The organism is Pseudomonas sp. P1_F1_2 (assembly GCF_056405815.1).
The window spans coordinates 57672-110721 of sequence record NZ_JBFUBK010000004.1; the positions used below are offsets into that span (position 1 = coordinate 57672).

The 53050-nt window shown below is 58.5% G+C and carries 38 protein-coding genes (1 of these 38 running past the window's edge); 7 read left to right on the plus strand and 31 right to left on the minus strand.

All coding sequences use genetic code 11. The annotated features are described in order from the left end of the window. From AC1D2P_RS02130 to AC1D2P_RS02155, 6 genes are all read right to left on the minus strand, one after another. On the minus strand, positions 1-252 hold the start of the coding sequence (locus tag AC1D2P_RS02130; protein ID WP_109786806.1) for a hypothetical protein. 1866 nt of this gene lie to the left of the window's left edge; 252 of the gene's 2118 nt are visible here — the first part of the coding sequence; the start codon lies at positions 250-252; the stop codon falls past the left edge of the window. Continuing rightward, positions 239-1435: a DUF3142 domain-containing protein gene (locus AC1D2P_RS02135; RefSeq protein ID WP_109786843.1), complete on the minus strand. Its 1197-nt coding sequence runs from the start codon at positions 1433-1435 to the stop codon at positions 239-241. Before AC1D2P_RS02135 ends, AC1D2P_RS02130 begins: the two co-directional genes overlap by 14 nt. 168 nt (positions 1436-1603) lie before the next feature. After that, on the minus strand, positions 1604-2431 hold the full coding sequence (locus tag AC1D2P_RS02140) for a class I SAM-dependent methyltransferase (protein ID WP_046030847.1): 828 nt from the start codon (positions 2429-2431) through the stop codon (positions 1604-1606). After that, the gene (locus AC1D2P_RS02145) at positions 2425-3582 is read right to left on the minus strand and encodes an acyltransferase family protein (RefSeq protein WP_109786807.1); all 1158 of its coding nucleotides are present in this window, start codon (positions 3580-3582) and stop codon (positions 2425-2427) included. Before AC1D2P_RS02145 ends, AC1D2P_RS02140 begins: the two co-directional genes overlap by 7 nt. A gap of 64 nt (positions 3583-3646) precedes the next feature. Next, entirely contained in the window at positions 3647-4942 is a 1296-nt protein-coding gene (locus AC1D2P_RS02150; protein WP_109786808.1) for a glycosyltransferase, read from the minus strand. Then, positions 4936-6501 carry a glycosyltransferase gene (locus AC1D2P_RS02155; protein ID WP_109786809.1) on the minus strand — a complete coding sequence of 522 codons (1566 nt, stop codon included), beginning with the start codon at positions 6499-6501 and terminating at the stop codon, positions 4936-4938. Before AC1D2P_RS02155 ends, AC1D2P_RS02150 begins: the two co-directional genes overlap by 7 nt. Before the next feature lie 627 nt (positions 6502-7128). Between AC1D2P_RS02155 and AC1D2P_RS02160 the strand changes: the two genes are divergently transcribed. Next, on the plus strand, positions 7129-8496 hold the full coding sequence (locus AC1D2P_RS02160) for a glycosyltransferase family 4 protein (protein WP_109786812.1): 1368 nt from the start codon (positions 7129-7131) through the stop codon (positions 8494-8496). 55 nt (positions 8497-8551) lie between these two features. On the opposite strand, the gene AC1D2P_RS02165 is transcribed toward AC1D2P_RS02160, so the two are convergent. The 4 genes from AC1D2P_RS02165 to AC1D2P_RS02180 all read right to left on the minus strand — a co-directional run bounded on the left by AC1D2P_RS02165 (position 8552) and on the right by AC1D2P_RS02180 (position 23248). After that, entirely contained in the window at positions 8552-10582 is a 2031-nt protein-coding gene (locus AC1D2P_RS02165; protein WP_109786813.1) for a 2Fe-2S iron-sulfur cluster-binding protein, read from the minus strand. Between the two features lie 63 nt (positions 10583-10645). Continuing rightward, positions 10646-11272, minus strand: coding sequence for a glutathione S-transferase family protein (locus AC1D2P_RS02170; RefSeq protein WP_046030876.1), 627 nt, complete (start codon positions 11270-11272; stop codon positions 10646-10648). Between the two features lie 131 nt (positions 11273-11403). Next, on the minus strand, positions 11404-12306 hold the full coding sequence (locus tag AC1D2P_RS02175; protein ID WP_109786814.1) for a LysR family transcriptional regulator: 903 nt from the start codon (positions 12304-12306) through the stop codon (positions 11404-11406). Positions 12307-12478: 172 nt separating this feature from the next. After that, positions 12479-23248 carry a peroxidase family protein gene (locus AC1D2P_RS02180; RefSeq protein WP_109786815.1) on the minus strand — a complete coding sequence of 3590 codons (10770 nt, stop codon included), beginning with the start codon at positions 23246-23248 and terminating at the stop codon, positions 12479-12481. A gap of 678 nt (positions 23249-23926) precedes the next feature. Between AC1D2P_RS02180 and AC1D2P_RS02185 the strand changes: the two genes are divergently transcribed. Genes AC1D2P_RS02185 through AC1D2P_RS02195 form a run of 3 tightly spaced genes read left to right on the plus strand, consistent with a single transcriptional unit; the run spans position 23927 to position 28340 of the window. Then, on the plus strand, positions 23927-25663 hold the full coding sequence (locus tag AC1D2P_RS02185) for a type I secretion system permease/ATPase (RefSeq protein ID WP_046030880.1): 1737 nt from the start codon (positions 23927-23929) through the stop codon (positions 25661-25663). Between the two features lie 6 nt (positions 25664-25669). Next, a complete protein-coding gene (locus tag AC1D2P_RS02190) occupies positions 25670-27010 on the plus strand; it encodes an HlyD family type I secretion periplasmic adaptor subunit (protein ID WP_109786817.1) in 1341 nt (446 codons plus the stop codon). 1 nt (position 27011) lies between these two features. Continuing rightward, on the plus strand, positions 27012-28340 hold the full coding sequence (locus AC1D2P_RS02195; protein ID WP_109786818.1) for a TolC family outer membrane protein: 1329 nt from the start codon (positions 27012-27014) through the stop codon (positions 28338-28340). Between the two features lie 102 nt (positions 28341-28442). Here AC1D2P_RS02195 and glmS read toward each other — a convergent pair whose 3' ends face one another. From glmS to rpmH, 21 genes are all read right to left on the minus strand, one after another. Next, on the minus strand, positions 28443-30275 hold the full coding sequence (glmS, locus tag AC1D2P_RS02200) for a glutamine--fructose-6-phosphate transaminase (isomerizing) (RefSeq protein ID WP_109786857.1): 1833 nt from the start codon (positions 30273-30275) through the stop codon (positions 28443-28445). A 2-nt stretch (positions 30276-30277) separates the two neighbouring features. Beyond that, positions 30278-31054 (minus strand): DeoR/GlpR family DNA-binding transcription regulator, encoded by a 777-nt coding sequence (locus AC1D2P_RS02205; protein ID WP_109786858.1) that lies wholly within the window; start codon positions 31052-31054, stop codon positions 30278-30280. Positions 31055-31270: 216 nt separating this feature from the next. Then, on the minus strand, positions 31271-32638 hold the full coding sequence (gene glmU, locus AC1D2P_RS02210; RefSeq protein WP_109786859.1) for a bifunctional UDP-N-acetylglucosamine diphosphorylase/glucosamine-1-phosphate N-acetyltransferase GlmU: 1368 nt from the start codon (positions 32636-32638) through the stop codon (positions 31271-31273). A 116-nt stretch (positions 32639-32754) separates the two neighbouring features. Further along, positions 32755-33180 (minus strand): F0F1 ATP synthase subunit epsilon, encoded by a 426-nt coding sequence (locus AC1D2P_RS02215; protein WP_109786860.1) that lies wholly within the window; start codon positions 33178-33180, stop codon positions 32755-32757. Between the two features lie 45 nt (positions 33181-33225). Then, positions 33226-34605 (minus strand): F0F1 ATP synthase subunit beta, encoded by a 1380-nt coding sequence (gene atpD, locus AC1D2P_RS02220; protein ID WP_007948086.1) that lies wholly within the window; start codon positions 34603-34605, stop codon positions 33226-33228. A 27-nt stretch (positions 34606-34632) separates the two neighbouring features. Next, positions 34633-35493 (minus strand): F0F1 ATP synthase subunit gamma, encoded by an 861-nt coding sequence (gene atpG, locus AC1D2P_RS02225; protein WP_046030892.1) that lies wholly within the window; start codon positions 35491-35493, stop codon positions 34633-34635. A 50-nt stretch (positions 35494-35543) separates the two neighbouring features. Continuing rightward, positions 35544-37088 (minus strand): F0F1 ATP synthase subunit alpha, encoded by a 1545-nt coding sequence (atpA, locus tag AC1D2P_RS02230; RefSeq protein ID WP_109786861.1) that lies wholly within the window; start codon positions 37086-37088, stop codon positions 35544-35546. A 21-nt stretch (positions 37089-37109) separates the two neighbouring features. Beyond that, complete coding sequence (locus AC1D2P_RS02235; protein ID WP_109786862.1) at positions 37110-37646, minus strand: F0F1 ATP synthase subunit delta; 537 nt, start codon at positions 37644-37646, stop codon at positions 37110-37112. Between the two features lie 12 nt (positions 37647-37658). Next, on the minus strand, positions 37659-38129 hold the full coding sequence (locus AC1D2P_RS02240; RefSeq protein WP_046030898.1) for a F0F1 ATP synthase subunit B: 471 nt from the start codon (positions 38127-38129) through the stop codon (positions 37659-37661). Between the two features lie 56 nt (positions 38130-38185). Beyond that, positions 38186-38443 (minus strand): F0F1 ATP synthase subunit C, encoded by a 258-nt coding sequence (gene atpE, locus AC1D2P_RS02245; protein ID WP_002555987.1) that lies wholly within the window; start codon positions 38441-38443, stop codon positions 38186-38188. A 133-nt stretch (positions 38444-38576) separates the two neighbouring features. Further along, positions 38577-39446, minus strand: coding sequence for a F0F1 ATP synthase subunit A (atpB, locus tag AC1D2P_RS02250; protein WP_046030903.1), 870 nt, complete (start codon positions 39444-39446; stop codon positions 38577-38579). 16 nt (positions 39447-39462) lie between these two features. Beyond that, the gene (locus AC1D2P_RS02255) at positions 39463-39870 is read right to left on the minus strand and encodes a F0F1 ATP synthase subunit I (protein ID WP_095110158.1); all 408 of its coding nucleotides are present in this window, start codon (positions 39868-39870) and stop codon (positions 39463-39465) included. A 148-nt stretch (positions 39871-40018) separates the two neighbouring features. After that, positions 40019-40891 carry a ParB/RepB/Spo0J family partition protein gene (locus tag AC1D2P_RS02260; RefSeq protein ID WP_008027541.1) on the minus strand — a complete coding sequence of 291 codons (873 nt, stop codon included), beginning with the start codon at positions 40889-40891 and terminating at the stop codon, positions 40019-40021. Between the two features lie 9 nt (positions 40892-40900). Then, positions 40901-41698 (minus strand): ParA family protein, encoded by a 798-nt coding sequence (locus tag AC1D2P_RS02265; protein ID WP_109786863.1) that lies wholly within the window; start codon positions 41696-41698, stop codon positions 40901-40903. 18 nt (positions 41699-41716) lie between these two features. Next, positions 41717-42361, minus strand: coding sequence for a 16S rRNA (guanine(527)-N(7))-methyltransferase RsmG (gene rsmG / locus AC1D2P_RS02270; protein WP_046030911.1), 645 nt, complete (start codon positions 42359-42361; stop codon positions 41717-41719). Continuing rightward, complete coding sequence (gene mnmG / locus AC1D2P_RS02275; RefSeq protein ID WP_109786864.1) at positions 42358-44256, minus strand: tRNA uridine-5-carboxymethylaminomethyl(34) synthesis enzyme MnmG; 1899 nt, start codon at positions 44254-44256, stop codon at positions 42358-42360. Before mnmG ends, rsmG begins: the two co-directional genes overlap by 4 nt. A gap of 551 nt (positions 44257-44807) precedes the next feature. Continuing rightward, on the minus strand, positions 44808-46178 hold the full coding sequence (gene mnmE / locus AC1D2P_RS02280; RefSeq protein ID WP_109786865.1) for a tRNA uridine-5-carboxymethylaminomethyl(34) synthesis GTPase MnmE: 1371 nt from the start codon (positions 46176-46178) through the stop codon (positions 44808-44810). A gap of 79 nt (positions 46179-46257) precedes the next feature. Next, entirely contained in the window at positions 46258-47943 is a 1686-nt protein-coding gene (yidC, locus tag AC1D2P_RS02285) for a membrane protein insertase YidC (RefSeq protein WP_109786866.1), read from the minus strand. A gap of 2 nt (positions 47944-47945) precedes the next feature. Beyond that, positions 47946-48191: a membrane protein insertion efficiency factor YidD gene (gene yidD, locus AC1D2P_RS02290; RefSeq protein ID WP_077430980.1), complete on the minus strand. Its 246-nt coding sequence runs from the start codon at positions 48189-48191 to the stop codon at positions 47946-47948. Further along, positions 48184-48585, minus strand: coding sequence for a ribonuclease P protein component (rnpA, locus tag AC1D2P_RS02295; protein ID WP_027926203.1), 402 nt, complete (start codon positions 48583-48585; stop codon positions 48184-48186). Before rnpA ends, yidD begins: the two co-directional genes overlap by 8 nt. A gap of 16 nt (positions 48586-48601) precedes the next feature. Further along, the gene (gene rpmH, locus AC1D2P_RS02300) at positions 48602-48736 is read right to left on the minus strand and encodes a 50S ribosomal protein L34 (RefSeq protein ID WP_003213577.1); all 135 of its coding nucleotides are present in this window, start codon (positions 48734-48736) and stop codon (positions 48602-48604) included. Positions 48737-49303: 567 nt separating this feature from the next. Here rpmH and dnaA point away from each other — a divergent pair. The 3 genes from dnaA to recF form a co-directional block, all read left to right on the plus strand. After that, a complete protein-coding gene (gene dnaA / locus AC1D2P_RS02305) occupies positions 49304-50824 on the plus strand; it encodes a chromosomal replication initiator protein DnaA (RefSeq protein ID WP_046030917.1) in 1521 nt (506 codons plus the stop codon). A gap of 39 nt (positions 50825-50863) precedes the next feature. After that, positions 50864-51967, plus strand: coding sequence for a DNA polymerase III subunit beta (gene dnaN / locus AC1D2P_RS02310; protein ID WP_017341709.1), 1104 nt, complete (start codon positions 50864-50866; stop codon positions 51965-51967). A 20-nt stretch (positions 51968-51987) separates the two neighbouring features. After that, the coding region (gene recF / locus AC1D2P_RS02315) for a DNA replication/repair protein RecF (RefSeq protein ID WP_477811295.1) at positions 51988-53050 on the plus strand (1063 nt) is incomplete at its 3' end.

Below are 53050 nucleotides of genomic sequence, written 5' to 3' on the forward strand. Positions count from 1 at the left end.
CGAATCGCGCTGTTCTGCGTAGTCGGCCGCTTCCATGGGGTAGGGCGATTGCGCGACGTTCTTCAGCCCTGCAATAGCGTGCCCGAGACGATTGATCTCAAACTGAAAGTTACCTTCCGGCAGCTCCGCCAGCGACTGGCTTCGGTTGTCCAGCAAACGCATCGGGAAGTCCGGCCCGCAGGCCAGCGCCGTACCCAGCGGCAAGCTCAAGCTCAGGCAGAGCAGATGGCGGGGCCAGTTACGGGTAAACATTCGAACCTCCTTGATCAATTTTTGTGCAGCGCGCCCAACCGATGGCTCGCTGCCCACCGGCCGCTATCCGGCCGTCGCGCAGGCGGGTGAAGGTAAGCAGATCCGCGCTCTGATGCAACGCATAACCGGCCAGCGCATCGGCCCCCTCACACCCTTGAACGGCCAGGGTCACGCGTTCGGGCCAGGCGCTGTCGAGGTTGCCTTGGTTGCTGACGCTGATGTCATAGAGGGCGTCTTGCGCACTAAGTTTCACACTCAAGCGACTGTCGAGCGTGTCCCCGCGTGCCACAGCGCCAAGCGTCGTCAGGCTCCAGGCCCGACGGTCGCCCGCCAACGGCAGGCGAAACCAGATCAGGCCAGCCAGATGCGCGGGCGGATCGGCGCGCAAATCCGTGGCGAGTGTGCGCAGTTGCAGCGGATCAGCCAGCAGTTCCCGACGCTCGCCTCCCTGCTCCAAAGGAACCTCGCTTTCCACCACGGGTGCGCCACTGGCGCCGGGCAACAGCGCCACGCCATAGGCCGGCAGCGCCAGATAAAAAGGCTTGATGGTGATGCGACTCCAGCCCCTGGCCCACTTTCGTGCCTGGTCCGGATCGAACAGCCCAAGCCGTGGATCGCTCACGGCGTGCACTTGTAACACGCTGCTGTCGACGGCCGATAAAAGCGCCGGCAGCTCAGCGCTGTCCAGCCAGGCCGGTAACGCCGTGATGCTCAGGGGTAATGTCGCGGGTAAAACCGCACGAAGATGCGTCAGAAATTCTCGATAGGCCGGGAGCCGGGCCACGCCCGCATCGTGGTCAATCTCCACACCGGACAGCGTCAGCCCCTGGCCTTGCCAGTCGCCAAGCACTTGCTGGATTTGCGCCGTGACTTCGTCCTGATCCAGCGCCTTCAATTGACCGTCAAGGCGAATCACCGCAATCAGCGGCCGACCATCGCGCTTGAGCAGGTCCGGATCGATTCGCGCCCGACGCCAGCCGGCTTGAGGAAACGCCTGCAAGGCCAACACCCGAAGGGTCGAAAAATCCGCGCGACTGTCCTGCAGGGCGGCGTCATGGGCCGGCGTCCATTGCCGTTGCCAGACGTAGAGTTGTTGATCGAGCGGTGGCGCGTCTTGATGCTCGCAACCGTTGAGTAGCACCAACGCCGCCAGCAAGGCGATCAATCGAGTGAAAAACAATATGAGAAACCTTTGAGCCAAAGCGAACCTTTGTAGCAGCTGCCGAAGGCTGCGTTCGGCTGCGTAGCAGTCGTAAATCCTGAGTGTACGGTCTATCTGAAAAACCGAAGCGCCTGATTTTACGACTGCTTTGCAGCCGAACGCAGCCTCCGGCAGCTGCTACAGGGGCCTTTATGCTATCGGCTTACGGGCAATGATCACCTGACTTTTCGCCACGACTGCATCCAGTGCCTGCTTGATCTGTGCGCCGCGAGGCGAATTCAGAACGGCTTGCCAAGTGTCGGCCCAGTGGTTGAGCAGCGGATGGTCGGCATTGCTGAAATCGACCTTGGCCTCCCAGAACAGCAGCATCCACATCGACCAGTAAAAACCGTACTGGCTGTGGCTGAGCACTTCCAGGCCAGAATCGCTGACCATCGTCTTGAACTGTTCTTCGCTGATGATGCGAATGTGGTTGGGCTTCTGGAAATACTCCGGTGCGGCGATGTCCTTCTGCAGGTCTTCGGAGCTGGGGTGTGGAACGCTCAGCAAATACAGCGCGCCCGGCTTGCCGACACGCACCAGCTCAGCAAGGAACTGCGCCGGGTCGTCCACATGCTCGATGACCTCGGTGGACACCACGCGCGTGGCCGTCGCGTCGGCAATCGGCAGCGGGTTGCAGTCGGTGACGTGGCATTCGACATCCCGCGCCGGGGTGTCGCCGAGGCGCTGGCGGGTGGCTTCGACCTTGGCCGCGTCGATGTCGGCGATGATGATTTTCGCCCCGCGCATGCCGCAGAAATGCACGTTGCCACCGTCACCACAGCCCACGTCCAGCAACGTGTCTTCAGCGGTTACCGGGAAGCCGGTGAACAGCTCGCCGGTTTGCTGATTGAACCAGCCGCTGAGCATCGCGTCGTGCAGGCCGAGCATGTAAGGGTCGACCTTCTCGATCTTGTCCGCCACCGGCTGCGCGGGAGCGGGTGTGGCCGCCGTGAGTTTCTTCAAAAGGCTCAGCATGAGGTAGCTCCAGAGGATGGGACGGCGGTTCGGGCGGTGCCCAGGCGTTTGACCAGCGAGGCACCACGGTTGCGCATGGGCATTTCGATGTAGCGATAGTTGAGTTCGCTCAGCAGCACGATCAGGCCGCCAGCCATCAGCAACATCAGAATCGGATGGCCAGCCGGACTGGGCAGCCCGGCAGCCTGTAGACGAAAAATGAACTCACGAACCAGCAAGTAGGCCGGGATATGGATCAGGTAAATCCCGTAGGAACGGCTGCCGACCCACGTCATCAGGTTCTTGAACACGCTGCGCGGCAACAGGTAATCGCGGTTGTAAGAGGCGATCCAGACCAGCACCGCACACAACACTGCAATCGCGCCGATCCGATAATGGGTGAAGGTGAAGCGATCAGTGGCCATGAAGCTGAGCAGCAGCGACACCGCGATCAGTGCGGCAACACCCGCCCATGGACGACGCAAGAATGTTGGCTCCCAGCGCAGGTAGGAAGGTTGCGCACTCCACATCGCCAACAGCACGCCAAGGGCCAGTGCATCGGTGCGAACCACCATCAGAATCGGTGTGCGCAGGGTGAACAATTGCACCGCGACCAGCGCCAGCAAGGCCCACACCAGGTGCTTGCGGCAGACCAGAATCAACAGCGGAAACAGCAAGTAGAACTGCTCTTCCAGCGACAGGCTCCAATACACAAAACTGGTGCCATATTCATAGTGAAAGAAGCTGTCGGCGAAGCGAAAGTTGGCGTATTGCGCCACGCCCGCAAGCGTCGCCTGCAGGTTGGCGTGCAGCGTTCCAAACGCCCCGGAACGATTTAAAAAGAGACAGGCCAGCAGCATCAACGCCAGCCACAACCAGGCTGACGGCAGCAATCGAAAGGCGCGGCGCAGCCAGAAATTACGCGTCTGCTGCCAGTATTCCTGACGCGTGCTGCAACCTTGCAACGCCGGGATCAAACTGCGGGCGATAACAAACCCCGAGATCGCGAAAAACAGATCGACGCCCCACCAGGGTTGACCCAATGCGGTGAGGGTTTGCAGCAACGGCACCGAGGCGGTGAACAGGCTGTCTTGCAGGTGATGAAACAGCACGCCGAGCACCGCAATGCCGCGCAACAACTCGATGTCCATGATTCGCTTGTCATTGCTCATGCCGTCCTCCAGGACGTTGCATCGCTATCAATCGGCTTGCGTACGATGATCACCTCGGCGCGAATCATGCCCCGGGGGTTTCCACGGCACGGTTCTCCAACAAGCGCTCAAAAAATACGTTAAGCCATTGCTCGGCAGCGGTCTGGCTGCAAAACTTTTTGAGACTGGCCACTGCGTGCACGGACATCTGTTCATAGCGGTCGGGGCTACCCTTGGCCACGTCATAACTTAGTTGGTAAGCCCTGCACAACGACGCCCAATTGGTTATGTAACGCAAGGTCCGAAATGCCCTGCGCGGGTCATGAGGCCAAGCCGTAAGTTCAGCGGTAGTGTCAATCAGGAATGCATTATCAGCATCGAGATAATCGATCATCGCCGTGGTCCGTGGCGCCACCGCCGGTTTGCCACAAGACATGAACTCCATCAGCGGCAGGCACTGGCCTTCGCCGTAGGACGTGTTGACCACATAACTCGTGGCTTGCACCAACTTTTCATAGTCCGCGTCAGCCAGATAGCCGTAAATCAGTACGATCCGGCAGCGGTAAGACTGGTTTTTGTACAAGTGGTGAAGGATGTCATCCAACGCTTCTTCGGCATCGTGGTGCGTCAGTTTGAGCACCAGTGTCGCGTCGTCCACCTCACGAAACGTCACGCAAAAGGCACTGAGCATGTCTTCCCAATTCTTGCGCCCGTCACCGGGGTTGAAAACCGAGGTGTAAATCACGCCGTTAAGGACCAGTTCTTGTTCACTCGGCGGGGCCTTGAAATTAATACCCACACCTTCGCGCAATGCCACGGGTCCGAAGGCCCGCAAGTCGAGTTTACGGCTGTCTACCAGCAACCCCTTGAGCTTCAACCGCACCTGACTGGCCAAGGGCTGGCGTTGCAAGTGGGCGCCGCGCGCGGAAAACCGGTCCCACACCGGGGCAGGTACCGCAATGATCGGATAGTCGGCGCCCATCACCTCGCGCACCGCATCCACGGTGTAGCTGGAGTGTGTGATCGCCGCACCGCAGGCGCGCAACACAGTGCGCCAGTCATTGAGCGGGTTACTGTCAAAGGGTTCGTTGGGGATGGTGCTGAATTCCCACGCGAACACCGGTAGTGTCGGGCAGGTGAAATTGACCGGCGTGCGATGAGGCGGCGAGAACGACAGGAACACGCACCCTTCGCCACGGGACAAACATTCCAGGTACAAGGCATCGACTTCGGTCTGCGGATCTCTGACTTCCACCACTCGCCCCAGCCGCTCCAGCACGGGTCGATACTCCTTGAGCACGAAGTAATAGCTGTACTCAGAGCGGCCAAGGTTCTGGGCAATGGTGTGCTGGTTGGTTTCCGAATGAATGATGATCAGCATGAGGCGTTATCCGTCACGGTTGCTGTCGGCAAGGCCTGCGGCGCCAGCCCGAAAAAATCCGCCATGCGTTGCTGAACCGGAGCGAAAGCGCAGTATTCGTGCATGCGCTTGATAGCGGCGAGGGACATGCGCCGATACTCCAGCGGTTGTTCCTTGGCCAGGCGGTAGCTGTTTTCGTAAGCGGTTTTCAGCGAACCCCAATCCGGCCGGTGACGCAGGGTACGGTAGATGATGCGGGAGTCTTGCGGCCATATAGTCAGCTCTTCGCTGGACTTGACCACAAACGCCACGCGTTCATCGATGTAGTCCTCCATGGCGGTGTGATCCGGTGCGATCACCGGTTTACCACAGGCCATGAACTCCATCAGCGGCAGGCACAACCCCTCGCAACGCGAGGCATTGACGTAGTAACTGGCGGCTTCATACAAGCGGGTGTATTGCGGGTCGTTCAGATAGCCGTGCATGACCACTACCCGACAGGCGAACGGCGAGAGTTGAGCGAGCAAGGTCATCAACTCGTCGTGGTAGGACGACAGATCGCTTTGGGTAATTTTCAGTACCAGCGTGGCGTCCGCCGTTTCGCGAAATGCCCAACAAAATGCGGTGATCAGTTGATGCCAGTTCTTGCGGCCATCACGCGGGTTGAACACGCTGACGTAAACGACACCGTCAACCTCGGTCTCGGCCAGCCCGGTGGTGTCCGGCCACGTTCGCGGCGCCGGCTCGGGCACTGCCATTGTGTGCGGGCCGGCGATGGCCGGCAACCAGCCGGCGAGTCGCGCATGTGCGGACTCTGACAGCAGGTCGTGAATACCTTCCCAATACCACTGGCTTAGAAAGTGGCTGCGACGCACCGGAGTCGGCAGCGCTTTGCCCATATCCCGACGCCAGAGGTGCAAGTAATGGCGGGCAATCACCAAGCGGCGCTTGAGTGTCAGCGGCGGTGGTTTCAACGCCTCCAACTCGGCCAGTTCCTCGGCGGTAGGCGGTACGGGAATCAGCGCATCGGCAGACAGCCCGAGGGTTCGGGTATCGAAGATGCAGCCCTTGATGTCCAGGGTCGAACCGGCGTTGATCGGTGCGCTGGTGTGGCGACTACGAATGCCGGCGAAGTTTTCCCACAATGGCGTTGGCAAAACCAGCACTGGAAAGTCTTCACCCATGGCCTGTCGAATCGCTCGGGCGGTATGGCTGGAGAGCGTGATCACCCGGCCCTGATGCGCCAGCATTTGCGTCCAGTCCTGGCGCGGGTCGTTGTCCCACTGCTCATCGGGAATCGAGTCGAACTCCCAGGCCACCACGCAGATTGTCGGACATTCCAGGTCGTTCGGGGTTTTCTGCGGCGGCATAAACGACAGGAACAGGCTGTCTTCGCCAGCGGCCAACAGTTGCCTGTAGAGGGGATCAACCTCGGCAGTGGAGGACACCACATGCACTCGCCCAAGACTTTCGAGCACAGGGCGATAGGCCTTGAGCACGAAGTAGTAACTGTATTCGGGACGACCAAGGCTCTGGCTGATGGAGCTATCGTTGACCGCTGAGTAAAGAATAAAGTTCATGGCATCTCACGATGAAGCCGCCATCCCGGCAGCCCCACTCTATGACGGTAAAGCCATGGATCGAGCCGGCGCTCGCCAGTCCTCGCCCATCGTCTTCTTACCCGTCTACGCTCTTGTTTTAATGGTCGGATTCGGGGAGTCTCGAAACAACTCATACCAACGCCGATTAATCGTGACGAGGGGCATTCTAAACACATCCATCGAGGATTCGTGAACCGCCCGGCGAGAATAAATCGAGCTAAGCGCACGAGAACTGACCGGTCACAGTTGGACCTGCTAAAATTGCCGATCAATTGCACAAATCGGCTACCAAACAAGCATCGCTGTCTCGCCTGTCTTTCGGCCCCGTCATCTAACCGGTCCGTCAGACATCTCTGTAAAACCTGTGAGGAATGGACGAAATGAAAGACCAAGGGGTCGCTATTTGAAAAAGCGTCTATTCGTTACGGGTCTCAGTGAGACCAACGGCCCCGAAGACCTGTGTTCGGAGAGGCCCGACCCGGTCATTCACCTGGCCAGCCAATCGTTTGATCCTGAAGTCTTCCGCGATCCGGCCCACACGCTCGACATTAACGTCCTTTGTTCAACCATTACCCTTCCCCCCTCAATTGCCCCGGAAAGCCCGTTATGACCCGTCTGCTGGTGGAGTGCACCCACGTATTCAAAAACCCCAAAGTCAATTCAGGCATTCAGCGGGTGGTGCGCAACGTCATCAATCAACTGCCGGAAAGTGCGGGCGGTGCCGAATGCATTCCTGTGGTGATGCTCAAGGGCAAACTCTATCGGGTACTGAAACTGGGTTCATTGAACACGCCGTTTTTCGAGAGCCTGATAACCTTCGGCGAGCGACTGGAACGACTGGCGCACCGTTTTTGGCAACTAAGCCAACGGCTTGAAAAGCGCTGTACATCGCGGTTTGCACGACGCGTGTTGTACGTGGCTTATCGACTGATAGCACTGGCCTGCTTCAGTGTGCCGCTGCGCCTGATCGACCAAGTCAATCAAACCCAACTGCCTAAACGTTGCACACCGCTGCAACACCAGCCAGGGGATCAACTGGTGCTGCTGGACTCGTCCTGGCACACCGATTTTTTCCCGTTTGCCGAACAGCTCAAACGTGAAGGCGTGGGCATCGTTTCGGTAATCTACGACCTGATTCCCGTGACACATCCACAGTTTTACGACACACGACTGGTGCAGGTGTTCAACGAGTGGTTCGACTGGATCACCAAAACCGCCGATGGCTATATGGCTATTTCCGCCACGGTACGCGATCAGGTGCGTGAGGAATTGCAGCGCCGCCTGGGCCCAGCCAAGGCCAGTGAATTGTGGTTCGACTATTTCCACCTCGGCTCCGAGCTGGACCTGAGCGAAGCCGCAGCTGCCGTCGAGCCGCGCCTGACGCGTATTTTCAATACGCAGGAACCGGTGTTTCTGATGGTCAGCACCATCGAACCGCGCAAAAACCACGACTACCTGCTGGACGCATTCGAGCTGGCTTGGGCCGCGGGTTCAAAAGCCCGGCTGTGTATCGCCGGTCGGATCGGCTGGAAATGCGACGCCCTGCTCGCCCGGGTACACAATCACCCACAGTTGAACCAACGCCTGTTCATGTTTAATGACCTGAGCGACACCAGCCTCGAACACGCTTACTCCAATGCCAGCTCTCTGGTGTTTCCATCCTGGATCGAAGGATTCGGCTTGCCTCTGGTGGAGGCCATGCAGCGCGGACTGCCGGCCATGGGTAGCGACATTCCGATCTTCCGCGAAATCGGCGGCGAGTTCATGGCGTATTTCGACCTGGCCGAGCCGCAAACGCTGGCCGACCTGGTCGCTCGCTTCGAAAGCAGCGGTCAGTTCCCGGCCACCCGCGACGTGGCGGATTGGCACTGGATCGGCTGGCGTGAAGCCAGTGCGCAATTGGCCGAACGCACCCTGCGCAATGTTGTAGACATGCCGCTAGTGCAGGTGAAACAACACGCGAATTACCCTTGATGCCCTAATTATTCGGGCACCGTCTGATTACTTATGTGGGGCCGGGGTCTAGAGGTTAAAGGTCCAGCACCACCGGCTGCGAACCCTGCGCCGGCACCGCACAACAAATCAGCACTTCTCCCGCATCGGGGATTTCTGCCGGCACCTGTGGATAAGTTACCTCACCGCTGATCAGGCGGGTTTTGCAGGTCCCACAGGAGCCGCCGCGGCAACTGAACTCCGGACGCAATCCACGGCTTTCCGCCAATTCCAGCAGGCTGCCGCTGTCGGGTTTCCAGCGCGCCTCTTTGGCCGAGCGCTCGAATACCACCGGCACTGATGTGGTGGCGACCGGAGGTTGTTCGATGACCACGGCATCCGGGTCGGGTATCCGGCGCAGTGTCGACGGGCCAAAGGTTTCGGCGTGAATCCTTGAATCACGAATGTCCATTTCCCGCAGGCTGTCGTACATCGCCTGGGTAAAACTGCCCGGGCCGCAGAGGACAAAATCCAGCTGATCGTAGTCTTCCACCTCAACGATGCTCGTGAGCAAATCGGCATCGATTCGCCCGGTCAGGTCGAAATCTTCACCCTCGCGGGCATCCGGCTCTGGCTGACTGAGCAGACGCAGCACTCGCACCGAGTCGCCGAGGCCGTCGAGCAAACGGCTCAGCTCCGGGCGAAACGGTTGATCGGCCAAGGTCCGCGAGCTTTGGAAGAACCACGTCGGGCGGATGCTTCGCGTACGCAGGCCTTGATAAACCACCTCGCGCACCATCGACAGCAGCGGCGTAATGCCCACGCCAGCGGCCAGCAACACCAGCGGCCGCCGCTCATGCGGCGCCACGGTGAAATGCCCTTGGGGGGCGCGGGCTTCCAGCATATCCCCGACCTTAATCTGATCATGCAGGTGTGATGACACCAACCCGTCACGTTTCACACTGATGCGGAAAAAATCATCCGACGGCGCACTCGACAAGCTATACGTGCGGATATGTACCTCACCGCCGATGTTGAACCGCAGCGGCAAATGCTGCCCGGCTTGAAACACCGGCAACCCGGCGCCATCGGCGGCCTGCAGGTAGATCGAGCGGATGTTTTGGCTTTCCGTCTCGATACGCACCACCTGCAGTGGGCGCCAGCGATCCCCCAAGGCCTGGGCTTGCAAACGCGCGTTGGCCTGCGCCCAGGTGCCGGTCAGCAGACTGGTGGGCGACACGCCGTCAAAGCGCCAGCGCAAGGCCAGCGCTGCAGGCCGACGTACTACGTGTTCGACTTCGAAGGTCCATAGTCGCTCGGCACCTTGGAAGGCATCGATCTGCGGTCCGTCGAGGATGATGTCGGTGCGCCCGCTGAGGTGCAGCAGGTCGCCTGTATTGAAATCGATGAACAACAGACCGGCGCGAGGATTGATCAGCAGATTGCCCAGCGTATTGAAATGCAGGTTGCCGGCGAAGTCCGGGATGGTCAGGCGATTACCGTCTACCTGTACGAAACCGGCCTGCCCGCCCCGGTGAGAAACATCCACCGAGCGCTGGCCATCGACGTCCACGTAGCTGGCGACAAAGAACGTGTCCGCGTCGACGATCATGGTTCTGGCCGCGTCATCCAGCTCATTCAAGTGCTGCGCAACGCGGCTTGAGGGATCCGCCAATGGCACCGAGCGAAACTGGCGCAACTGAATGTACTGCGGGCAGTTGCCGAAGGATTGTTCCACCGTCACCCCGAATCCGCTGGCCGTTACAGCGCCCACTCGACCATTGAGGCGGTTGCGACGCCGGGTGTGCAACTCGATACCGAGCAGCCCGATGGCGGCACCGTCTTGCAATTGAGCAGGGTCATCGGCGCCCGGCAAACGGTCGAACTGCAACAGTGCGGGGTCGGGGGAATGTGCAAAGCCTGGAGGCCCTTCAAGAATGCTCGCCCAGGGATTGCCCTCGGCATCGACGGCGCCGTACAGCATGAACGGCAGTTGCTGATAGAACGTGCGGTGCTGATCCGGCATTTGACTGCGAATCACCCGCCGACCGAACGCCTCCATTCGCTCGGCAACCCCAACATGAGCCTGCAACTGTTTTTCGCCGGCGTGCCAAGGTGAATGTTCCATAACGGTTTCTCCCCTGCGCCTATCGCGCACAGTGAACGGCCCGAGCGGGTCGGGCCGTGAGCATCAGGCGGTTTTTTGCAAACCGGCCACCGTGCGCGGCATGCCGACAAACCCCGGCAAGGCTTCAATACGCGCCAGCCAGGCGCGGATGTTGGCGTAGTCGTCCAGCGAGACATTGCCTTCCGGCGCATGGGCGATGTAACTGTAGGCGGCGACATCGGCGATGGTCGGCTCACTGCCGGCCAGGTAGGGCGTCGACGCCAACTCGTGGTCGATTACCTTGAGCACGGTGTGGGAATAAGCGATCACCTCTTGCGCGTTGTATGGCGCGCCAAACACCGTGATCAATCGTGCTCTGGCCACACCAAAGGCAATCGGCCCGGCGGCCGCCGACAGCCAGCGCTGAACCTTCGCCGCGCCGACCGGATCGGTGGGCAGCCAGCGACCATTGCCATATTTATGTGCCAGATAGACCAGGATGGCGTTCGAATCGGCCAGCACCACACCTTGATCATCGATGACCGGCACCTGACCAAAAGCGTTGAGCGCCAGGTAATCCGCTTGCTTGTGCGCGCCCTTGGCCAAATCGACAAAGATCAGCTCGGTCGGCAGGTGCAGCAAGGACAACATCAGCTCCACGCGATGAGCATGGCCGGAACGAGGGAAGTTGTAGAGTTTGATCGCTTGCATGGTCGACTCCGCTGGGTGGTGGTGCTGTTCAGGGAAAGATCAGCACCGATGGCCGCTATTTTCCACCTACAACCAAAACAACAGAATAACCAGCAAACGCAATCCATTATTTCAACCAACGCAACAATCCTTTAGCCGCTCAGCGCCGGATGTTCGCGCAGCGCCTTCACCGTAAAGTCCACAAAACTACGGACCCGCACCGGAGCCTTGCGTCCCCCTTGGTAGACCACATGAATGGGCAGTGCCGGCAGTTCGAAGTCGGTCAGCACGATTTCCAGCTCACCGGCCGCCACCTTGCCCGCCACTTGATAAGACAGGACCCGGGTGTATCCCAGGCCCAGGCAGGCCGCCGTGATCGCCGCTTGATTGGCGGTGACCACAAGGCGCGGTTCCGGACGAACGTTCAGCGGCTCGCCCGCGTCAAGAAATGGCCAGGTCCTGAGCTGCCCGATCGACGAGGTCGCAATGATGGGTGCGCCATTGAGCTCATCTGGGTGACGTGGCCTGCCACGGGCAGCCAAAAACGCCGGGGACGCGCAGATCACCCGCCGTACTTCGCCCACGCGAATCGCGTGTTGATTGCTGTCAGGCAGCTCACCGATACGCACCGCGACATCAATGCCCTCTTCGACCATGCTCACCACCCGGTCGAGCAGCAAGGCATTGATGCCGACTTCTGGAAATTGAGTGAGATAACCGACCATGACCGGTGTGACGAACAACTCACCAAACAACACCGGCGCCGTGATTGTCAGTTGACCACGCGGCTGGGCGTGACTGCCGGCTGCCGAATCCTCCGCTTCCTGCACCTCGGCCAGAATTCTCCGACAATCCTCCAGGTAACGCTGCCCGGCCTCGCTCAAGTGCACGCTGCGGGTGGTGCGTGTCAGCAACAAGGTGCCAATGCGCTTCTCCAGCGCCGCCACCGCTCGGGTGACGCTGGCCGCCGACAGGCCCAGACGTCGCGCCGCCGCCGAGAACCCCTGCTCTTGGGCAACCGCGGCGAAGACCTGCATTTCCTGGAATCGGTCCATCGGGCATGCCCTTTATCCGAATAAAAATCAGCTGACGAGACTTCGCTCATCGACAGCCTGTACTAGACATTTTCACCCGAACACGCGTCCAGTTTTTTTTCAAAAAAAAGGGAGGGCATCCATTGCCCTCCCTTCATTTTTCACGCTTGTTGCGGCATTACTGACCAGTTCCTCAAGTGGCCAGAATGAAGTCGTTAGCAGTGACGGTTGTTGCGTCGGCCACACCGACCAGGCGGATGGAGTCAGCTCCTGCGAAGCTGAGCAGGGTATCCGCACCGACGTCGGAGATGGTGACGCTGGCGGCAAAGTTCACCGCCGTGATGTTCAACGCGGTGATATCGAGCCGGTCCTGGCCTCCTCCATTCGGGTTGGCATCGAAGCCGGTAATCTGATCGGTCCCGAAGCCTGCTGCGAACATGAAGACATCGTTGCCACCGCTGGCAACCATCAAGTCGTTGCCAGCACCACCAGTGACCGTATCGTTACCATTGCCGCCATCGATAAAGTCATTGCCGATGCCGCCCAACAAGGTGTCGTTATCGCCACCACCGAGCAAGGTGTCGTTGCCATCGCCTCCCTGGAGCAGATCGATGCCGTTACCGCCATCCAGGCTGTCATTACCCAGCCCGCCGAGCAGCGTGTCGTTGCCTGTCCCGCCATTCAATGCATCGTCCCCGTCTCCGCCGTCGAGGCTGTCATCGCCCGTTCCGCCGTTCAGGGTATCGGTGCCAAGGCCACCCAACAGTTGGTCGTTACCGGCATCGCCATTGAGCGTGTCGTTACCGCCGTTGCCGATGAGGATGTCGTTGCCGCCACCACCACTGAGGTTGTCATTGCCTCCCCCTGAGGTGATGGTGTTGTTCAACCCGTTGCCGTTGCCGACGAAGTTACCGGCTCCGGTGTAGGTCAGGTTCTCGACGTTACCATCCAGGGTGTAGTTGCCCAGCGACGTTTGCACGCTATCCACACCGCCACCCGCCACCTCGACCACCACATCCCCGGCGGCATCGACGACGTACGTATCGTTGCCGGCTAACCCCACCATCCGGTCACCACCTGCACCGCCATTGAGGACGTCGTTACCGACCCCGCCAGTGAGGGTGTTGGCCAGCGCGTTACCGGTACCGGTGAAGTTAGCGACACCGGTATAGGTCAGGTTCTCGACGTTGGCACCGAGCAGGTAGGTCGTCAGGCTGGTTTGCACCAGATCGGTACCGCCATTCAGCGCCTCGATTACGGTGTCACCGACGTTGTCGACCACAAAGGTGTCGTTGCCGGAGCCGCCGTTCATGACATCCGCGCCGAGCCCACCGTTGAGGGTGTCGGTTCCGTCCTCGCCATTGAGGATGTCGTCATCGTTTCCGCCGTTGAGCGTGTCGTTGCCGGTGCCGCCAAACAACTGGTCATTACCGGCCAGGCCATTCAACGTATCGTTGCCGCCCAGACCAAACAGCACATCGTTACCCGCGCCACCGGTGAGGGTGTTCGCCCCAGGGGTGCCTTGCAGCACCACGCCAGCCGGTACCGTAACCGCTGCGGTTGCCGCAGAGGTCACCGTTTCCAATGCGCCGAAGCCATCGGTGTAGGTCACGATCACCCGCAGTTGCAGGTTGCCCTGCGCCACGCCAGGGGTGAAGGTCGCAGCGGTCGCGCCGTTGATGTTAGTGAAGGAAGCACCGACACCTTGCTGCCATTGGAAGCTGAAGGTGCCCAGCCCATCCGCATCGGCAATCCCGCCAGTCAGCGCGGTCAACACCTGTCCTTGATCCGGTGTCGTATCGCTGATCAGCAACGCGCCTGTCGGTGCATCGTTGACGTTAGCCACCGGGTCCGAAGGATCGGACGCAATGCTTTCGTGCACACCGAAGTTATCCACGTAACTGACCACCACGCGCACCTGATCGTCGACCTGATCCTGAGTCAGCGTGAACGTGCTACCGGTGGCTCCGACGATGTCGACGAAGCTGACCCCGTTGGTCGCCTGCCACTGGTAGGTGAACTGCGGATTGCTGAGGCCATCGGCATCGACGATGGTCGACGCGTCAGCGGTCAACACCTGGTTCTGCACCAGAAGCCCGTTAACGGTCGGCCCTGTGGTCGGTGCGCTGTTCGCCGACGAGTCGACGATTTCCAGCGTGCCCTTGGCATCCTGATACACCGCCCGAACGCGGATGTTCAGGCCCGCCACATCATCCGCCACCCGGTAGGTGGTGCCGATCGCCCGCGATACTTCGCCGGCGGCGACAAAGGTGATGTCTTCATAGACGCCCGAGCCAGGAAGGTTTTCAACCTGCCAGTAGTAGGCAACCGCACCGTTAACCGCACCGGTCGGATTGCCAACACTCGTGTTGTCCGCGTCGTGTACCGCCAGATTGCTCACGCGCAGCAGCTGACCGGCGACAGGCGTATCGTCACGCACACCGGTGAGATCATCGAGGATCGCCAGGTGACCTGATGGGTCGCTGTTGACGGCAGTGCCAACGCCGGACGCCTGCGAAACATCAGAGAACTGCAGACGCTCGATGCCCGTCAGCCGATCGACGCCATCTCGCCCCACCACCGAGTCGGTCACAATGACAGTGTCGCCATCGACAACGACGCTGTAGTCCGTCGAAACACCGGAGAACACAGCGGTGTCGAAGCTGTTATCGCCGGCCAGGATCTCCCGCACGATGACCAGTTGGCCTGGGTTGTAAGTACCGTTCAACATGAACGGCACCATGGGCTCCATGCTGTTGAACGAGGCGATTTCCGGGCCAGTGCCATCAGCGTTCTGCCGCACGCTGATGCGTACGTTCAGCCACTTGTCACCGTCGAGGATGTCGTCACCACCGCGACCTTCGAGGAGGTCGCTGCCGCTGCCACCGAGGATGATGTTGCCACCGTCGTAGAACGTCGCTCCGGCTGCCAGCAGATCGGACAGGCCGTTGATCAGGCTGATGTTGGTCAGCACGCTGCCGGTTGCACCCGCGGTAGGCAGCGAAGTTGCATCTTCGTTATCACCACGCAGGAAGTCGCCGTGCGAGGAACCCGACAGACCTTCCATGATGTCGAAACGCACGAGCGCCGAGGCACCCGAACCCGGTACTGGCGGTACATCGAAAAAGCGGTCGCTGTAATCGATGGTCACGCCTTGTGCCAGATCCTTGAAGGTCGCCCAGTCATAGCCGGAGCCGCCGATATAGCGGTCACCCATGCCGAGACTGCCGACCATGATGTCGTCGCCGCCTTCGCCGTTGAACTTATCGTTCTCGTTACCGCCGATGAAGACATCGTGGCCGATCACCGGGTCGTTGCCGAGCGGGTCGAAGTTGTCGCCAGGCGCACCGTCAGATGTGCCCTTCTCGATCCAGTCGTCGCCTTCGTTACCCATGTCCTGTTCGTTGGCTTTGCTGCCCAGGATGAAGTCATTGCCCTGGCCACCAATGGCTTCGGAGGCGTCCTCACCGGTCACGATGAAGTCGTTGCCGAAGCCGCCAATGATCAGGTTGATGCCGTTGCCTCCGTGCAGCACGTCGTTGCCGTCGCCACCCTGGATATTATCGTCGCCGCCAACGTCCGTGATGATGTCGTCGCCGGCGCCACCCCGCAGTTGGTCGTTGCCGTTGCCACCCTCGATGCGATCGTTGCCGGCATCACCCCAGACCGTGTCATCGCCACCCCCCGAGACGAGAATGTCTGCGCCGTTGGTGCCGCCCATCACGACGTGCTCATCACCCGAGTACCGGATGTAGTTGGCGTCAGGACCCGCCGTCAGCGGATTGTCGCGGAACACCACCTGCTGGTTGTTGTCGCTGAGCGGATCGGCGTTGCCCAGGCCATCGTTGTACTGCTTGGACTGGTCTACTTCCAGATAGAACGCAGGATCCGAGAACACCAGGCCTGGCAAGTGCGTGGCCGAGGTGTTGGCCATGATCAGCTTGGCGAACGAGTTGCTTTCAAGTTCCGCATTCATCGACAGGCCAGAGGTGCGTTCCAGGTAATAGAAGCGGTCGCCGTCCTGCAGTTTCTCCAGCTGGTTCTCGAACACGAAGTTGAAGGTCGTGCCGAGCATGCCGCCGAATGGGGTTTTCTCTTCGGCCAGGCCACCGATCCAGAGGTCGATGGCATCGACGCCCGTGATCGTCACACCCTTCAGATCATCAGCAGTGCCCAGCACGCCATCCTTGCCGGCCAGCGTTATGTTGGCCCAGGTACCGCTGCCGTTGAGGAAGTCCAGGCGGTCAGCCGGCGCACCCGCACCACCGAACACCAGCGCCATGGCTGCAGCTCGTTTGTCTAGCAGCGTGAGCGCCGACGTGATCGTGTCATGCGTGCCATAGGCTGCGATGAAGTTGATCAACGACTCCGGATGTTTGAGGTGCTGCACCAGATCGACCCAGCTGTTGTACGGCTTGAGTTGGGTATCACCGGTTTGGCTGTAGATGTCGCGGCGGATCGCGTTGAGCGAGGGAATCCCCACATCGCGGCCACGGGCGATGTTGATCGCCGGCAGGTCGAGCGGCAAACCGAGCAGGTTATTGCGCAGCGCCTCGGTGACGAACTCGTCGATTTCGTTACCGGCCTGGCGAGTCACCCCGCGGATGATCGCGCTGGTCGCATCCTCAGGCGTCACACCACTGGCGGCATACGCCAACGGGTTGAGGAACGCCGCGATCAAGCCCAGTTGCTGATTGGGATCAGCACTGTTCGGATCGCCCACCACGTTGAAATTGACGTCGAAGCGATCGACGGTCTCGGTCAGCATCGAGTGCCCAAACCGGTACACGGTGTGGGCGAACTCGGCGACGATCGAAGCATCGAGGTCGACGTCATAGACTTGGGTCGGTGCAAAGAACAGGTCGACCCGAGGCTGGATGGTCCGCGCAAATTCCTCGAACACCAAGTGTTGATACTGCATCTCGGTGCCGAACTTGGCCGCCTGGAACAAGCGCTCGCCATTCCACACCAGCGCATCGATCTCAGCCTGGTTGACTGGCAATGCACTCACCGGAGTGAGCAGCCACTCGTTGAGGAAGGCCACGTCATTGGAATCGAGCACCGTATCCTTGGTCTGCGCGACCAGCCGATTGTGCTCGGCGTGGAAGATCGCATGCACCGCGGTCAGGCCGATGTTTTCGTTGACCCGGCCGTCGCCAGCGATGTAGTGAGCGTCGAGCAGTTCGTTGTCATAGGTCAGGTTGTTGCCGCCTGGGCCAGTTGGCTGCGAATTGCCGACATCAGTGTCAGTATCCGCCTGCAGAACCCCGCCGACGATTACCGGCACGGCATTGTTGTTGATGTCGACGAGGAACTGGTGACCGGTACGCACTGCGTTGGTCAGGCTGATCGGGGCATTCGGATTGCCTTCGACCAGGACGTCATCCGCCGTGCCGCCAATACCATCAAGCCCTTTCATCACGACCATCGGGAAGCCGTTCGGCCCCTTGATGAAATTGCCATAGGCGTCGGTCGCCAATAGCGGGGCGTTATCGACGTCGGCATCGGTCAGGTGGATACCCAGGATGTCGTTGGCTTGCGCCTTGACCACTTTCCAGGTCGCCATGCCACCGATTTCGGTGTCATCTCCGCCGCCATACTTGCCATCCACCCCCAGGTCAATGTTAGTGATCAGCCTACCGGTCGCTATGGGGCCGTCGTCGGTCATTACATAACCGCGCAGGAACACCTGATGCGAGGGGTGCGAGCTGTAGGTCTGGTTTTGGTCCACGAATGGCGTCGTGGTGTTGGTTTGCTCATGGATGTCGTCTGCCGTGCCGAGAACGCCATCCGCCCCTGGCAGGTTGGTCGCGCGGCTCAACACCATGAAGTTAGTGTTGCCGCCTGGCACATACAGCGGATCATCCGGTTTCAACGGGATGAAGACCGTGCCCGAACCGCCCTTGGTCACGAGATCGAGACCATGATCGAAGAACTGCCCGAAGAAGGTCATCCAGGCGTTGAACGGCGCAGACAGCCCCGCATCCGCCGCGGTGTTCTCGAACAGGTACACATCATGGTCGTCGCCCGTACCGAACTGACCATCCAGGCCAGGGCTGGCGACTATCCGTACGCCATCCTTGAGCACATCGTCATTACCAGCCAGGCCGAAGTTGAGCACTCCGTCCACACCCGGGTCGTAAGCCGTGGCATAGGCCGCCGGGTTGTTCGCCGTCTGGTCAACGATCAGATTACTGATGGTACGAGGCTGCGAGTCAATCACAAGGCCGCCGTTGCTCGCATACGTCGTTCCCAATTCCGCTGGATTGAAGACCGGATCGGTCAAGCGCGGAAAGATGTTATCGGCAGCACCAAACTCGGTGTGGTTGTTGCCGTTGAGGTTCATCAGGTTGTTGTTCGACCCATCGACCGAACGCAGGCCCAACGGCGCGCGGATGTTCGGGATCAGCGAGAGGATGTCCTGCCCGTTCGCGTCTGCCTCGGCAATCTTGATCTGATCAAGGATGAAGTTGAGGTCGGAGCGAACCATGTGCAGGCCTTCGCCACCCGCCGTGGCATCGACGACAGGCACCTGCGCCGTTGGCACAACCGGCGCACCGGGAGCCACCACAGTAGTCGGCGCCGAGAACACTATTTCGGTCGTGCCATGACCATCCTGGTAGATCGCCTTGACCCGCAACGACAACCCGACGAGGTCAGGAGAGACCTTGAACGCGGTGCCGTCGGCACTCTGGAACGCCAGGTCGCCGGCCGGCAACAGGATGATGTCCTCGAATACACCGCTGCCTGGACTGGCTTCGAACTGCCAGTAGTAGGACACCGAGGTGTTGTTGAGAGTACCCAGCGGATTACCCGGCGCGATGTTGTTGCCATCGCGCACCAGGGCCGAGCTGACCGTCAGCGTGTCGCCCACCGTGATCGCTCCGCCGTTTCCATCCGTGACGGTCGGACTGCCCGTCGGCTGTAGATTCAGCCCAGGCACCAGCACTCGCTGGCTATCGGAGAACTGCAGGCGTTCGATATGCAACAGCGTATCGGTGCCGTCGCGACCGGCGACGGTATCGGTCACCGTCCAGACATCATCCGCCAGATTGGCCGTGCCGCGCGTGTCTTGAACCACCGTATATTCGGACTGAACCCCGGAGTAAATGGCAGTGTCGAAGGCCGCCCCGCCCGTCGAGGTACCGGGCAGGATTTCCCGCACGGCCTTGAGCTGACCCGGGTTATAGGTGCCATCCAGCATGAACGGGATCATATCGACCATGCTGTCGAAGGTGGCAATCTCTGGGCCGGTATGGTTGACGTCGCCGGGAGCATAAACGGCAATTCTGACGTTGATCCATTTGTCGCCGTCGATCAGATCATCGCCACCGCGGCCCTCGATCAAGTCACTGCCATTGCCACCGAGGATGATGTTGCCGGTGGCAAAGCCTGTGGTTGGCAAACCGGCATCGGCCAGGAACTGGTCCAGTCCTCGGATCAACGCCACATTGGTCAGCGCACTGCCCGTGGCGCCGCCGTGGTTGACGATGGTGACCGCATCCACATCATCGCCTTTGAGCACATCGCCAAATTGCGAACCGGACAAGCCTTCGACCTCGGCAAAACGGTCGAGAATCGAGGCCGGCGAGGCGCCGACCGGGTTGAACACCCCGGCGTTCTGGTTTGGCGCGTTGCCATGTGGCTGCGCCAGCGCGGCCAGGCTCAGGTCAACGGTCACGCCGACCTTGTCATTTTTGTAGGTCACCCAGTCGAAGCCGGACATGCCGTCCATCTTGTCCTGGGCATCGCTGCCGACAAAGATGTCATCGCCACCCTCGCCGATCATTTCGTCGAAGCCACCGCCACCGACAAAGATGTCGTTGCCGATCACATCGTCAGTGAGCAACGGCGCGAAGTTATCGCCAGGCGCACCGTCCTGGGCGCCCTTCTCGATCCAGTCATCCCCTTCGTTGCCGGTAGGTGGCAGGTTGGTCTTGGCGCCGAGGATGAAGTCGTCACCCCGACCGCCGAAGGTCGTGGTGATGTCTTCGGTGGTAACGATAAAGTCCTGCCCATCGCCCCCCAGGATCAGGTTGCCTGCAGCCAGCATGCTACCGGCCACGATCACGTCGTTACCGGCATTACCTTCCAGACGGTTGTCGCCGAACGAGTCGGTGATGATGTCATCGCCCGCGCCGCCGAGTACCGCATCGTTGCCGGCGCCACCTTCGAGGCGGTCGTTGCCTCCATCGCCGTAAAGGGTGTCATCGCCGTCACCGGAGATGATGATGTCATTGCTGGCCGTGCCGCCCAGGACGACATGGTCTTCACCGGTGTATTGCAGATAGTTACTGTCCGCCCCCGGGGTGTTGGGGTTGTCGCGGATCACCAGCGGCACGACTTCCACGCCGTTGATCATGATGCCGCCCGTCGGATCTGCTTTGCCGTCCACGCCAAGGTTCGTGAACTGATTGGCCTGATTCACTTCGAGAGTGAATGTAGGCGTCAGGAACACGGTGTTCGACAGGTGGGTGACATCGGAGTTGAGCATGATCAGCTTGGCAAAGGAGTTGTTCTCCAACTCGGTGCCGAAGTTCAGGCCCGCGGTACGCGACAGGTAGTAGAAGCGGTCGCCGTTCTGCAACGCCTCCAGCTGGGTTTCAAACACGAAGTTGAACGTCGAACCGAGCATGCCGCCGAACGGCATTTTCTGCTCGGCGAGGCCTCCGACCCAGAAGTCGACATCGTCCAGGCCCGTGATCGTCACACCCGTCACGTCGTCGGCAGTGCCCAACTGCCCGTCCGCGCCGGCCAGCGTCATGTTGGCATAGGCACCGGTGCTGTTCAGGAAGTCCAGGCGGTCAGCCGGCGAGCCCGCGCCGCCGAATACCAGCGCCAGGGCTGCAGCGCGTTTGTCTGCCAACGAGGTCACCGACGTAATCGTGGCATGCGTGCCAAAGGCCGCAATGAAGTTGACCAACGACTCGGGGTGTTTGAGGTGGTCGGCAAAGTCAGCCCAACTGATGTAAGGCTTGAGTTGGCTGTCGCCGGTTGAGTGGTACATCTCACGGCGTGCTTCATTCAACGTGGGGATGCCCGTGTCGCGACCACGGGCCAGGTTCAGGGCCGGCAAATCGAGCGGCAGGCCGAGCAGATTGTTGCGCAAGGCTTCGGTGACGAACTCGTCGATCTCATTACCGAGCTGACGGGTCACACCGCGAATAATCGCTCCTGCCGCTTCGTCCGCCGTCGCCCCGCTACCGGCGAACGCCAGCGGGTTGAGGAAGGCCGCGATCAGACCGAGTTGTGCGTCCGGGTTGTTCGGGTCAGTGAGGAGCGGATTGAACTCGGGGTCGAAACGATCGACAGTCTCGGTCAACATCGAGTGACCGAAGCGGTACACCACGTGGGCGAACTCGGCGAGGATGGCCGGGTTGATCGAGGTGTCATACCCGTTGGGCGCAAGGAATCCGTCGATCTGCGGCTGAACGGTCCGCGCGAACTCCTCGAACACCAGGTGCTGGTACTGCATCTCGGTGCCGAACTTGGCGGCCTGGAACAGGCGTTCGCCGTCCCACACCAACGCCGCGATTTCGGCGGGTGTGGTGGGTATCGCGGCCACGTCGTCCACCAGCCACTCATTGAGGAAGGCCAGATCGCCAGCAGCCAGAAGGGTGTCCTTGGTTTGCTGGACCAGGCGGTTGTGCTCGGAGTGGAACACATGGTGCACGGTGGTCAGGCCGATGTTCTCGTTTACCCGGCCGTCGCCGGCAATGTAGTGGGCGTCGAGCAACTCGTTGTCATAGGTCAGGTTGTTGCCGGCTCCATCAGCCGGCTGCGCATTACCGACAAGCGCATCAGCATCCGCCTGCAGAACCCCGCCGACGACGACCGGTGCAGCATTGTGGGCGATGTCGTCGAGGAAGCCATGCCCGGCGCTCACGGCGTTGGCCAGGCTGATCGGAGCATCCCGGTTGCCTTCGACCAGGATGTCATCCGCCGTGCCGCCAATACCATCAAGCCCTTTCATCACCACCTGGGGCATGCCGCTCGGTCCCCGGATGAAGTTGCCATAGGCATCGGTGGCCAGCAGCGGCACGTTGTGCACATCGGCGTCGGTCAGGTTGATGCCGAGAATGTCACGGGCCTGGGCCTTGACCACGGCCCAGGTCGCCATGCCGCCATTGGTGCCGTCGCCATCATCGGCCGTGCCGAATTTGCCATCGCCGCCAAGATCGCGGTTGGTAATCAAGCGCCCCGTTGCAATCGGGTCACCTGCCGCGTTGATGACGTACTCGCGCAGGAACACCTGATGCGAGGGGTGCGAGCTGTAAGTCTGGCTTTGGTCCACGAACGGCGAGGTGGTGTTGGGCTGGCCATCATCGGCAGTGCCGAGTATTCCGTCCGCGCCGGGGGTATGCACTGCTCGTGGCAGCACCATGAAGTTGGTCGGGCCGCCCGGTACGTACAATGGATCGTCCGGTTGCAGCGGAATAAACACAACGTCGGTACTGCTCTTGGTGACCAGGTCCAGGCCGTGGTCGAAGAACTGGCCGAAAAAGGTCATCCACGCGTTGAAGCCAGCGGTCAAACCGACGTCCGGTGATTCATTGGGAATGAAGAACACTTCTTTGTCGTCAGCCGTGCCAAACACACCATCCAGACCGGGGCTGATTACCGGGGCTGCACCGCCGTTCGCCGCCACCGCGGCCGGGTTGTTGGCGGTCTGGTCGACGATCAGGTTACTGATGATCCGAGGCTGCGGATCGACCACATTCCCTGACGCGGCGTATGCCGCTCGATACTGGGCATCAAGCAGGCGCAGGAACGAATTGTCCGCCGCGCCAAACTCGCTTTGCCCGGCAACCAGATTGTTGTAGCTGCCATCGACGGTTCGCAGGCCAAAGGGCACCTGACTATTGGGGAGCAAATCACTGAGGCTGGCACCACTGGAATGCGCTTCTGCAATAAATATTTGCTTGAGGATGAATTCCAGGTCCGCCTTGTTGAAATTGGCCATTTCGGTTGTCCTCGCTGTATCTGGGGGGAGAGCACGGGACGATAGAAATCCTCCCACGCCCAGTCAGGTGCTGGCTAACGCGGTTTGTTGGTGCATTTTTTTGGCGAGAGCAGGCGCGGGAAAGGCAAAGCCGTTCCCCGGGTGCGCACCTGGAATTCGCGAATTGAATGGCTCGCTGAGCGATCAGGCAAAGCGAATCCAGACCCTAGTTAGGCGGGCCATGGAAACGGGACGTAAAGGCAAACTTGCTAAACAGCCCCTTCACTCTGCAAAGGATCGAAATGATCGACATGTTCTGCTCCTCAGGAAAATCACCGCGCTTCGCGTTGCCAAAGTGATGGCAAATTTCTGGCGGGTGATCCCCCACAAGTAAGACTAAAGTTCCATAGCAAATGAATGTCAATTTTGTGTCGTTAAAACAGACGATCGGTGTCAGCGCGTCTAACTAGCTGTTTTCAATGGATATATAGATAGTCAGACTCAGCTATAGAGCGAAATGATATTTCAGAGTGTTTCACCGCGACCTACGCTCCTGCATAGGAGAGCAACGCAGAGTTTTCGGATGACTCGCCGCCTATAGAGCGACCAGCCTGCGTCGACTAGCTACCTCCAGAACGACATCTACTGCTAGCTGGTGCGCCGCAAGGGCTATCGGCTTTTCGACGAGGGGTGACCCCAATGCAAAAGCAATCGAGCACCCGCTCCGAAATCGCCGACACACTCTTTCGCCTGCGCCGCAGTTTTTACTTGCTGGCAGGGTTCAGCGGCGTCATCAACGTCATGATGTTGACTCCCGCCGTGTACATGCTGCAGGTCTATGATCGGGCCCTGGTCAGTCGCAACGTCACGACGCTGACCATGCTGACCTTTCTGGTGATAGGCCTGTTCTTGCTGATGTCCTCGCTGGAAATGGTCCGCACCCGCATGCTGATCCGGGTCGGCAACTGCCTCGACATGGACCTCAACCGCCGCATCTTCACCGCTGCATTCGAGCGCAACCTGAGCCGCGCCGGTGGTAATCCGGCCCAGGCCCTGCAAGATCTCGCGCAGGTTCGTCAGTTCCTCACCGGCAATGCCCTGTTTGCGTTCTTCGATGCGCCGTGGACGCCGATCTATCTGTTGGTCTCCTACCTGATCCACCCGCTGCTCGGACTGGTCACGCTGATCGGCTCGATGATTCTGGTGGGCCTGGCTTATCTCACTGAAAAGGCGACGCAGAAGCCGCTGGCCGAAGCCAATCAGGCCGCCATCTCCTCCGCCCTGTACGCCAACAACAACCTGCGCAATGCCGAGGTCATCGAGGCCATGGGCATGCTGCCGTCGATCAGCAAGCGCTGGTACCAAAGTCATTTGCGCATTCTGGAAATGCAGACCCTGGCCTCCGACCGCGCCGCCATGATCAGCAGCACCGGACGCTTCGTGCGCATCACGTTGCAATCGCTGATCCTGGGCGCCGGCGCACTGCTGGCGATCGAAGGCAAGATCACCCCGGGGATGATGATTGCCTGCTCAATCCTCACCGGCCGTGCGCTGGGTCCGGTGGAACAGGTCATCGCGTCGTGGAAGCAACTGCTCGGCTGCCGCTCGGCCTGGGGTCGGCTCAACGAGATGCTGAGCGATTATCCGCGTCGGCCACCAAGCATGTCGCTGCAGCGGCCGATGGGCATGCTGGCCGTGGAGAATGTGTACGCCGGTTCCCCCGGTACCAACAACACGATTCTGCGCGGGGTCAGCTTCAGCCTTGTCCCCGGCGAAAGCCTTGGCATTATCGGTCCGTCCGCCTCTGGCAAATCCACCCTCGCCCGCCTGCTGGTGGGCGTCTGGCCGGCACAGGCCGGCAAGGTGCGCCTGGACGGCGCGGACATGTTCACCTGGAACAAGGGCGAACTGGGCCCCTGGCTTGGCTACCTGCCACAGGATGTGGAGCTGTTCGAAGGCACCATCGCCGACAACATTGCGCGCTTTGGCGAAGTGGACAGCGACGCGGTCATCCGTGCCGCCAAGAGCACTGGGGTGCACGAGATGATCCTGCGTTTCCCTCAGGGTTACGACACCCGCCTGGCCACCGATGGCAGCCCGCTTTCCGGGGGACAGAAGCAACGCATCGCCTTGGCCCGCGCGCTGTATGGCGACCCCAATCTGATCGTGCTGGATGAGCCGAACGCCAACCTCGACGACGTCGGCGAAAAGGCCTTGGTCGATGCGCTGGCCGAACTCAAGGGCCGTGGCGCCACCGTCATACTGATTTCCCACCGCCCCAACGTGCTCTGCGCCGTCGACAAGGTGCTGATGCTGCGTGACGGAGGCGTGCAAATGCTCGGCACGCGCGAAGAAGTATTCACCGCGTTGCGCAAGGCCAGTGTGATGCCTGCAAACGCGCCGACTCCGCTGGCCTCCGTCAAAGCACGGGAGTGATCGATCATGCAAATGAGCCAACACACCGAGATGATTCTCAACGAATCCAAGAGCGTGGTCGATCTGGACGTCGGCAGACCCGCGCACTGGGGCATGTGGCTGGTACTCGCCGGGTTCGGCGGCTTTCTCCTGTGGTCCTGGCTGGCGCCGCTGGATGCTGGCGTGGTCGCGACAGGCACGGTCAAAATCACCAGCAATCGCAAAGCCGTGCAGCATCTCAGTGGCGGCACCGTGGAGGCCATTCTCGTTCGCGAAGGCGAATTGGTGACCAAAGGCCAGGAAGTGGTCCGCCTCGACTCGTTGCGCGCCGTTGCCGAACAGGGTGCGGTCAGCGCCCAGTACATCGTCAGCAAGACCGTGGAAAACCGCCTTGAAGCGGAACGGGACAACCGCGATGTGGTGGCCTACGACCCTGAGTTGCTCAAGCGCTTCGGCAATGACCACCGCCTGACGGCTGCCATGGACCTGCAACAGCGCCTGCTGGACACCCGCCGCGCCGGTCTCGCCGGCGAAATCAGCATCCTGCAGGAAAACCTGGCAGCGTCGGCTGTGCAGCTCAAGGGCTTGCAGCAGGTCTATAGCGCCCGCGCCTCGCAGATCAACTTCCTCAACCAGGAACTGCAAGGCACACGCATTCTGGCGGCCGAAGGCTACATCCCGCGAAACCGCCTGCTTGAGCTGGAACGCAGCAATGCCGACCTTTCCGCCGGACAGGCCGAGAACCTCAACAACATCGCTCGCACACGCAGCCAGACCACGGAAATCAAGCTGCGCATCCTGCAACGCCAGCACGACTACCTGAAGGAAGTGGAATCGATGCTGACCGACACCGCCAAGGAAAACACCACCCTGGCCGACCGCTTGCGCGCGCTGGACTATGAAGTGACGCACACGGTGATTCGCTCGCCCATCGATGGCATGGTCCAGTCCCTGAGCATCGCCACGGTCGGCGGGATCATTCAGCCCGGCTTCAAGATCATGGAAATCGTTCCGGTCAACGAACCGCTGCAGGTCGACGCGATGATTCCCGTACAGGCCATCGACAAGATGGTTCCCGGCTTGCCCGTGGACATTTCATTCCCGGCTTTCAACCATGCCCGGACGCCCAACATCCCCGGCCGCGTGAAAACCATCTCCGCCGACCGCCTGATGGACGAAGAAAGCAAACAACCGTTCTATCTGGCCCAGGTGGAAGTCACGCCCGATGGCATGGGCCTGCTGGGTAGCAATCACATTCGCCCCGGCATGCCCGCCAGCGTCACCATCAAGACTGGCGAGCGCAACCTGATGAGCTATCTTCTCAAACCCATGCTCGAACGTGTGGACAGCTCATTCAAGGAGCAATGAAATGGACCGTCATTGCCTGTTCTTCTGCCTGCTGGGGCTGTCTCTGCCAACCTGTGCCATGGACCTGAAACAAGCCTGGGATCTGTTGCAGTACCAGGGTCCTATCTACCAGGCGGCCATCAATGAAAAAAAGGCCGGCGGCGAAAACCGCGCCATCGGCCTGTCCGGCCTGCTACCGCAGATCAATGCCTCGGCCTATGACAACAAGGTCAATGGCACCCAAAGCCAGAACGGCCTCGACAGAGATCTCGACTACGACTCCAAGGGCGCCAACGTGCGCCTGCGCCAGCCACTCTTCAACAAACAGAAAATGGCCGAGTACCGCCAGGGTCAACAGCGTGCCGACTACAGCGTCGCGGTGTTCGATGCCAAGAGCCAGGACGCCGCGGTACGCCTGGCCGAAAGCTATTTCGACGTGCTCCTGGCCAGCGAAACCATCGTCCTGGCCAAGTCCAAGCTGAACGCCTTCGATGAGCAACTCGCCTCAGCAAAACGGCGCATGGAACTGGGGGCGGGCACCGTCACCGACATCGATGAATCGGTCGCTCGCCGCGACCTCGCCGAGGCCGAGCTGATCGAAGCACAGGACAACTTGATCAACGCGCGCCGCAAGCTGGTGGAATTTATCGGTGAAACCCCCGATTCGCTGACCACCTTGCGTCCGGGCTTCAATACACCACCGCTGCTCCCGAGCAACCTGCAGGACTGGTTAGTCAAAGCCCAGGCCGATAGCCCATTGATTCATGCTCGCCGCTATAGCAGTGACCTCGCAGCAGAAGAAGTGAAGCGCGCCAGGGCCGGCCACTGGCCAACACTGGATTTCATTGCCGGCTACACCGCGGGCAAGAGCCAATCACTCTCCGAGTTGAATCAACGCAACCAATACGGCTCGATCGGGCTGGAGGTCAATTTCCCACTGTTCAGTGGTGGCGGCGTCAGCGCGCTGACACGCCAGGCCAGTGCCAATAGCGATAAGGCCATAGACGAACTCGACGCCACACGACAGGAAGTCATCTCCGGAACCACTCGTGAGTATTACGGCATACAGAGCGGCGCCAAACGTGTTCGCGCGCTGGAGAAAGCCGTTGAATCCAACGAGCGCTCACTGGCTTCGACCCGCAAGGGCTTCAAAGAGGGGGGTACCAGTACCAACTCGGACGTGCTCAATGCCGAAGAATTGCTCTTCGTTGCACGCCACGATCTGTTCGAGGCGAAGTTGCGTTATTTGATGTCCCGCCTGCGCCTGGCCTCTTCGGTGGGCAGTCTGGGCGACGACGATATCGACCAGATCAACGACTACCTCGGCCCGGAACTGCTGGTGAACAACTGACTTGCACCTGACCGCCGGTCGAGCCAAACGATGGCTGACCGGCGTTCTGATGATGCGTGACCAGTTGTTCAAAAACAGCCGTTTCGATCACCTGTGGATAACTTATTCCACCGTCACCGACTTCGCCAGGTTACGCGGCTGGTCAACGTCCGTGCCTTTCAAGACAGCCACGTAGTACGACAGCAATTGCAGCGGGATGGTGTAGAGGATCGGCGACAGGGTGTCGTGGATGTGCGGCATGTGGACAACGTGCGTGCCTTCGCCGTTGGTCATGCCAGCCTTTTCGTCTGCAAAGACGATCAGTTGGCCACCACGGGCGCGGACTTCCTGGAGGTTGGATTTCAACTTCTCCAGCAGCTCGTTGTTCGGCGCCACGGTCACCACTGGCATGTCGTTATCCACAAGTGCCAACGGGCCGTGTTTCAGTTCGCCCGCCGGGTAGGCTTCAGCGTGGATGTAGGAAATTTCCTTGAGTTTCAGGGCCCCTTCCATCGCTACCGGGAATTGCGCACCACGGCCGAGGAACAGCGTGTGGTTTTTCTCGGCGAACAGTTCGGCGATTTTCTCCACGGTGCTGTCCATGGCCAAGGCTTCACCCAAGCGGGTTGGCAGACGACGCAATTCTTCGACCAACGTGGCTTCGACGCCTTTGGCCAACGTGCCGCGTACCTGACCCAAGGACAGGGTGAGCAACAGCAAACCCACCAGTTGGGTGGTAAAGGCTTTGGTCGACGCCACGCCGATTTCACGACCGGCTTGGGTCAGCAGCGTCAGGTCGGACTCACGCACCAGCGAACTGATGCCGACGTTGCAGATCGCCAGGCTGGCGAGGAAGCCCAATTCCTTGGCATTGCGCAACGCGGCCAGGGTATCGGCCGTCTCACCGGACTGCGAGATGGTCACGAACAGAGTGTCTGGCTGCACCACCACCTTGCGGTAGCGGAATTCGCTGGCGACTTCGACCTGGCACGGGATACCGGCCAGTTCTTCGAGCCAGTAACGGGCAACCATGCCGGCGTGATAGCTGGTGCCGCAGGCAACGATCTGTACGTTGCGCACTTTGGCGAACAGTTCGGCGGCCTGTGGGCCGAATGCCTGTACCAACACGCCGTTGGGGCTCAGACGACCTTCGAGGGTACGCTGCACGACGGCGGGTTGTTCGTGAATTTCCTTGAGCATGAAGTGGCGAAACGTGCCCTTGTCCGCGGCTTCGGCACCGTCGCGGTACTGCACGGTTTCACGCTCGACGGCTTTGCCATTCACGTCCCAGATCTGCACGCTGTCACGGCGGATTTCAGCAATATCGCCTTCTTCCAGGTACATGAAACGGTCAGTGACCTGACGCAGTGCCAGTTGGTCGGAAGCCAGGAAGTTTTCACCCAGGCCCAGGCCAATTACCAACGGGCTGCCGCTGCGGGCCGCAACCAGGCGATCCGGTTGATGAGCACTGATAACCGACAGACCGTAAGCACCGTGCAACTCTTTGACAGTCGCCTTCAGGGCGGCGGTCAGATCGTGCAGGTCCTTGAGTTTATGGTTCAGCAGGTGAGCGATAACTTCGGTGTCGGTGTCCGAGGTGAACACGTAACCCAAGGCTTTGAGCTGCTCACGCAAGGCTTCGTGGTTTTCGATGATGCCGTTGTGCACCACGGCCAGGTCGCCGGAGAAATGCGGGTGTGCGTTGCGCTCGCAGGGTGCGCCGTGTGTGGCCCAACGGGTGTGAGCAATGCCGAGGCGGCCGACCAGTGGCTCGGCTTCGAGCGCCGCTTCCAGTTCGCTGACCTTGCCCGGACGACGCATACGCTCGAGTTTTTCATCGTTGGTGAAGACCGCCACACCGGCGCTGTCATAGCCACGGTATTCCAGGCGCTTGAGGCCTTCGAGCAGGATGGCGGTGATGTTACGTTCTGCGACTGCGCCGACAATTCCACACATGGCTATTTCTCCTGACTGATAGCTGCGCAAATCAAATTGATACCGCGCGCCTGTATCAGATCGCGAGCCTCCAGGGGCAGGCGATCATCGGTGATAAGGGTATGGACACTGCTCCACGGCAGCTCCAGGTTGGGAATTTTGCGACCGATCTTGTCGGCCTCCACCATCACGACGACTTCACGGGCGACTTCGGCCATGACTCGGCTCAAACCCAGCAATTCGTTGAAGGTGGTCGTACCGCGAACCAGATCGATGCCGTCGGCACCGATGAACAATTGGTCAAAGTCGTAGGAGCGTAATACTTGCTCGGCGACTTGCCCCTGGAAAGACTCGGAATGCGGATCCCAGGTCCCGCCGGTCATCAACAGCACCGGCTCGTGTTCAAGTTCGCTCAAGGCATTGGCAACGTGCAGCGAGTTGGTCATCACCACAAGACCCGGCTGCTGGCCGAGTTCCGGAATCATGGCCGCCGTGGTGCTGCCGCTGTCGATGATGATGCGTGCATGCTCGCGAATGCGCAGGACGGCGGCGCGAGCAATGGCTTGTTTGTATTTGGAGATCGGTTGGCCGATGTCGGCCACCAGTTCCTGAGGCATGGTGATTGCTCCGCCGTAACGGCGCAGCAGCAGGCCGTTACTTTCGAGCGCTGCCAAGTCCTTGCGAATCGTAACTTCAGAAGTTTCGAAGCGCTTCGCCAGCTCATCCACACTGACTTCGCCCTGCTCATTGAGCAAGGTGAGAATATTGTGCCGGCGTTGGGGTGTATTGCGCTTCGACATGGGCTTGTAAGTTTCGATTCGAAAGATAACGGAAGCAATCAAAACCTATCAGCGAAAGTTCGTCAAGCGGATAGCGATAAAATGTCTATGGGTAAAAGCATCGCGGGCCAGCCCGCTCCCACAGGAATTGGGAGATCCTTGTGGGAGCGGGCTGGCCCGCGAATGCAGTTGTGCAGACTGTGAATAAATCAGGCTGACAACAGGTATGTGGATAACTCAGCTCTTCTTGATCTTCTCCGGCCGTTTCCAGCCATCGATGTTCTTCTGACGAGCTCGCCCTACCGCCAACTGGGATTTATCCACAGTCGAGGTAATCGTCGAACCGGCCGCCGTGGTCGCACCTGACAAGATATCCACAGGTGCCACCAACGAGTTGTTGGAACCGATGAACACATCTTCACCCAGCACCGTCTTCCACTTGTTGGCGCCATCGTAGTTGCACGTAATGGTGCCCGCGCCAATGTTGGTCCGCGCACCGATCTCGGCGTCGCCCAGATAGCTCAAATGACCCGCCTTGGCGCCTTCACCCAAGTGTGCGTTCTTCAGTTCAACAAAGTTACCCACATGCGCGCGAGCTTCAAGCACAGTGCCTGGCCGCAGGCGGGCGAATGGGCCGGCGTCACTGCCTTCACCCAGAATGGCGCCTTCAATGTGGCTGTTGGCCTTGATCACGACACCTTTACGCAGGGTGCTGTCCTTGATCACGCAGTTCGGGCCGATCACCACGTCATCTTCGATGACGACGTTGCCTTCGAGGATCACGTTGATATCGATCAGCACGTCGCGGCCAACGGTGACTTCACCGCGCACATCGAAACGGGCCGGGTCACGCAGGGTCACGCCTTGAGCCATTAAGCGACGGCCGGCGCGCAGCTGATAATGGCGCTCCAGTTCGGAGAGTTGCTTGCGATCATTGGCGCCCTGCACTTCCATGGCGTCATGAGGTTGCTCGGTGGCCACGATCAGACCATCGCTGACCGCCATGGCGATCACGTCTGTCAGGTAATACTCGCCCTGGGCATTGTTGTTGGAGAGACGACTCATCCAGTTGCCAAGGCGTTCGAAAGGCATGGCCAGAATGCCAGTGTTGCCTTCAGTGATTGCGCGCTCTTTTTCGTTGGCGTCCTTTTGCTCGACGATCGCCGTGACCTTGCCGTCGGCATCGCGGACGATGCGGCCATAACCGGTAGGGTCGTCCAGCTCAACGGTGAGCAAACCCAGTTGCTGCGGCGCCACTTTCTTGAGCAGGCGTTGCAGGGTTTCGACCTCAATCAGCGGCACATCACCGTAGAGAATCAGTACGGTATCGGACTCGATGAACGGCACGGCCTGCGCCACCGCATGACCGGTACCCAGTTGCTTGTCCTGGAGGACGAAATTCAGGTCGTCCGCCGCCAGGCGCTCACGCACCGCTTCGGCTCCATGACCAATGACCACATGAATACGCTGTGGATCAAGTTGCCGGGCGCTGTGGATAACATGGCCAAGCATCGAGTTGCCGGCAATCGGGTGCAGAACTTTCGGCAATGCCGAACGCATGCGCGTGCCTTGGCCAGCAGCGAGGATAACGATTTCAAGAGACATGACTGGCTACCAATCCTGGGTGGTCAGCGGCTGCGACCAGATTATGAAAGTCGGAAAAGAAAAAAGGGTAGCCGAGGCTACCCTTTTTAATCAATCGCGCAACAAGTCGCAGGCAATTAGCCACCGAACTTCTTGCGGATCTGCTGGACGGTGCGCAGCTGAGCTGCTGCCTCGGCCAGACGTGCGGAAGCAGCACCGTAGTCGAATTCTGCACCACGGTCATGCAAGGCCCTCTCGGCAGCCTTAACGGCTTCCTGAGCAGAGGCTTCATCCAGGTCGACAGCACGTTGCACGGTATCGGCAAGTACTTTGACCATGTTCGGCTGAACCTCGAGGAAACCACCGGAGATGTAAAACACCTCGGCTTCCCCGCCCTGCTTGATCAGGCGGATCGGACCCGGTTTGAGATTAGTGATCAGCGGCGCGTGACCCAGAGCGATACCAAGATCACCCAGAGCACCGTGCGCAATCACCATCTCGACCAGGCCGGAAAAGATTTCTCCTTCCGCGCTGACGATATCGCAATGGACTGTCATAGCCATCTGATTGCCTCAACCTAAATTAGCGCCCGTTTCCGGGCGCCGGGATTACAGTTTCTTGGCTTTCTCGATCGCTTCTTCGATGCCGCCGACCATGTAGAACGCTTGTTCTGGCAGGTGGTCGTAGTCACCGTTGAGGATGCCTTTGAAGCCAGCAATGGTGTCTTTCAGGGAAACGTATTTGCCCGAAGAACCGGTGAAGACTTCAGCCACGAAGAACGGCTGCGACAAGAAGCGCTGGATCTTACGAGCACGGTTTACCAACTGCTTGTCTTCTTCCGACAGCTCGTCCATACCCAGGATCGCAATGATGTCCTTCAGTTCTTTGTAACGCTGCAGGACGTACTGTACACCGCGAGCAGTGTCGTAGTGATCCTGGCCGATTACGTTCGGGTCCAGCTGGCGCGAAGTCGAGTCGAGTGGATCGATTGCCGGGTAGATACCCAGGGAAGCGATGTCACGGGACAGAACGACGGTCGCGTCCAAGTGGGCGAAAGTGGTCGCTGGCGACGGGTCGGTCAAGTCATCCGCAGGTACGTATACCGCCTGGATCGAGGTGATCGAACCGTTCTTGGTCGAAGTGATACGCTCTTGCAGAGTACCCATCTCTTCGGCCAGGGTCGGCTGGTAACCTACTGCGGAAGGCATACGGCCCAGCAGTGCGGATACTTCAGTACCGGCCAGGGTGTAACGATAGATGTTGTCGACGAACAGCAGAACGTCGTTACCTTCGTCACGGAACTTCTCGGCCATGGTCAGACCGGTCAGTGCTACGCGCAGACGGTTACCCGGCGGCTCGTTCATCTGACCGTAAACCAGTGCCACTTTGTCCAGAACGTTGGAATCCTTCATCTCGTGGTAGAAGTCGTTACCCTCACGAGTACGCTCACCCACACCGGCGAACACGGAATAACCGCTGTGCTCGATGGCGATGTTACGGATCAGTTCCATCATGTTTACGGTTTTGCCTACACCGGCACCACCGAACAGACCGACTTTACCACCCTTGGTGAACGGGCAAACCAAGTCAATAGCCTTGATGCCGGTTTCCAGCAGGTCGTTGCCGCCCGCTTGTTCAGCGAAGGTTGGCGCAGGACGGTGAATGCCCCAGCGCTCTTCGGTGTCGATCGGGCCAGCTTCGTCGATCGGGTTGCCCAGTACGTCCATGATCCGGCCCAGCGTCGCTTTACCGACCGGTACGGAGATGGCGGAACCGGAGTCGATGACGTCCAGACCACGCTTCAAGCCCTCGGTGGAGCCCATCGCAATGGTACGAACCACGCCGTCGCCCAGCTGTTGCTGAACTTCCAGAGTGGTTGCGGCCGCGCTTTGTACAGTCAGCGCGTTGTAGATGCTCGGTACGCTGTCGCGTGGGAATTCCACGTCGATAACGGCGCCGATGATTTGAACGATACGTCCGCTACTCATAGCTGGATCCTCTGAATATTTGAACCGTTAAACCGCGGCAGCGCCGCCGACGATTTCCGAGATCTCTTGGGTGATCGCAGCCTGACGCGCCTTGTTGTAGATCAGCTGCAAATCGCTGATCAAATCACCGGCGTTGTCGGTAGCGTTCTTCATCGCGATCATCCGCGCAGCTTGTTCAGCCGCGTTGTTCTCGACCACCGACTGGTAGACCTGCGACTCCACGTAACGAACCATCAAGCCGTCAAGCAGCTCTTTGGCGTCCGGTTCGTAGAGATAGTCCCAGTGGTGCTTGAGTCCTTGATCCGGGGTTGCCACCAGTGGAATCAACTGCTCCACGGTAGGCGATTGCGTCATGGTGTTGATGAACTTGTTGGACACCACGGACAGGCGGTCAATACGGCCGTCCAGGTAGGCATCCAGCATCACCTTGACGCTGCCGATCAGGTCATTGATCGACGGCTCTTCACCCAGGTGGCTGATAGCTGCTACGACGTTGCCGCCGAAGTTGCGGAAGAAAGCCGCACCCTTGCTACCCACTACACACAGATCAATCTCGACGCCGTTTTCGCGGTTTACCGCCATGTCCTTGACCAGGGCCTTGAACAGGTTGGTGTTCAAACCACCACACAAACCACGGTCAGAGCTCACCACAACGTAACCGACGCGCTTTACTTCACGCTCGATCATGAACGGGTGGCGATATTCCGGGTTGGCGTTGGCCAAATGACCAATAACCTGGCGGATGCGCTCCGCGTAAGGACGGCTAGCAGCCATGCGCATTTGTGCCCTGCGCATTTTACTGACCGCCACTTTTTCCATGGCGCTGGTAATCTTTTGCGTGCTTTTGATGCTCGCAATCTTACTGCGAATCTCTTTTGCGCCTGCCATGTAACACCTATCAGGTTAGCAAGCGGGAGCCTTGCGGCTCCCGCTGCGGCTTACCAGGTTTGGGTCGCCTTAAACTTCTCGATACCGGCTTTCATGCCCGCATCGATTTCGTCGTTGAAGTCGCCCTTCACGTTGATCTTCGCCATCAAATCGGCGTGATCGCGGTTGAAGAAGGAAATCAGCGCTTGTTCAAAGCTACCGATCTTGGCGATTGCGACGTCAGTCAGGAACCCACGCTCAGCGGCATACAGCGACAGCGCCATGTCAGCAATCGACATTGGTGCGTATTGCTTCTGCTTCATCAGCTCGGTAACGCGCTGACCATGGTCAAGTTGCTTACGGGTCGCTTCGTCCAGGTCAGATGCAAACTGGGCGAATGCCGCCAGTTCACGGTACTGAGCCAGAGCGGTACGGATACCACCGGAGAGCTTCTTGATGATCTTGGTCTGAGCGGCACCACCCACACGGGATACCGAAACACCGGCGTTCACAGCGGGACGGATCCCGGAGTTGAAAATGGCCGATTCCAGGAAGATCTGACCGTCAGTGATGGAAATCACGTTGGTCGGAACGAACGCGGAAACGTCGCCAGCCTGGGTTTCGATGATCGGCAGTGCAGTCAGGGAACCGGTTTTGCCGGTCACTGCGCCGTTGGTGAACTTCTCAACGTATTCTTCCGAAACGCGGGATGCGCGCTCCAGCAGACGGGAGTGGAGATAGAACACGTCGCCTGGGTAAGCTTCACGGCCTGGTGGACGGCGCAGAAGCAGGGAAATCTGGCGATAAGCCACTGCTTGCTTGGACAGATCGTCATAAACGATCAGCGCGTCTTCACCGCGGTCGCGGAAGAATTCACCCATGGTGCAACCGGCATAAGGTGCCAGGTATTGCAGTGCTGCAGATTCCGAAGCGCTCGCTGCCACGATGATCGTGTTAGCCAGTGCGCCGTTTTCTTCCAGCTTGCGAACAATGTTAGCGATGGTCGATTGTTTCTGACCGATGGCTACATAGACGCAGAAAATGCCGCTGTCTTTCTGATTGATGATCGCGTCGATCGCCAGAGCGGTTTTACCGATCTGACGGTCACCGATGATCAGCTCACGCTGGCCACGGCCGACAGGGATCATGGCATCGACAGCCTTGTAGCCAGTCTGTACAGGCTGGTCTACCGACTTACGCCAGATCACGCCTGGAGCAACTTTCTCGACCGCGTCGGTCAAGGTGTTGTTCAGTGGACCTTTGCCATCAATCGGGTTACCCAGTGCGTCGACTACGCGACCCAGCAGTTCCTTACCAACCGGAACTTCGAGGATGCGGCCAGTGCACTTGGCGCTCATGCCTTCAGCCAGAGACTGGTATGCGCCCAATACAACGGCACCTACGGAGTCTTGCTCCAGGTTGAGAGCCATACCGAAGACGCCGCCCGGAAACTCGATCATCTCGCCGTACATTACGTCGGCCAGACCGTGAATCCGCACGATACCGTCAGATACGCTGACGACAGTGCCTTCGTTACGGGCTTGGGAGGTCACATCGAGCTTGTCGATGCGGCCCTTGATAATTTCACTTATTTCGGAAGGATTGAGTTGCTGCATTGCTCTGCTGCCCCTTCAAACTCAAGATTTCAATGCTTCGGCAAGGCTCGCGAGTTTGCCGCGAACCGAGCCATCGATAACCAGGTCGCCGGCGCGGATGACAATGCCCCCAATAAGGGATTTGTCTTCCTCGACTTGCAGGCGCACTTCCCGGTTGAGTCGTGCACTGAGAACCTTGGCGAGTTTGTCTTGCTGTTCTTGGTTCAATGCAAAAGCACTGGTCACTTCAACGTCTACCGACTTCTCTTGTTCGGCCTTGTACAGGTCAAACAGAGCGGCGATCTCCGGCAACAGCGGGAGACGGTCGTTTTCGGCAACGACGTGAATGAAGTTCTGTGCCTTGACATCAAACTTGTCGCCGCACACGTCAATAAACGTGGCGGCCTTGTCTGCGCTCGTCAGTCGCGGGGCCTTGAGCACGCGCTGCATAGTGTCGTCTTGCGACACTGCTGCAGCCAGGCCGAGCATGGCTGACCAAGAGGCCAGTTGCTGGTGGGCCTGGGCGTGCTCGAAGGCTGCCTTAGCGTAAGGTCGGGCCAACGTGGTCAATTCTGCCATGATCGCCCTCGCTTAAATTTCAGCAGCCAGTTTGTTTACCAGCTCCGCGTGCGCGTTTTGATCGATTGTGGCACCCAGGATCTTCTCGGCGCCGCCAACGGCCAGAGCACCCAATTGGGCACGCAGCGCGTCTTTGACACTGTTCAGTTCCTGCTCGATCTCGGCCTGAGCCTGAACCTTCACACGGTCAGCGTCGATACGGGCTTTTTCAACAGCCTCTTCAACGATCTGATTACCGCGTTTCTTGGCCTGCTCAATGATTTCGGCTGCCTGAGCTTTAGCTTCGCGCAGTTGTTGACCCACTTTGTCGTGGGCCAATTCCAGGTCGCGAGCTGCTCGGGCGGCAGCGTCCAGTCCATCCGCGATCTTCTTCTGACGTTCGTGCAAAGCCGCGATGACCGGAGGCCACACGAACTTCATGCAGAACAGCACAAAAATGAAGAACGCAACGGACTGGCCAATCAGGGTTGCATTAATGTTCACGCCAACACCTCGCTCGTTCGTTACACATCACACCAATTACTCGAAGGTTCGAGTAATTAGCCAGCGAGTTGACCAACGAATGGGTTCGCGAAGGTGAAGAACAGAGCGATACCAACACCGATCATGGTTACGGCGTCGAGCAGACCGGCAACGATGAACATTTTAACTTGCAGCATTGGAACCATCTCTGGCTGACGCGCTGCGCCTTCCAGGAACTTGCCACCCAACAGGCCGAAACCAATTGCGGTACCCAGTGCGCCCAGGCCGATCAACAGTGCAACAGCGATAGCGGTTAGACCAACTACAGTTTCCATCTTTCCTCCCGACTTTTACGTCGTATGGTTTAGGTTTTTTAGATTTTAAAGCGGTAAAACAAATCGTTTCATAGCCCTGTTCGGGCACCCACTCGTTTTACCGAGTGGGACATCAGACTAGTCGAAACTGGTCTTAATGGTTCTCTTCGTGCGCCATCGACAAGTAAACGATGGTCAGCATCATGAAGATAAACGCCTGCAGGGTGATGATCAGGATGTGGAACACTGCCCACGCCCACTGCAGAACAACGCCCAGGCCGCTAAGCCAGAGCAGACCGCTGCCGAACATCACAGCAATCAGAATGAAGACCAGTTCGCCGGCGTACATGTTGCCGAACAGACGCAGTGCCAAGGAGATTGGCTTGGCAACCAGTGTCACGAACTCCAGCAGGAAGTTCACCGGAATCAGCAGGGCTTGAACGAAGATGTTCTTGCTGCCGAACGGGTGCAGGGTCAGTTCGCCGACGAAGCCGCCAATGCCCTTGACCTTGATGCTGTAGAAAATGATCAGCGCGAACACCGACAGGGCCATGCCCAGCGTTGCGTTCGGGTCAGTGGTCGACACGGCGCGGAACGGAATGTGATGGTCGCCGGTGATCAGGATGGCCAGTTGAGGAATCCAGTCGACCGGGATCAGGTCGACGGCGTTCATCATGAACACCCAGACGAAGATGGTCAGTGCCAACGGTGCAATCACCGGGCTACGGCCATGGAAGCTGTCTTTCACGCTGCCATCGACGAATTCGACCAATACTTCAACGAAGTTCTGCAAAGCACCAGGCTGACCGGAAGTCGCTTTCTTTGCCGCCATGCGGAAAAGAAGAACGAAGATCAAACCCAACGCGACCGACCAGCCGAGAGTATCGACGTGGAAAGCCCAGAAGCCCATTTCCTTGGCTTCTGCTGCGGTGTGGGCAAAACCCCACCCGCCAGTTGGGTGCTGACCGAAAGTCAGGTTTTGCAAGTGGTGCTGGATATAGCCCGAAGCGGTTGTTTCTGCCATGGTTGCCTCAAACGCCCTAAGGTCTCGAAAGTCTTGTTCTCATCAGCAGGGGCGCGAACCAGCTGACCAGTTGGGTCAACACGAAGACGCCGAATACAGCTAGCGGCGCCAATGGCTTCACACCTGCAAACGTCAGCGCAAACAGCACTGCCGTCAAAATCAGTTTGCCCGCCTCACCGGCATAAAATGACCGGACGATGGCTTGAGCTGCTCGGGCGCCGGAAAACCGAAATGCCCTGTGAGCGAAATAAACATTGGGAAGCAAGGCTATCAGGCCTCCGCAAAGTCCCGAGTACCCGGCAACGACTCCACGCCATTGCCAAAGCGCCAAAGCAGCGATCAGCAGAACGACAAATTGAGCCATTAACACCGGAAAAACTGCCAGGCGATGGAACGGCAAGCGGTTTGGCGTGCGGGTTTCCATCACGTTTACTCTCCAATGGTCGGCTGCCAGAAATCAATAACTTGGCATAATTTGTGCCGACAAAATGCGCGCAGAGTATAGGGGCGGTTCGGCCCCTATTCAACTGTCAGGTAGTGATTTCCGACTGCACGCTACATGAGGAAATGTTTCAACGAATGTGTGCGAGCACACCTTGTAATTCGTCGAGGGAGTTGTAACCAATGACCAACTGCCCTTTCCCCTTCTTACCGTGGCGAATCTGCACCGCAGAGCCTAGGCGTTCAGCCAGGCGCTGCTCGAGTCGGGCTATATCCGGGTCCGGTTTTACCGGTTCGGCAGGCTCCTGTTTGCCACTCAACCACTGGCGAACCAGTGCTTCAGTTTGGCGCACAGTCAGCCCCCGTGCGACAACATGTCGCGCCCCTTCTACCTGTTGATTCTCCGGTAAACCGAGCAAAGCACGTGCGTGACCCATTTCCAGGTCGCCGTGTGACAGCATGGTTTTGATAACTTCCGGCAACGCGATCAAGCGTAGCAGGTTGGCCACAGTTACGCGGGATTTGCCCACGGCCTCGGCAACTTGCTGTTGAGTCAGCTGGAATTCCTGCTGCAAACGCTGCAACGCCACGGCTTCTTCGATCGGATTGAGGTCTTCACGCTGGATGTTCTCGATCAGCGCCATCGCAATGGCCGTTTCATCCGGAACATCGCGAACCATCGCCGGGATGGTTTCCTGGCCCGCCTGCTGGCTTGCACGCCAGCGGCGTTCACCGGCGATGATTTCGAAGCGACCGCTGCCAATCGGGCGAACCACGATCGGCTGCATCACACCTTGGGCCTTGATCGATTGCGCCAATTCTTCCAGCGCCTGCGGATCCATGTCCCGACGCGGTTGGTATTTGCCCCGCTGGATCAGGTCCAGAGGCAGATGCTGCAGCTCACGCTGATCAGCTTGTACCGCTTGTTCTTCAAGCGAGCTGACAGTCGGACCACTCAGCAGTGCATCCAGTCCACGTCCGAGACCTCGTTTCTTGACGGCCATGGGGATTCCTTAAGTTGCCTGAGCAGCGGTGGTGCGTGAGTTTTTGCGTTGACGGCGAACCATTTCGCCCGCCAGTGCCAGGTAGGCAATGGCACCCCGCGATGTCTTGTCGTAAGCCAACGCCGGCATGCCATAACTAGGCGCTTCGGCCAGGCGAATGTTGCGCGGAATCACAGTGTCGTAGAGCTGCTCGCCGAAGTGTTCCTTGAGCTGGGCAGATACGTCGTTCATCAGGCTCAGGCGCGGGTCGTACATGGTGCGCAACAGCCCTTCGACTTTCAGGTTCGGGTTCAGCAATTCGGCAATGCGCTTGATGTTATCCACAAGGTCGCTCAGACCTTCGAGCGCAAAGTACTCGCACTGCATGGGGATAATCACCCCATCGGCGGCAACCAGTGCGTTCAATGTGAGCATCGACAACGACGGCGGGCAGTCGATCAAAATGTAATCGTAGTTTTCACGGATCGGCGCCAACGCACTGCGCAGGCGGCTTTCCTTCATCTGCATTTCCAGCAGAACCACTTCGGCTGCCGTCAGGTCGCGGTTGGCCGGCAGCAGTTGGTAACCACCGTGCTCGGAATAGTGCATGGCCTGGGCCAGATCGCATTCGCCGATCAGCAGGTCGTAGACCGAGTTTTCCAGGCCGTGTTTATCCACACCGCTACCCATGGTGGCGTTGCCCTGTGGATCGAGATCGATCAGCAGCACCCGACGCTTGGTAGCGACCAGGGAAGCTGCGAGGTTGATGCAGGTGGTGGTTTTACCCACACCACCCTTTTGGTTCGCTATCGCGAATACCTTAGCCATTCTTGCTTGTGTTCCCAATCATGCCGTGCGGCGCAGTATCAGCAGATGGCGTTGGCCTTGGCAACCAGGTACGGCCAGGGCGTGTTCGCTATCGAGGTGGAAGTCTGCCGGCAATGCTACCAGCTCATCGGCCGGATGAACGCCCTTCATTGCCAGCCAGCGTGTATCGGCGTCGCCGAGGTGGCGAGTCCAGTTGCTGAAGTTTTCCATGCTGCTGAACGCCCGGGAAATGATCCCGTTGAATGGCTGGGCAGGCTGGAAGGCTTCGACGCGACTGTGGATAACTTGCAGGTTATCCAGTTTGAGTTCGAGTTTGACCTGAGTCAGGAAGCGGGTTTTCTTGCCATTGCTGTCGAGACAGGTCACTTGGGACTCTGGGAACAGGATAGCCAACGGAATGCCCGGCATGCCGCCACCGCTGCCAACGTCCAGCCAGCGACCGTTTTCGACGAACGACATCACGCTCAAACTATCAAGCAAATGACGGGAAACCATTTCGTCCGGATCGCGCACGGCGGTCAGGTTGTAAGCCTTGTTCCATTTGATCAACAGGGCCAGATAACCCAGCAGCTGGGCATGCTGGGTTTCTGTCAGCGTGACACCGAGCTGGCGAGCACCTGTGGATAACTCTTCTGCGTGTTGCGAGGTGACCAACGAACTCAAGCGCTTTGCTCCAACTGACGGCCCGCGCCGCGTTTTTTCAAATGAATCATCAACAGCGAAATCGCTGCCGGCGTCACACCCGGGATACGCGACGCCTGGCCCAAAGTCTCTGGACGGGTCGCACCGAGCTTGCTCTGGATCTCTTTGGAGAGACCGGAAATATTCGTGTAATCGATATCCACAGGCAGTTTTGTGTCTTCGCTGGCCCGCAGCCGTGCGATTTCATCCTGCTGGCGATCGATGTAACCGGCGTATTTGGTCTTGATTTCGACCTGCTCGGCGACTTGTGGATCTTCTGCGCCGCCACCGGTCACGGCGATCAGACCAGCGTAGTCGATTTCCGGACGGCTCAGCAGATTGAGCAAGTTGTATTCGTGGGTCAGCGGCGTGCCGAACTTCTCGGAAATTGCATCGCCTTGCTCGGTGCCCGGGCGAACCCAGGTACTTTTCAGGCGTTGCTCTTCCAGGTCGATGCTTTCGCGCTTCTTGCAGAACGCCGCCCAACGCGCGTCATCGACCAGACCCAATTCGCGACCTTTTTCGGTCAAGCGCAGGTCCGCGTTGTCTTCGCGCAGGATCAGGCGGTACTCGGCACGTGAAGTGAACATCCGGTACGGTTCTTGAGTACCGAGCGTAATCAGGTCGTCGACCAACACGCCGATGTACGCCTCGTCGCGTCGCGGGCACCAGGCTTCTTTGCCCTTTGCACGCAGTGCGGCGTTGGCCCCGGCCAGCAAACCCTGGGCGCCGGCTTCTTCGTAACCGGTGGTGCCGTTGATTTGACCGGCAAAAAACAGCCCGCCAATCACTTTGGTTTCCAGGCTGTATTTCAGGTCGCGCGGATCAAAGTAGTCATATTCGATGGCGTAACCCGGACGCACGATGTGGGCGTTTTCCATGCCACGGATCGATTGCACGATCTGCAACTGCACATCGAACGGCAGGGATGTGGATATCCCGTTCGGATACAGCTCGTGGGTGGTCAAGCCTTCCGGCTCGATGAAGACCTGATGGCTTTCCTTGTCGGCAAAGCGGTGAATCTTGTCTTCGATCGATGGGCAATAACGCGGGCCGATGCCCTCGATTTCGCCGGCAGCGGAATACATCGGCGAACGGTCGAGGTTCGCGGCAATGATTTCGTGTGTGCGCGCATTCGTGTGGGTAATCCAGCAGCTGACCTGCTGTGGATGCTGTTCCTTGTTGCCCATGAACGACATCACCGGGATCGGCGTATCACCCGGTTGTTCGGACATCACCGAGAAATCCACAGACCGGCCATCGATACGCGGCGGAGTACCGGTTTTCAAACGACCCACACGCAATGGCAGTTCACGCAGACGGTGAGCCAGCGCGATCGATGGCGGATCACCGGCGCGACCGCCGGAAAAATTCTGCAAACCGATGTGGATAAGTCCACCCAGGAAGGTGCCAGTGGTCAACACCACTGAATCGGCGAAGAAACGCAGGCCCATTTGGGTGACAACACCGCGTACCTGGTCCTGTTCAACGATCAGGTCGTCAGCTGCCTGCTGAAATATCCACAGGTTCGGCTGGTTTTCCAGTGCTTCGCGGACAGCGGCTTTGTAGAGAACCCGGTCTGCCTGAGCACGAGTAGCTCGCACGGCCGGGCCTTTACGGCTGTTCAACACGCGAAACTGAATACCACCCTTGTCTGTCGCCATGGCCATCGCGCCGCCGAGGGCGTCGATTTCCTTGACCAGGTGGCTTTTGCCGATCCCGCCGATGGCAGGGTTGCAACTCATTGCGCCGAGGGTTTCCACGTTATGCGTCAGCAACAGGGTTTTTGCCCCCATACGTGCTGAGGCCAGTGCTGCCTCGGTACCGGCATGACCGCCGCCGATGACGATCACTTCAAAACGGGAAGGGAAATCCACCACGCACCTCGTGCCTGCTTAAGTAGGTAATTCAGGAATAGTTTGAGCTCAGGTTTCTGGACCTGGTCGACAAGTATAGGGACTTCGCCCTCCCTAAAGAACCCTCTGCACAAAATTTAACCAGCTGTGGAGAAGTCGGGGTTATAGAAATTAAAAAGAAAGAAATTTATTAAATCTTTGTTTTTATGTTTATTTCTACTGAGGCACCTTTCTGTGGATAGATCTCTACAGGCCTTTATATTCAATATGTACAGAGATTCAAAACCCTGTGGTCATGTGCCAATGAGGCCCTTGGATAACCGGTGTAAGCCTGTGGATGAAAGAGGTGGTTATCCACAGGGGCGGTTATCTTCAGTTTTGAGGCCCTGTTATCAACTGCCCTCAGTGGCAGTTATTCACAGGGCTTAATCCACAGAAAAGGCTCGATCGAGTGAATTCGGGGCGCGGGAAAACCGCTCAAGCAGAAAGAATCTGCTCGGCACTCAGCGAAGATTGTTGAAAAGGGAGGGAACAGACAGGCACGAATAGCCTGTCTGTGGACAACGGAAGGACTATTTGCCGATGCAGAAGCTGGAAAAGATTCGTCCCAACAGGTCATCGGAGCTGAATGCACCGGTGATTTCACCAAGAGAGTGCTGTGCCTGACGCAAATCTTCGGCCAGCAACTCGCCAGCACCTGCCAGGGTCAATTGTGCGCGGCCATGCTCAAGGGACGCGCTGGCATGACGAAGTGCCTCGAGGTGACGCCTGCGGGCACTGAAGCTGCTTTCCGACGTTTGCTCGTAACCCATGCAGGCCTTGAGGTGGTCGCGCAGTAATTCCAGGCCATCACCAGCAGATTTGGCACTCAGGCTGATGGTGACGTGGCCATCTTCGCTGACTTCCAGGGCAATGGCTTCGCCCGTCAGATCCGCCTTGTTACGAATCAGCGTGACGTTGGCGGGATCGGGACGCACTTCCAGAAACTCGGGCCACAGCGCGAACGGATCAAGCGCTTCCGGTGCCGTAGCATCGACCACCAACAACACACGATCCGCTTCGCCGATGGCTTTCAACGCGCGTTCGACGCCGATTTTTTCGACCTGATCATCGGTATCTCGCAGACCAGCGGTATCGACCACGTGCAGCGGCATGCCATCAATGTGGATATGTTCACGAAGAATGTCCCGGGTTGTGCCGGCAATCTCGGTCACGATCGCGGCTTCTCGACCCGCCAGAGCATTCAACAGACTGGATTTACCGGCATTTGGCCGACCGGCAATCACCACCGTCATCCCATCTCGAAGCAAGGCGCCTTGCCCTGCTTCATGGAGCACTGTGGATAATTCATTGCGTACTTTGTCGAGCATGGCCAATACATGACCGTCAGCAAGGAAGTCGATTTCCTCCTCTGGAAAGTCGATGGCGGCCTCGACATAGATGCGCAGGCCTATCAGTTGCTCGGTGAGGTTATGCACACGCTGGGAAAATGCGCCTTGCAAGGATCGAAGGGCGTTTCGCGCTGCTTGTGCAGAACTCGCCTCGATCAAGTCGGCGATGGCTTCAGCCTGAGCCAGGTCGAGTTTGTCATTGAGGAACGCGCGCTCGCTGAATTCACCGGGACGAGCGAGACGACAGCCCAATTCCAGGCAACGCTTGAGCAACATATCGAGAACAATCGGCCCGCCATGGCCCTGCAGTTCCAGCACGTCTTCGCCGGTGAAGGAGTTCGGTCCCGGGAAATACAGCGCAATGCCTTCGTCCAGCACCTCTTCGTTTGCACTGAGGAACGGGCCGTAATGGGCAAACCGGGGTTTCAATTCCCGACCGCTGATGGCCTTGGCCGCAAGGCTCGCCAACGGTCCGGAAATACGGACGATGCCCACGCCACCGCGACCTTGAGCGGTGGCGACGGCTGCGATGGTTTCACGAGGAACGCTCATAAACCGGTATCCAGACAAAAGTGACAGATAGCAAAACGCCCCACTAGGGGGCGTTTTGAGTGGTTATCCACAGTGTAAATCAAGCGGCTGCTTTGGTAGCCCGTTCGATTTTACGAGTGATGTACCACTGTTGAGTGATGGACAGGCAGTTGTTCACTACCCAGTACAGCACCAGACCAGCCGGGAACCACAGGAAGAAGAAGGTGAAGATGATTGGCATCAGCTTCATCACCTTGGCCTGCATCGGATCCGGAGGTGTTGGGTTCAACTGCTGCTGGATAAACATGGTTGCACCCATGATGATCGGCAGAATGAAGAACGGGTCCTTGATCGACAGGTCAGTAATCCACAGCATGAACGGCGCTTGGCGCATTTCAACGCTTTCCAGCAGAACCCAGTACAGCGAAAGGAAAACCGGCATCTGCACGAGGATTGGCAAGCAACCACCCAGCGGATTGATCTTCTCTTTCTTGTACAGCTCCATCATGGCTTGCGACATTTTCTGCCGGTCATCGCCATGTTGCTCTTTCAGCGCAGCCAGTTTCGGTGCCACTGCACGCATGCGCGCCATGGATTTGTAGCTGGCGGCCGACAGAGGGAAGAACAAACCCTTGATCAGCATGGTCAGGAAAATGATCGACCAGCCCCAGTTACCGACAATGGCGTGGATATGTTGCAGCAGCCAGAAGATAGGCTGGGCAATGAACCACAGAATGCCGTAGTCGACGGTCAGTTCCAGACCTGGGGACAACTCTTTCAGCACAGCCTGGCTTTTCGGGCCGGCGTACAGAACAGCGCTGACTTCAGCTTTCGCACCTGGCGCAACAGTCATTGCCGGGGCGGTATAGCCGATGATGTAGTTGCCTTTGCTGTCTTTACGGGTCTGGACGACATTGTTTTCGCCCTTCGCCGGAATCCACGCGGTCACGAAGTAGTGTTGCAACCAGGCAACCCAACCACCGTTGACGGTTTCTTTCAGCTGAGCCTTGTCCATGTCCTTCATCGACACTTTCTTGTACGGCTCGTTACTTGTCCACAGGGCGGCGCCCAGGTAAGTCGCGGTGCCGGTGGCAGTGCTGGAAGAAGGATCGGAGCTGGCGTCACGCTTCAGTTGGGCGAACATCGCACCCGACCAAGGCTTGGCGCTTTCGTTGTCGATCAAGTAGGAGACGGTTACGTCATACAGGCCACGTTTCAGGGTGAAACGCTTGATGTAGTTGACGCCATCCTTGCTGAACTTCAGGTCTACGACCAATTGGTCCTGACCGTCAGCCAGTTGATAAACCTTCTTCTCCGAGGAATAAACCGGACGACCGGCAGGACTTGCGTCCGGCCCATCAGTGCCAATCAAACCGCTTTGAGCCAGATAAGTCCGCTCATTGCCGTTATCGAACAACTGGAACGGAATTTCCGGATGGTCCTGGCGACGTGGATACAGTGGCAGCGTCAGCTGGGCAACATCACCACCTTGTGGATCGATAGCCAGGTTGAGCACATCCGTTTTGATCTGGATGAGGTCTTTGCTTGCAGCTACTGGTGTTTCAGCAGGTGCAGTGGCACTGGTATCGCTTGCAGCGCGTGGAATGTCGTCACTGACAGAAGCATTATTGCCAGTAGCCGTATCCGGTAGGCCCGGTGCGGTCGTACTGGAAGCAACATTCTGAGTCGGCAGGGCAGCCTGGCCATAGTCCTGGTTCCATTTAAGAACCATAACGTAGGACACGATTGCCAGGGCGACGATCAGGATCGTGCGTTTGATATCCATGATTACTCGGCCATCGAAGAAGAACGGGAGGTAGGGATAGGTGGAACCGGGTCATAACCACCGGGATTCCACGGATGACAGCGACCTAAACGACGAAAGGCCAGCCAGCCACCGCGCAGAAGACCATGATTTTCTATGGCCTCTAACGCGTAGCAGGAACAACTGGGGTAGAAGCGACAGTGGTTGGCCATCAGGGGACTAATGGCATAGCGATAAAACTGGATCGGAACGAGTGCCAGTTTACGCATCGGGACTGTCTACCCCTACAGTTTCGGTTTTGACTGCTGGTACTGGCGTGCTGCGTGCCAGACGCTTCCAGAGTTTGCCGAAATGCTGAATCAATTCGGGGTTTTCTACATCACCCAAACCTTTGCGCGCGACGATAACGATGTCCCAGCCGACCAGTGAATCCTGGTGCAGACGGAACGATTCGCGCATCAGACGTTTGAGGCGATTGCGCTCAACGGAGAGCTTTACGCTCTTTTTCCCGATAACCAACCCGAGACGGGGGTGATCAAGATCGTTGTTGCGCGCAAGGAGCAGGAGATTTTTCCCCGGAACCTTGCCGGTAGGGGAGTCAAAGACTGCCTTGAAATGCCGGGGAGTAAGCAGACGCTTTTCCCGACTGAAGTCCTGACTCACCTCCAGTGCCGGCTTATCAAACTGCCAGACGCGCACGACCTTTGGCGCGACGACGCGACAGAACGGCACGGCCGTTCTTGGTAGCCATGCGAGCACGGAAACCGTGGGTACGAGCGCGTTTGATAGTGCTTGGTTGGAAAGTACGTTTCATTGTCGTGTTACCTGGTTCGTCCACAACGGGCCGGAATGGCCCCCGTTTTAAGAGACCGGGGATTCTAGAGAAAGCAAGCCTCTAGGTCAATTTCCAACCAGCGTTTCCTTATAAATAGATCTCCAGGCGTTTTGTTCACCGATGGTCATTCGCTAGATATAAGAATAAAGAAGGGAATTATTTAAAGCTTTTCTGTAAAGCTTATAAAAGCTAGGGTGGCGATCATCTGTGGATAACTAGCTTTAAGCCTTCTAATCCGTGATGTACAGAGAATGACAACTACGGTGGAAAACGGTGGTAAGCCTGTGCTGCGCTGTCGGATAAGCTGTGTGTGAAAGGGCTTGTTATCCACAGGCTTGTTATCCACCGAGTTTCGCCCCCACTTGTCCAATGCCCTCAGGACCGGTTATCCACAGAGCTTATGCACAGACCATTGGTCTGCTTTTTGTCGGTTAAGGCGTTGATAATTCATGCCCTGTGCGCAACCTGCATGTGGATAAGTGGGCGTCTGGTCGTTACAATGGCGGCTTGTTTTTGCCTCACCGGCTTTCAACTTAGGGGATATCCGTGTCAGTGGAACTTTGGCAGCAGTGCGTGGAGCTTTTGCGCGAAGAGCTGCCTGCCCAACAATTCAACACTTGGATCCGTCCACTACAGGTCGAAGCCGAAGGCGACGAGTTGCGTGTCTACGCACCGAATCGTTTTGTTCTCGACTGGGTCAACGAAAAGTACCTGGGCCGCGTCCTTGAACTGCTGGATGAGCATGGCAACGGGATGGCGCCGGCACTGTCCTTATTAATAGGCAGTAAACGCAGTTCAGCACCACGCGCAGCACCCAATGCTCCGCTGGCTGCTGCAGCGTCCCAGGCTCAGGCTGCTCAAGCGCCGATTAGCGCACCGGCACCCGCTCCGACAGCTGCACCGACCAAGCGGGCTACCCAAAAGGTTGCCGAGGTCAGTGAAGAGCCGTCCCGCGACAGTTTCGACCCGATGGCCGGCGCCAGTTCTCAACAGGCTCCGGTTCGTGCCGAACAGCGTACTGTTCAGGTTGAAGGCGCGCTCAAGCACACCAGTTACCTGAACCGCACCTTCACCTTCGAAAATTTCGTCGAAGGCAAGTCCAACCAACTAGCCAGGGCTGCGGCCTGGCAGGTGGCGGACAATCCAAAGCATGGCTATAACCCGCTCTTCCTTTATGGCGGCGTCGGCTTGGGTAAAACCCACTTGATGCACGCTGTGGGTAACCACCTGCTAAAGAAGAATCCGAATGCCAAGGTCGTGTACCTGCATTCGGAGCGTTTCGTGGCCGACATGGTCAAGGCGTTGCAACTGAATGCCATCAACGAATTCAAGCGGTTCTACCGTTCAGTGGATGCGTTGTTGATCGATGACATTCAGTTCTTTGCCCGCAAGGAGCGTTCCCAGGAAGAGTTTTTCCACACCTTCAACGCCCTGCTTGAAGGTGGTCAGCAGGTCATTCTCACCAGTGACCGCTACCCGAAAGAAATCGAAGGCCTTGAAGAACGCCTCAAATCCCGCTTCGGCTGGGGCCTGACGGTTGCCGTCGAGCCGCCGGAGCTGGAAACCCGTGTGGCGATCTTGATGAAAAAGGCCGATCAGGCCAAAGTTGATCTGCCACATGACGCGGCGTTCTTCATTGCCCAGCGTATTCGCTCCAACGTCCGTGAGCTGGAAGGCGCGCTGAAACGCGTGATCGCCCACTCGCACTTCATGGGCCGCGACATCACCATCGAGCTGATTCGCGAATCCCTGAAAGACTTGTTGGCGCTGCAAGACAAACTGGTCTCTGTGGATAACATTCAGCGCACGGTCGCCGAGTACTACAAGATCAAGATCTCCGACCTGCTGTCCAAGCGTCGTTCACGTTCGGTCGCACGTCCGCGTCAGGTTGCAATGGCATTGTCCAAAGAGTTGACTAACCACAGCCTGCCGGAAATCGGCGATGTGTTTGGCGGCCGCGACCACACGACGGTTTTGCACGCCTGCCGCAAGATCAACGAGCTTAAGGAATCCGACGCGGACATCCGCGAGGACTACAAGAACCTGCTGCGTACACTGACCACATGATGAACACCAGCGCAGCTTATTAAGGCAAGGGACTAGACCATGCATTTCACCATTCAACGCGAAGCCCTGTTGAAACCCCTGCAACTGGTCGCAGGCGTCGTCGAACGCCGACAGACCTTGCCGGTGCTCTCCAACGTGCTGCTGGTTGTCGAAGGCCAGCAACTGTCGCTGACCGGTACCGACCTGGAAGTCGAGCTGGTTGGTCGTGTGCAACTCGAAGAGCCGGCAGACCCAGGCTCCATCACCGTGCCGGCGCGCAAGCTGATGGACATCTGCAAGAGCCTGCCGAATGACGCGCTGATCGACATCAAGGTCGACGAGCAGAAGCTGGTGGTGAAAGCTGGCCGTAGCCGCTTCACCCTGTCGACGCTACCCGCCAACGATTTCCCTACAGTGGAAGAAGGCCCGGGCTCGCTGACGTGCAGCCTGGAGCAAAGCAAACTGCGTCGCCTGATCGAACGCACCAGCTTCGCCATGGCTCAGCAGGACGTTCGTTACTACCTGAACGGCATGCTGCTGGAAGTGTCGGCCGGCATCATCCGCGCCGTTGCCACCGACGGTCACCGTCTGGCCATGTGCTCGATGCAGGCCGACATCGGTCAACCCGATCGCCATCAGGTCATCGTCCCACGCAAAGGTATCCTTGAACTGGCGCGCCTGCTGACCGAGCCGGACGGCATCGTCAGCATCGTCCTGGGTCAGCACCATATCCGTGCAACTACCGGCGAATTCACGTTCACCTCGAAACTGGTTGACGGCAAATTCCCGGATTACGAGCGCGTTCTGCCTAAAGGTGGCGACAAACTTGTACTGGGCGACCGTCAAGCGCTGCGTGAAGCCTTCAGCCGTACCGCGATTCTGTCCAACGAGAAGTACCGTGGTATCCGTCTGCAACTGGCCAACGGTCAGCTGAAAATCCAGGCGAACAACCCGGAGCAAGAAGAAGCGGAAGAAGAAGTGGGTGTTGAATACAACGGCGGCAATCTGGAAATCGGCTTCAACGTGAGCTACCTGCTCGACGTGCTGGGTGTTATGACCACTGAACAAGTTCGCCTGATCCTGTCCGACTCCAACAGCAGCGCGTTGGTGCAAGAGTCCGACAACGACGACTCGGCTTACGTTGTCATGCCGATGCGCCTGTAATCATGTTCAGCAGAAGCTAGATGTCGCTCAGTCGCGTCTCGGTCACCGCGGTGCGCAATTTGCACCCGGTGACCTTCTCTCCCTCCCCCCGAATCAACATTCTTTACGGCGCCAACGGCAGCGGCAAAACCAGTGTTCTGGAAGCCATTCACCTGCTGGGGCTTGCCCGTTCGTTCCGTAGCACCCGTCTGTTGCCGGTCATTCAGTACGAACAATTAGCCTGTACGGTATTTGGTCAGATCGAATTGGCTGAGGGGGGGAACAGCGCGTTGGGCATATCGCGTGACCGTCAGGGTGAATTTCAGATCCGCATCGACGGTCAGAATGCGCGCAGTGCGGCGCAGCTGGCGGAAATCATGCCGTTGCAGCTGATCAACCCTGACAGCTTTCGTTTGCTTGAAGGCGCACCGAAGATTCGCCGACAGTTTCTCGACTGGGGTGTGTTCCATGTGGAACCACGATTCATGTCCACTTGGCAGCGCTTGCAGAAGGCCCTGCGCCAGAGAAACTCTTGGCTGCGACATGGTACACTTGACGCCGTTTCGCAAGCGGTTTGGGACAGGGAACTGTGCCAGGCCAGCGCTGAAATCGATGAATACCGCCGCGCTTATATCAAAGTCTTGAAACCAGTCTTTGAACAAACCTTGAGCGAACTGGTTGAGCTTGAAGGCTTGACCCTCAGCTATTACCGAGGCTGGGACAAAGACCGCGAACTGAGTGCAGTACTCGCTGGATCCCTGCAACGGGATCAGCAAATGGGTCACACCCAGGCCGGACCACAACGCGCTGATTTGCGTCTAAGACTGGGCGCACATAATGCCGCGGACATCTTGTCCCGGGGTCAGCAGAAGTTGGTGGTCTGCGCATTGCGGATAGCCCAAGGGCACTTGGTTAGCCAAGCTCGACGCGGCCAGTGTATTTATCTGGTGGATGACCTGCCGTCCGAACTGGACGAGCACCACCGACGCGCGCTGTGCCGCTTGCTGGAAGACTTACGCTGCCAGGTCTTTATCACCTGTGTAGATCATGAATTATTGAGGGAAGGCTGGCAGACGGAAACGCCAGTCGCTCTGTTCCACGTGG

Coding starts and splice junctions, on each gene's coding strand:
- AC1D2P_RS02260 (WP_008027541.1), bottom strand. CDS start 40,891: ATGGCCGTCAAGAAACGAGGTCTCGGACGTGGACTGGATGCACTGCTG.
- AC1D2P_RS02160 (WP_109786812.1), top strand. CDS start 7,129: ATGACCCGTCTGCTGGTGGAGTGCACCCACGTATTCAAAAACCCCAAA.
- atpE (WP_002555987.1), bottom strand. CDS start 38,443: ATGGAAACTGTAGTTGGTCTAACCGCTATCGCTGTTGCACTGTTGATC.
- yidD (WP_077430980.1), bottom strand. CDS start 48,191: ATGCGTAAACTGGCACTCGTTCCGATCCAGTTTTATCGCTATGCCATT.
- atpG (WP_046030892.1), bottom strand. CDS start 35,493: ATGGCAGGCGCAAAAGAGATTCGCAGTAAGATTGCGAGCATCAAAAGC.
- atpD (WP_007948086.1), bottom strand. CDS start 34,605: ATGAGTAGCGGACGTATCGTTCAAATCATCGGCGCCGTTATCGACGTG.
- AC1D2P_RS02165 (WP_109786813.1), bottom strand. CDS start 10,582: ATGGAACATTCACCTTGGCACGCCGGCGAAAAACAGTTGCAGGCTCAT.
- atpA (WP_109786861.1), bottom strand. CDS start 37,088: ATGCAGCAACTCAATCCTTCCGAAATAAGTGAAATTATCAAGGGCCGC.
- AC1D2P_RS02215 (WP_109786860.1), bottom strand. CDS start 33,180: ATGGCTATGACAGTCCATTGCGATATCGTCAGCGCGGAAGGAGAAATC.
- AC1D2P_RS02145 (WP_109786807.1), bottom strand. CDS start 3,582: ATGAGCAATGACAAGCGAATCATGGACATCGAGTTGTTGCGCGGCATT.
- AC1D2P_RS02180 (WP_109786815.1), bottom strand. CDS start 23,248: ATGGCCAATTTCAACAAGGCGGACCTGGAATTCATCCTCAAGCAAATA.
- AC1D2P_RS02205 (WP_109786858.1), bottom strand. CDS start 31,054: ATGTCGAAGCGCAATACACCCCAACGCCGGCACAATATTCTCACCTTG.
- dnaN (WP_017341709.1), top strand. CDS start 50,864: ATGCATTTCACCATTCAACGCGAAGCCCTGTTGAAACCCCTGCAACTG.
- AC1D2P_RS02255 (WP_095110158.1), bottom strand. CDS start 39,870: ATGGAAACCCGCACGCCAAACCGCTTGCCGTTCCATCGCCTGGCAGTT.
- mnmE (WP_109786865.1), bottom strand. CDS start 46,178: ATGAGCGTTCCTCGTGAAACCATCGCAGCCGTCGCCACCGCTCAAGGT.
- AC1D2P_RS02155 (WP_109786809.1), bottom strand. CDS start 6,501: ATGAACTTTATTCTTTACTCAGCGGTCAACGATAGCTCCATCAGCCAG.
- yidC (WP_109786866.1), bottom strand. CDS start 47,943: ATGGATATCAAACGCACGATCCTGATCGTCGCCCTGGCAATCGTGTCC.
- AC1D2P_RS02265 (WP_109786863.1), bottom strand. CDS start 41,698: ATGGCTAAGGTATTCGCGATAGCGAACCAAAAGGGTGGTGTGGGTAAA.
- AC1D2P_RS02235 (WP_109786862.1), bottom strand. CDS start 37,646: ATGGCAGAATTGACCACGTTGGCCCGACCTTACGCTAAGGCAGCCTTC.
- AC1D2P_RS02170 (WP_046030876.1), bottom strand. CDS start 11,272: ATGCAAGCGATCAAACTCTACAACTTCCCTCGTTCCGGCCATGCTCAT.
- rpmH (WP_003213577.1), bottom strand. CDS start 48,736: ATGAAACGTACTTTCCAACCAAGCACTATCAAACGCGCTCGTACCCAC.
- AC1D2P_RS02195 (WP_109786818.1), top strand. CDS start 27,012: ATGGACCGTCATTGCCTGTTCTTCTGCCTGCTGGGGCTGTCTCTGCCA.
- AC1D2P_RS02190 (WP_109786817.1), top strand. CDS start 25,670: ATGCAAATGAGCCAACACACCGAGATGATTCTCAACGAATCCAAGAGC.
- AC1D2P_RS02150 (WP_109786808.1), bottom strand. CDS start 4,942: ATGCTGATCATCATTCATTCGGAAACCAACCAGCACACCATTGCCCAG.
- atpB (WP_046030903.1), bottom strand. CDS start 39,446: ATGGCAGAAACAACCGCTTCGGGCTATATCCAGCACCACTTGCAAAAC.
- AC1D2P_RS02140 (WP_046030847.1), bottom strand. CDS start 2,431: ATGCTGAGCCTTTTGAAGAAACTCACGGCGGCCACACCCGCTCCCGCG.
- AC1D2P_RS02175 (WP_109786814.1), bottom strand. CDS start 12,306: ATGGACCGATTCCAGGAAATGCAGGTCTTCGCCGCGGTTGCCCAAGAG.
- AC1D2P_RS02185 (WP_046030880.1), top strand. CDS start 23,927: ATGCAAAAGCAATCGAGCACCCGCTCCGAAATCGCCGACACACTCTTT.
- glmS (WP_109786857.1), bottom strand. CDS start 30,275: ATGTGTGGAATTGTCGGCGCAGTCGCAGAACGTAACATCACCGCCATC.
- glmU (WP_109786859.1), bottom strand. CDS start 32,638: ATGTCTCTTGAAATCGTTATCCTCGCTGCTGGCCAAGGCACGCGCATG.